Source organism: Pseudomonas tohonis, assembly GCF_012767755.2.
In the GTDB taxonomy this organism is placed as follows: domain Bacteria; phylum Pseudomonadota; class Gammaproteobacteria; order Pseudomonadales; family Pseudomonadaceae; genus Metapseudomonas; species Metapseudomonas tohonis.
The window spans coordinates 113133-170273 of the sequence record NZ_AP023189.1; the positions used below are offsets into that span (position 1 = coordinate 113133).

A 57141-nucleotide genomic window follows, 5' to 3' on the forward strand; every position below is an offset into this window, starting at 1 on the left:
GTCCTCGGCGGCGAGGAAGTCCAGGTGTTCGGGGCGCTCGACGCCTTCGGCGATCACCTCCAGCCCCAGGCTGCCGCCCAGGCCGATGATGGCGCGGGAGATGGCGCGCAGCTCGGGGTCCTCGGGGGCGCCCTCGATGAAGCTGCGGTCGACCTTGAGGATGTGCAGCGGGAAGCGCTTGAGGTAGCCGAGGGAGGAGTAGCCGGTGCCGAAGTCGTCCAGCGCCAGGCGCACGCCCTGGCAGGCCAGTTCGCGCAGGCAGGCGAGGGTGTCGGCGCCGTCCTGCATCAGCAGGCTCTCGGTGATCTCCAGCACCAGGCTGGAAGGGGGCAGGTCCGATTCCTCGAGTATCGCCTTGAGCCGCGCGGCGAAGCCCGGCTGGTGCAGCTGGCGGCTGGAGAGGTTGACCGAGCAGCGCAGGCCGCGCTGGCCGTCCAGTTGCCAGGCGCGGGTCTGGCGGCAGGCCTCGCGCAGCACCCAGTCGCCGACGGCGATGATCTCGCCGGACTCCTCCAGCGCCGGGATGAACTGCGCCGGCTGCACCAGGCGGTCGCCCTGGCGCCAGCGCAGCAGGGCCTCCACGCCAACCAGCAGCGGCTGGCCCTGGTCGGTGCGGCAGATGGGCTGGTAGTGCAGTTCGAACTCGTCGCGTGCCAGGGCCTGGGCCAGGGCGCTTTCCAGGTCCAGGCGGTTCTTCGCGGCGGCCTGCAGCTCGCTGCTGTAGCGGGCGATCTGCGCCTTGCCGGCCTCCTTGGCGCGGTACAGGGCAAGATCGGCGGCCTGCAGCGCGTCGATGGTCTGGCCCTCGGCCTGGAGCCCGGTGATGCCGATGCTGGCGCTGACCACCAGGGTGCGCTCGTCCAGGTGCAGCGGCTGGTGCAGGCTGTCGAGCATGCGCTGGGCCACGACCTCGGCGTCGCCCAGGCAGGCCAGGTCGTCGAGCAGCACGACGAATTCGTCGCCACCGAAGCGCGCCAGGTGGTCGCCTGGACGCAGGCAGCGTTCCAGCCGATGGGCCACCTCCACCAGCACGCGGTCACCGACGGCGTGGCCGAGGCTGTCGTTGATCAGCTTGAAACGGTCGAGGTCGATGAACAGCAGCGCCGCCTGGCGCGCACCGGGCTTGAGCTGGCGCTGCAGGGCCTGCTGCAGGAGCTCGTCCAGGCGCAGGCGGTTGGCCAGGCCGGTGAGCGGGTCGTGCCGCGCGGCGTGGCTGAGCTGGTGCTCGGTGGCCTTGCGCTGGCTGATGTCGGTCTGCGAGCCGGCCATGCGCCTGCCCTCGGCGACGCCGCGCACCAGGACCCAGAGGTAGCTGCCGTCCTGCTGGCGCATGCGGTACTCGTGGCTGAGCCAGGGGCTGTCGCCGCGCAGGTGGGTGTCGATGGCCTGGCGCAGGGCCGGCAGGTCGTCGGGGTGGACGCGGGCGAACCAGCCGGCGCTGCTCTCGCCGAAGGCATCGCGCGAGCGGCCGAGCATGCTCGCCCAACGCTCGGAGATGTACAGCCGGTCGTGCTCCAGGTCCCAGTCCCAGAGGCCGTCGTTGGCGCCGCGCAGGGCCCGGGCGAAGCGCGCCTCGCTGTCTTCCAGGGCCTGGTGCTGGGCGGCGCTGTAGGTGTCGATGGCCAGGGCGATGTCGAAGAACACCGCCTTCATCAGGCTGCCCAGGGTGCGGGTGGTCTCGTTGTCGCCGAGCAGGCCGGTGAGCATCTGGTCGAGATACAGGCGGTAGGCGCCCAGGTACCACTTCAGCTCGACGCCGACGCGCTGGTGCACCAGGCCGACCTTGAGCCGGTGCATGACGTAGTCGCGGTCATAGGGGCCCTTCCACAGGCGCTGGTAGTAGTCCAGCTGGCTGGCCTTCAGGCGTGCGAGGGTCGCCGGGTCGCGGAGGATGCTGGCGGTCGGCTCGAAGTGGCCGAGGTGTGCGTAGAGGCGCTCGACGAACACCTCGTGCAGGGCCTCGACCGACTCCGCCTGGCGGTTCAGACGCGCGGCGTCGAGCGCCTGCCAGTCCAGGTAGCGGCAGCGCTGGTCGATTTCGCGGCGGCCGAGGCCGATCCTGCCGAGCATCCCCTTGAGCTGTGTTTCGAACCCCATCCCTCGTCCCCCGTGAAAACCTGCGGGCAATAAAAAAGGCGCCACGCGTGGCAGCTCCAAGTGGAACTGCCACGCGTGGCGCCTTGTCTTGCAGGCCCTTGCGTCCTGCCCGGCAAAGCCGGTTTCCGCCCTTGGCGGAACCTTGCAGCGCGAGGTTGTACACCAGTCAGGCCGGGCGCGACAACTCTTCCAGTGCCTGCTCCAGGCGCCTGCGCAAACGCCCGAGTTCCCTGGACTTGAAGGCGTGACGGGTGCGGTCGAGCACGGTCACCGCCTCGTCGAGGAGCAGGCGCAACCGGGTGGTTTCGCTGAGGGGCGCGTCCTTGAGCCATCGGCACAGGGGCGCACGCTGGCACTGGCCGGTCTCGGTGATCACTTCGCAGACGACACCCATGGCGGGCAGCATCTCGCGCAGCAGGCAGGCGAGCGCAGGATCGGTGATGGCGGCGATCGGCGGATCGGAGCTGTCCATGGTCGGGGCTACGGCTGATGGCAATTGGCTATGCACTCTAGCCATCACCCGGTCGGCGGGCATTGATCGGCGTCAGTCTGTCGCGAATCGCCACAGAGCATGGCGGCGTCGGCCACTGCCGCCTGTAGGAATCTGCCGTTACATTGGCGGCCATAACAAGAACCACGGGCGGCCTTGCCATGAACTACGACGCGAACCAGCAGCTGATCCTCGCTCTGGTGCTGGCGGTGATGATCTTCGGTGTTTCCCTGGAGCTGCGCATCGGCCAGTTCCTCGCCGTGCTGCGCCAGCCGCAGCCGGTGCTGGCGGGCATGCTCGGGCAGTGCCTGATCCTGCCCTGGGCGACCCTCGCGGTCACCCTGCTGGTGGACCTGCACCCCGGCCTCGAGCTGGGCCTGCTGCTGGTGGCCTGCTGCCCCGGCGGCAACCTCTCCAACGTGATGACCCACCTGGCGCGCGGCAACACCGCGTTGTCGATGAGCATGACGGCGCTGTCCAGCCTGCTGGCGCTGGTGCTCCTGCCGCTCAACTTCGCCCTCACCAGCGGCCTCAACCCGGAGGCTTCCGCCTACCTCGCCGGGCGCCTCAGTGCGCTGCAGATGGATCGCGGCAGCATTCTCGTCAGCGTCGTCGTGCTGCTCGGCCTGCCGCTGCTGGCCGGGATGCTGGTGGGCAACCTGTGGCCGCGCCTGGCGACCCGGGTGATGCCCTGGTTCAAGCGTTTCTCGCTGCTGGCCTTCGTGGTCTTCGTCGGCGGCGCGGTGGCCGGCAACTGGCGCCTGTTCGTCGACAACCTGGGCCTGGTGTTCTTCATCGTGGTGCTGCACAACGCCAGCGCCATCGTCCTCGGCTGGGCCATGGCCAAACTCGCCCGCCAGCGCGGCGCCAACCTGCGGGCCATGGTCATCGAGATCAGTATGCACAACTCCGGCCTCGCCCTGGGGCTGATCTTCGCCCAGTTCGGCGGCGAGCCGAACATGGCGCTGGTGGCGGCCTTCTGGGGCACCTGGCACCTGGTCAGCGGCCTGCTGCTGGTGGCGTTCTGGCGCAACCGACCGCTGCCGGTCGACGAGGAGGCCCTGCCATGCGCGTCCTGATCACCGGCGCCGCCGGCTACATCGGCCACCAGTTGCTGGAAGCGCTGGTTGCCCGGCATCCCGACTGGAGCCTGGTGGCCGCGGACATCCGCCCGCTGCCGGCCAGCGCCCGGGGGGCGAACGTCGAGGAGGTGCAACTGGACATCGCCCGGGCCGAGGCGGTGGAAGCCTGCATCGCCCACTGGAAGCCCCGGGCCATCGTCCACCTCGCTTCGGTGGTGACCCCGCCGCCGGGCATGAGCGAGGCGACCCTGCACGCCATCGACGTCGAGGGCACCCGCGCGGTGGTCGCCGCCGCCGCCGCCCATGGCGTCGAGCAACTGGTGGTGACCAGTTCCGGCGCCGCCTATGGCTACTACCCGGAGAACGCCGAGTGGATCGACGAAGCCGACCCGCTGCGCGGCCATGATGCCTTCGCCTACGCCCGCCACAAGCGCGAGGTGGAGGAGCTGCTGGCTGCAGCACGCGAGCGCCACCCGCAGCTGCGCCAGCTGGTGCTGCGCCCGGGCACCATCCTCGGGCGGCGGGTGGACAACCAGATCACCGCGCTCTTCGACAAACCCTCGGTGATGGGCGTGCGCGGCCACGACAGCCGCTTCGTGTTCATCTGGGACCAGGACGTGGTGGCGATCATCCTCCAGGGCCTGGAGCGCGGCGCCGAGGGCATCTACAACCTGGCCGGCGACGGCGCGCTGAGCATGGCCGAGATCGCCGCCATCCTCGGCAAGCCCTACCGGCCGCTGCCGGCGACGCTGATCCTCGCCAGCCTGGCGCTGCTCAAGCCCCTTGGCCTGACCCGCTACGGACCCGAGCAGCTGGACTTCCTGCGCTACCGGCCGGTACTCGCCAACCGGCGCCTGAAGGAGGAGTTCGGCTACCAGCCGCGGTACTCCAGCCGCGAGGCGTTCCTGGCGTTTCTCGATGCGCGGGGCCTGTCGCCGCGTGCCTGAGCCCGGCGGTGCGCCTGGCGCCCGCTAGGCCCCGGACGGGGGCCTCGCCAGTTGCTGGCGATACTCCCCTGGCGTCTTGCCGGTCCACTGGCGGAAGGCGCGGAAGAACACGCTGGGCTCGGAGTAGCCCAGCAGCACGGCGATCTCGGCGATGGGCAGGCTGCCTTCCTGCAGGTGGCGTTCGGCCAGTTGCAGGCGGGTGTCGCCGAGCAGTTGCTGGTAGCTGCTGCCCTCTTCGGCGAGGCGCCGCTGCAGGGTCCGTTCGCTGAGGCCGAGGCTGGCGGCGAGGGCGCTGCGATCGGGTTCGCCGTGGGCCAGCTGGGCGCTCAGCAGCGCCACCACGCGGGCGCGCAGGCCTTCGCTGGGCAGGCGCGCGAGCAGGGCTTCGGCGTGCTGGCGCAGCAATGCCTGGAGCGGCGGGTTGGCCTGGCGCAGGGCGGCGCCCCGCAGCTTCAGCGGCAGCACCAGGGCGTAGTCGGGGGCGTCGAACTCCAGCGCGCAGGCGAAGCAGTCCTCGTAGGCGGCCAGGCTCTTGGGCCGCGAGTGGATGAAGCAGGCACGCAGCAGGCGGAAGTCATCCAGCAGCGGCTGTATCAGGCGCACCCAGAAAGCCATCAGCGCCAGTACCCGCGTGCGGGTGGCGGGCACGTGCGGGTGCAGCGGGCGGTACAGGGTCCAGAGCTGGTCGCCACGGATCTCTACCGCCAGGGTGCCGCCTTCGCCCACCAGGCGCTGGTAGCGCAGCTCGGCGTCCAGGGCGTCGCCCAGGGTCGGGCTGCTCTGCAGCAGGTAGCCGAGCACGCTGAACTGGCCGGGCGCGAGCGCCTGGCCCAGCACCAGGCCGGGCTCGGGGTGGGCGAGGCGTGACTCGATGGCGCTCCATAGCGCTTCCTGGGCCGGGAAGGGGATGCGCGCGTCAGGGTCACGCAGCTGGGCATCACCCAGGCCGCTGGCGGCCAGCAGCTCGGCACGCGGCAGGCCGAGGCTCTCGGCGGCATGGAGGATGGCCTGGGTGAGGCTGGCGCTGACCGAGGCCTGGTCGGGTGATGCGGCGGTTGGGCTCATGGGATGGATTCTGCCCAAGCCGCCGTTACTCAGGAAGGGCCGTGTTCAGCGATGCGAGCCGATCTCCGGCTGGTAGTCCACGTCGTCCTCGACCAGCGGCTCGACGCCCCCGTCTTCCAATGCCACCGGCGGTGCGTCGGGGTTATCCAGCACGGCGTAGGAGATGGCGCAGAACAGCGAGTTGAGGCGCTTCATGTCGCTGATCAGGCCCAGGTGCAGGGCGCTGGTCTCGATGCTCTGCACCACCTGCTGGTGCAGGCGCTCCACGTGGGCATGGGACAGGCGCCGTTCGAGGATGCGGAAGCGCTGCTTGGCGCGGCGCAGGCGCTTGGCGTTCTCCAGGTCGCCGTTGAGGAACACCGAGAGGCTCAGGCGCAGGTTGTTGACCAGCTGGTTGTGCAGCTCGGCGATGTCCGCCAGGCCCGCCTCGGAGAAGGAGCGCTGCTGCGAGGTCTTCTTGTGCTGCACATCGCCGACCATGCGCTCGATCAGGTCGCCGGCCTGCTCCAGGTTGATGGTCAGCTCGATGATCTCGGCCCAGCGCCGGCTGTCGCGCTCGCTCAGGTCCTCGCGGGGCATGCGCGCCAGGTACAGCTTGATGGCGGTGTAGAGGGCGTCGATGTCGTCGTCGAGGCGGTGGATCTCCTTGCCCAGCAGCGGATCGCCACCGCGCATCAGCTTCAGCAGGTTGTTCAGCATCTGCTCGACGATATCGCCCAGGCGCAGGGTCTCGCGCACGGCGTTGGCCAGGGCCAGGCTCGGCGTGTCCAGGGCGCTCTTGTCGAGGTGGCGCGGCTTGGCCACGTCGCTGGCCTGCTCGCGGTCCGGCAGCAGCCAGTCGCAGAAGCGCGCCATGTAGGGCGTCAGCGGCAGCAGCAGGAGGCAGCGCACGCTGTTGTAGAGGACGTGGAAGGCGATCACCAGCTCGGCGGTGGAGAAGGACCAGGTGTCCAGCCACTCCGCCGCCGGCCCCACCACCGGCAGCACCAGAGCGCAGCCGACCAGCTTGAACAGCAGGCTGCCGAGCGCCACCCGGCGGCCGGCGGCGTTCTGCGAGGTGGCGCTGATCATGGCGAGGATGCCGCTGCCGACGTTGGCGCCGATAACCAGGCACAGCGCCACCTTGAGCGGGATGACCTTGGCCGCGGCCAGGGTCGCGCTGAGCAGCACGGCCGCCAGGCTGGAGTAGGTGACCATGGCGAACAGCGCGCCGGTCAGGGCGTCCAGCATCACATCGCCCGTGAGCGAGGAGAACAGCACCTTCACGCCCTTGGCGGTGGTGATGGGCTCGGCGGCGGCGACGATCAGCTGCAGCGCGAGGATGATCAGCCCCAGGCCGATGGCCACGCGGCCGAGCTGGCCGAGGCGGGTCTGCTTGCGCGAGAGGAAGAAGATCACCCCGAAGAAGATCAGCAGCGGCGACAGCCATGACAGGTCGAAGGTCAGAACCCGCGCCATCAGCGCGGTCCCGACGTCGGCACCGAGCATGATCGCCAGGCCCGAGGACAGGCCCATCAGGCCCTGGGCGACGAAGGAGGTGACCAGCAGCGCAGTGGCGTTGCTGCTCTGCACCAGGGCGGTGACGCCGATGCCGGCGGCGAAGGCCAGGGGCGCGCGCTTCATGCTGTGGCTGAGCCAGCGGCGCAGGTCGCTGCCGTAGACCCGGAGGATGCCGGTGCGCACGATGTTGGTGCCCCAGACGAGCAGGGCGACGGCGGAGAGCAGGTTGAGCAATGTCAGCATCGGTTCCCTCCTGACGGTAACGACGTAAGCCGCTCCTGGAGGTGGAGCGACTGTTTGGGGGCGCGGGTTTGTAACATGATCGTCATATTCTGACTTGCCGGCCAGCGTCCCGTTCGCCCCTGTCGGTCACCTTTTCTATCCGTCAGTTAAGTCGCAAAAAGCCCTCTGCGCTTCGTCGAACGCGGGCGACGGATCGTGTCGCGCGATGCCGGTAGCCTCGGTGAACTGATAACCTGTGGCATCCCTGCGGACGCGATCTTCCGATGCTCAACCTCTACCACGCCAATGACCTGGAAAGCCTCGGCGAGCTGGCCTGCACCCTGCTCGTGCAGCCCCAGCGCGACCCGTTGGCGCCCTCGCGCGTGGTGGTTCCCAGCCAGGGCATGGGGCGCTGGCTGACGCTGCAACTGGCGCGGCGCGAGGGCATCGCCATGCAGCTCGACATCCAGCTGCCCGCGCGCTTCATCTGGGACCTGACCCGCCAGGCCCTGGGCGCGCTGCCGCCGCAGTCGGCGTTCAACCCGGTGACCCTGTCCTGGCGCCTCTACGACTGGCTGTGCGAGCCCGCCAACCTCGAACGCACGCCGCGCCTGGCGCAGTACCTGGACGGCGGCGACGAGCGCCGCCGCCTGACCCTGGCGGCGCGCATCGCCGACGTGCTCGACCAGTACCTGCTGTACCGCGACGACTGGCTGGCCGCCTGGGAGCGCGGCGAGCTGCTCGGCCTCGGCGCCGACGAACAGTGGCAGGCGTTGCTCTGGCGCGAGCTGACCGCCGACGGGCACCCGCACCGGGCGCGCCTGCTCGGCGACCTGCTGGCCCGGCTGCACGACGACGCGCCCATCGAGGGTCTGCCGGAGCGGCTCATCGTCTTCGGCATCAGCAGCCTGCCGCCGCACCACATGCGCGTGCTGGAGGGGCTGGCGCGGCATTGCGAGGTCATCCTCTTCGCCCTCAACCCCTGCCGCGAGGCCTGGGGCGACATCCGCGACATCCGCGAGCTGGCCGCCCTGCCGGAGCCCGGCATCGACGACTGGTACCTCGATGTCGGCCATCCGCTGCTGGCCAGCCTGGGCAAGCAGGGGCGGGATTTCTTCGATGCCCTCTTCACCCTCGGCGGCCAGGAGGTCGGCATCTACGCCGAAGACCAGGACCTGGCCGACGACAGCCTGCTGCGCGCCATCCAGAACGACATCCTGCGCCTGCGCACCCGCCGCGCCGACGAGCGCATGGCCCTGCGCGCGGGCGACCGTTCGCTGGAAGTGCACGTCTGTCATTCGCCCCTGCGCGAGGTGGAGGTGCTGCACGACCAGCTGCTGGCGCGCTTCGCCGCCGACCCCGGGCTGACCCCCGACCAGGTGGTGGTGCTGACCCCCGACATCGAGCGCTACGCCCCCTACATCGAGGCGGTGTTCGCCCCGCGCGAAGGCGTGCCGCGCATCCCCTTCAGCCTCGCCGACCGCAGCCTGCGCGCCGAGCTGCCCTTGGTGGAGGCCTTCCTCGCCCTGCTCGACCTGGCCCAGAGCCGCTTCGCCGCCGAGGAACTGCTCGGCTGGCTGGAGCAGCCGGCCCTGGCCGTGCGCGCCGGCATCGAGGCCGAGGATTTGCCCCTGGTCCGCGACTGGCTGCGCGAGGCTGGTGTGCGCTGGGGCCGCGATGGCCGCCATCGCGCGCGCCTGGGCCTGCCGGAAGAGGACGCCTTCAGCTGGCGCCAGGGCCTGGAGCGCCTGGTGCTGGGCTTCGCCGCCCCGCCCCGGTTGGCTGGCGATGCCCCGCCCCTGCTGGGCGACAGCTGGCCGCTGGACGCACTGGAAGGCGCCCGCGCCCAATTGCTCGGGCGCCTGGCCGGCTTTATCCAGCGCCTGGGTCATCTCGCCGACGACCTGGCCCGCCCGCGCCCGCTGGCGGACTGGGCCGAGACCCTGCAGGGCCTGATCGACCAGCTGTTCGACGAGCGCGAGGCCGGCGAAACCCTGCTGCTGCTGTCCCAGGCCTGCGGCGATTTGCGCAAGCAGGCCGAGGCGGCGGGCATCGAGCGGCCCATCGACATGAGCCTGGTGCGCCAGCAACTGGTGGCCGCGCTGGATGCCGGCAGCGGCGCCTCGGGCTTCCTCACCGGCGCGGTGACCTTCTGCACCATGGTGCCGATGCGCAGCCTGCCGTTCCGCCTGGTGTGCCTGCTCGGCCTGGACGACGGCGCCTTCCCCCGGCGCACCCCTGCCGCCGGCTTCGACCTGATCACCCGCAAGCCGCGCCGGGGCGACCGCGCGCGGCGCCTCGACGACCGCTACCTGTTGCTGGAAACCCTGCAGTCGGCGCGCGACGGCCTCTACCTCAGCTACGTGGGCCGCGACCCGCGCGACAACGCGCACCTGCCGCCCTCGGTGCTGATCAGCGAGCTGCTGGAAACCATCGACCTCACGGCCACCGCAGGCGACGCCAAGGCCAGCGAGCAGGTGCTGATCAGCCACCCGCTGCAGCCCTTCGCTTCCGGCAACTTCGCCGGTGGCAGCCATGCCGGCTTCTCCGCCCCCTGGTTCCGGGCGGCGCAGCGCCTGGCCGAGGTGCCCCGCGAGCCGGACGCGCCCTTCGCCCTGCCGCTGCCCGAGCCCGACGCCGACTGGCTGACCCTGGAACCTGCGCAACTCATCCAGTGCTTCCGCCACCCGGCGCGCTTCCTTCTCGAACAGCGCCTGGGCCTGCGCCTGGCCGAGGCCGAGGAGGCGCTGGCCAGCGACGAGCCCTTCGCCCTGGAAGGCCCCGCCTGGCGCGGCCTGCGCCAGCTGGCCCTGGACGCCGTGGAGCGCGGCTGGTCGGAGGCGGACGAACGCCGCATCGCCCGTGCCGCCGGCTGGCTGCCCACCGGTGAGCTGGGCCATGCGCTCTGGGGCCAGCTGCGCGGCCCGGTGCGCGCCTTCGCCCCGCGCCTGTTCGAGGCGCGCCCGGACAGCGCCCCGCAGCCGCTGCTGGTGGACATCAGCCTGGCCGGGGTGCGCATCCACGGCTGGCTGGACGGCGTCACCGAAGACGGCCTGTTCGGCTGGCGCCTCAACCGCCTCGGCGAATGGGAGCTGGCGCCCTTCTGGCTGCGCCACCTGCTGCTCAACCTCTCGGCCACCCCCGGCATCGCCCGTGAAAGCCGCCTGCTCTCGCCCGCCGGCGACTGGCAGGCTGGTCCCCTGGCCAACGCCGGGGCGCTGCTCGAGCCCTGGCTGCGCGCCTACCGCGACGCCCTGTGCGAACCCCTGCCGCTGCTGACCAAGGCCAGCCATGGCTTCGCCTCCGGCTGGCGCAAGCCCGGCCGCAAGGAACCCCTCGACGCCGCCCGTAGTAAGGCGCGCATCGCCTGGGACGGCATCGACTTCGGCCCCGTGGGCGAATCCCGCGACCCCTGGTACGCCCTCGCCTTCCGCGACCGAGACCCGCTGGACGCACGCTTCGAACTTCTCGCCGAAACCCTCCTCGGCCCGGCCCTGGACGCCCTGGCGGACGACGGGGAGGAGGACGCATGAATGGCGTCAATAGTCATGCGTTTGCGCATATTCCTATGCATTTCAGGTCCGACATGCATAGGAATCAGCCTTTTTCTATACGTATTCGTATCGGGGGGCCGGAAAATCGTGATTTCCGTCGCATGAAGGGAGTCTGTCGCAATGGCTGATCTGCGCGGGTTGCACGAACTCGACCCGGCCCGTTTCGAGAGCAGGTCGATACTCCGCAAACTGACCACGGCCAGCCGCGCGCTGGCTGAGCTCAAGGGCGTGGCGTCGTCCATTCCCCATCAGGGCATTCTGATCAACACGTTGGGCATGCAGGAGGCCAAGGACAGCTCGGCCATCGAGAACATCGTTACCACCCATGACGATTTGTTCCGTGACGATGCATTCCCCGATTCCTCCAACAGCCCCGCTGCCAAGGAGGTCCTGCGCTACCGCCAGGCGCTCCACGTCGGATTCGCCTCCGTGCGCGAAACCGGCTTGTTGACGACCAATCAGATCATCGATATCCAGGCCGAGCTTGAGCGCAACAATGCAGGTTTGCGTCGGCTTCCGGGAACCACGCTCAAGGATGGCCTGGGGCGGGTGGTCTATACGCCTCCTCAGGATGCCGAACGTGTTGTCGAGCTGATGCGTGACCTGGAGCGATTCATCAACGACGACGAGCTTTTCGATGCCGACCCGCTGGTGAAGATGGCGCTGATCCACCACCAGTTCGAGAGCATCCACCCGTTCTACGACGGCAATGGCCGGGCGGGCCGTATCGTCAACGTCCTGTATCTGCTCAAGTGCGGAATGCTGGATATCCCGGTGCTCTACCTGAGCCGCCATATCGTGCGTCACAAGGCCGAGTACTACCGCTTGCTGCAAGCCGTGCGCGACGATGGGCAATGGGAAGACTGGGTGCTGTTCATGCTGGCGGCGGTCGAGGAAACCGCGCGCCAGGCCATCGGCACGATCGAGGCAATCAAGGCTGCGCTGCTCGACTACAAGCACCGTATACGGGCGCAGCACAGGTTCTACAGCCAGGACCTGATCAACAACCTGTTTACCCATCCCTACACCAAGATCGAGTTTGTCATGCGCGATCTGGGCGTATCCCGCCTGACCGCCACGCGCTACCTGCAGGAACTCACCGACAGTGGGTTCCTTGAGAAACGCCGGATCGGTCGCTCCAACTACTACAGCAACCTGGCGCTGAACGCGGTGCTCACCGGCGACGACCTGAGGGACGACGCATGAGCCTCGACCTGCTCAACGATCCCTTCACCGGGCGCAGCCTGATCGAGGCCAGCGCCGGCACCGGCAAGACCTGGACCCTGACCGCGCTCTACGCGCGCCTGCTGCTGGAGCGCCGGCTGGGCGTGGGGCAGATCCTGGTGGTCACCTACACCACCGCCGCCACGGCCGAGCTGCGCGAGCGCATCCGCGCGCGGCTGGCGGCGCTGCTCGCCGTCTATGAAGGCGCGGAGGCACCCGACCCGGTGCTCGCCGGGCTGCATGCGCAGTACCCGGGCGAGGACGCCCATCGGCGCCTGCTGCTGGCGGTGCACGGCTTCGACGAGGCGGCCATCTTCACCATCCACGGCTTCTGCCAGCGGGCGCTGCAGGACGCGGCGTTCGAGGCCGGTGGCGATTTCGACAGCGAGTTGACGGCGGACGACCGCGAGGTGCTCGACGGCCTGCTCGCCGACCTGTGGCGCGCCGAGCTGGCGGCGGCGGAGCCCGCCTGGGCGCGGTTCCTCGCGCAGAAGCGCATCACCCCGCAGTCGCTGCGCCAGCGCCTGCGCTCGCACCTGGGCAAGCCCTACCTGCGCATCGAACCGCGCGACGGCGAGCTGGGCGACCTGGGTGCGGCCAGCGAGGCCTGGACCCATGCCCGCGATATCTGGCTGCGTGATGCACAGGCCTGCCTGTCGGACCTGGCCGCCTTCGACGGGCTCAACAAGCGGAGCTACGACGCCGCCAGGTTCGCCCTCTGGCAGGGTGAGCTGGACGCCTATTTCGCCGACCCGGCGGCGCTGTTCGCCGCGCCCACGGGCCTGGAGAAGCTGGGTCGCGAAGCCCTGTCCAAGGCGTGCAAGAAGGGCTTCGAGCTGCCCGGGCACGCGCTCAATGCCGCGCTGCAGGGTCTGCTGGAGGCGCTGGAGGAAGCCAGGCCCGCCGGCGAGGCCCGGCTGATCGACCTGCAGGTGCGCCTGCTCGACACCCTCAACCGCGAGCTGCCGGCGCGCAAGGCGGCGCAGCGCATGCTGGCCTTCGACGACCTGCTCAACCGCCTCGACCAGTCGCTGCAAGGCCCTGCCGGCGAGGCGCTGGCCGCCGCCCTGCGCGAACGCTACCCGGTGGCGCTGATCGACGAATTCCAGGACACCGACCCGGTGCAGTACGCCATCTTCCGGCGCATCTACCCGGGTGGGGACGAGGGCGGCGACCTGTGCTTCGTCGGTGACCCCAAGCAGGCGATCTACGCCTTCCGTGGCGCCGACCTGGCCACCTACCTCAAGGCCCGCGACGAAGCCGCGCGGCAGTACAGCCTGAACACCAACCACCGCTCGGTGCCGGCGCTGATCGCCGCGCTCAACCGGGTCTTCGACCGGCCCCTGCCCTTCGCCGAGCCGGGCCTGGCCTATCCGCCCGTGGGCGCCAGCGACAAGGCCCGCGCGCAGCTGGTGCTGCCCGAGGCGGGGGCGCCGCTGGAGCTGGTGTGGCTGGGCGACGAGCCCCTGGGCAAGGGCGAGGCCGGCAACGCCGTGGCCATCGACACCGCGCGGCGCATCGCCGCCCTGCTGGCCGCCAGCGGCCGGGGCGAGGCTTATTTCGACGAGGCCGGCGTGCGCACGCCCCTGCGCGGCGGTGACATCGCCGTCCTGGTGGCCAGCCACCGCCAGGCGGGCGACGTGGCCGAGCAACTGGCCGCGCGTGGCGTGCCCAGCGTGCGTCGCGGCCGCGACAGCGTCTGGCACAGCGCCGAGGCCGAGGAGCTGGCCGCGGTGCTCGCCGCCTATGCCGAGCCCGGCCGCGAGGGCGTGCTGCGCTATGCCCTGGCCACCCGCCTGCTGGGCCGCGACGCCCAGGCCCTGGCGCGCTGCCAGGACGACGAGCACGCCTGGGACCAGGAGCGCGAAGACGCCGAGCGCTACCACCAGTTCTGGCAACAGCAAGGCTTCATGCGGGCCTTCCGCGCCTGGCTCGACGAGCAGCGCGTCGCCGAACGGCTGATCGCCCTGCCCGACGGCGAGCGCCGCCTGACCAACCTCCTGCACCTGGCCGAACTGCTGCAGACCGAGAGCCTCCAGCGCCCGGGCCTGGAGCCGCTGCTGGCCTGGTTCAACGCCCAGCGCGCGGCCGAGAGCCATGGCGACGACGCCCTGCTGCGCCTGGAAAGCGATGCCGAGCGGGTGCAGATCGTCACCGTGCACACCAGCAAGGGCCTCGAGTACCCGCTGGTGTTCTGCCCCTATCTCTGGGACGGCGCGCTGCTGCGCCGCGACGAAGACATTACCTGCCACGCCGAGGACGGCACCCCGTTGCTGGACCTGGGCGGCGCCGACTACGACGACAACCGCGAGCGCGCCCGCCGCGAGCGCTTCGCCGAGCGCCTGCGCCTGGCCTATGTGGCGCTGACCCGCGCCCGTGATCGCCTCTGGCTGCACTGGGGGCCGGTGGCCCTGCCCAGGGCGAAGAAGGACGGCGAGCTGCCCGAGGATGGCTTGCACAGTAGCGCCCTCGCCTGGCTGCTGCACGGCCGTGAATTGCCCGGCGAGGCGTTGCTCGGCGAACTGGCCGGCCACCTCGCCGCGCTGGATGGCGCCGGCCTGCGCCATGAGCTGCAGAGCCTGGCCGATGCCAGCGGCGGCGACATCGCCCTGGTGCCCTGCCGCGACGCCGAGGCCAGCGCCCAGGGCGAAACCCGCGCCGCGCCGCCGGCCGCCCTGGCGCACCTGCAGCGTGGCCTGCACAGCGCCTGGCGGGTCGGCAGCTTCTCCGGCCTGGCCGCCGGCATGCACATGGAGGCGCCGGACCGCGATGCCTTCTTCGTCCCGCCGGCCACCGACCCGGGCGCCGGCTTCTACGGCTTCCCCCGGGGCGCCCGTGCCGGCACCTGCCTGCACGCGATCCTGGAGGACTGGGTGCGCGGCGAGGGCGAGCTGGAGGACCTGGTGCCGCTGCACCTGCTGGGCCACGGCCTGCCGGAGGACTGGGCGGCGATCGCCATCGAGCAGCTGCGCAAGGTGCTGGATGCCGACCTGGACGGCCGGGGGCTCGCCCTGTCGCGCCTGGAGCCGAGCCGGCGCCTGCCGGAGCTGGGCTTCACCTTCCCGGTGGCGCAGCTGGACATCCAGGGCCTGCGCACGGTGCTGGCCGACCCCGCCCACGGCCTGCCCGAGCCCATGCGCCTGGCCGCCGAGCGCCTGGAGTTCGACACCCTCAACGGCTTCATGAAGGGCTTCATCGACCTGACCTTCGAGCACCAGGGGCGCTGGTACATCGCCGACTACAAGTCCAACTGGCTGGGCCCGGACGCCAGCTACTACGGCGGTGAACGCCTGGAGCAGGCCATCGCGGCCGAGCACTACCACCTGCAGTACCTGATCTACCTGGTGGCGCTGCGGCGCTTCCTGCGCCTGCGCCTGGACGGCTTCGCCAGCGAGCAGCTGGGCGGCGCCTACTACCTGTTCCTGCGCGGCATGCCGGATGCCGGCGTGTACTTCCATCGCCCCGGCGATGCGTTGCTCGATGCCCTGGATCGCCTGTTCGAGGAGGGCCGCCCGTGAAGCTCGCCGAATGGCCGCTGGGCCCGCTGGAGCGTTTCTTCGCCGAAAGCCTGCTGCGCCTCGACCCTGACGCCGGCGAGGCGGTCACCGCTGCCGCCGCGCTGTGCTGCCAGGCCCTGGCCAACGGCGACGTCTGCCTGCCCCTGGCGCGCCTGGCCGGGCAGCGGGTGTTCGACGAAGGCGCCGCCGGGCTCGACCTGCCGGCCCTGCCCGACTGGCTCGCCGCGCTGCGCGCCTCGCCGCTGGTGGCCAGCCCCGGTGGCTACGCGCCGCTGACCCTGGATGGCGAGCGCCTCTACCTCAGTCGCTACCACGCCTACGAGACGCGCCTGGCCGCCAGCCTGCTGGCCATGGCCGGCGCCCGCCCGCCGGTGGACGAGGCGCGGCTGGCCGAATCCCTGGCCCGGCTGTTCGCCCGCAACACCCAGCAGCCCGACTGGCAGCGCCTGGCCGCCGCCCAGGCGGTGCGGCGCAACCTGGCGGTGATCTCCGGCGGCCCCGGCACCGGCAAGACCACCACCGTGGTGCGCCTGCTCGCCGCGCTGCTCGAACAGCCCGGCGGCGAGCGCCTGGCCATCGGCCTCGCCGCACCCACCGGCAAGGCCGCCGCGCGCATGGCCGAGGCCATCCGCAACGCCAAGGCCGAGCTGCCGGTGGACGATGCCATCAAGGCCCTGCTGCCCGAGGAGGCGCGCACCCTGCACCGCCTGCTGGGCAGCCGTGGCGACAGCCCGCAGGTGCGCCACCACGCCGACAACCCCCTGCCGCTGGACGTGCTGGTGGTGGACGAGGCCTCGATGGTGGACCTGGCGCTGATGGCCAAGCTGCTCGACGCCCTGCCGCCGGGCGCCCGCCTGGTGCTGCTGGGCGACAAGGACCAGCTCTCGGCGGTGGAAGCCGGCGCGGTGTTCGCCGAGCTCTGCGAGGGGCGTGGCCTGGACGCCGCCGCCAGTGCCGACCTGGAGCGCATCACCGGCCAGCGCGTGCCCGTGGAGCAGCCGCGCTCGCGCCTGGGCGACGCCGTGGTGCTGCTGACCCACAGCCACCGCTTCGCCGGCGACAGCGGCATCGGCGAGCTGGCGCGGCGCATCAATGCGGGTGACGCGCGGGGCACCCTGGAACTGCTGCGCGAGGCGCGTCCCGATCTCGGCTGGAACCCCGGCCCGCTGCAAGGCCCGCTGCTGGAGCGCCTGGACGCCGGCTACGCGCCCTTCATCGTCGCCGCGCGCACGGGTGATGCGCAGGCTGCCTTCGCCGCCTTCGCCGACTTCCGCGCCCTCACCGCCCAGCGCGAGGGGCCCTGGGGCGTCAATGGCATCAACGAGGCGCTGGAGGCGCGGATCAAGCGGCGCCTGGGCATCGCCAGCCGCGAGCGCTGGTATCCGGGGCGCGCGGTGATGGTGCGGCAGAACGACTACGCCCTGGGGCTGTTCAATGGCGATATCGGCATCTGCCTGCCCACGCCCCACGGCCTGAGGGTGTTCTTCGAGGGCGAGGCTGGCCATCGCCCCTTCGCCCCGGCGCGGTTGCCCAGCCACGACAGCGCCTTCGCCATGACGGTGCACAAGAGCCAGGGGTCGGAGTTCCGCGAGGTGCTGCTGGCGCTGCCGGAGCAGCCGAGCCCGTTGCTCAGCCGCTCGCTGTTCTACACCGGCATCACCCGCGCCAGGCAGCGCGTGGAGGTCTGGGGCCTGCCGCAGCGCCTGGCCGAGGCGGTGAGCACCCGCGCCGAGCGCGCCGCCGGGTTGGCCGCGCGCCTGGCCGAGGCCCAGCCGGTGGTGGCCGAACCGGCCCCCGTCCCGCCCCCGCCCGCGCCGCCTGCGGGCGGGCAGATGGACCTGTTCTAGCGGGCTGCTCTCACAGGGTGACGAAGCGCTGCAGGCCACCGGCGAAGCTGGCCTGGATGTAGTCGTACACCGCCGCCGCGCGCTTGTAGCCGCCATGGTTGGAGACCACCTTCTTGCAGTTGGCGACGAACACCGTACGGGTGGCCACCTCGATATAGGTCTTGTCCTCGGGGCCGTAGAGGCCCAGGGCCAGGTCGCGCTCGGAGGAGGCGTAGGCGAAGCGCAGCACCTCGTCCCGCGAGGAGTGGAAGATGTAGACCCGCTCGCAGGAGGGGATGGCGTCGGCGAACTCCTCGTCGCTCTCGAAGCATTCGTTGTCCACCGCCGGCGCGGTACAGAAGTAGTTGCGCACGATGCGCCCGGGCGAGCCCTTGAGGGCCTTGAGCGTGACCCGCGCGCCGAGGCTGTGGGACATCACGTCCACGGCGCCGGCATCCCCGGCGAGGCTGTCCAGCAGGAAGCGGAACATCCGCGCCACGGCATTGGCGCGCTTCTTCGCCTGCCACCAGTCGAGCTTCTGGTCGCCGCCGGGCCAGGAGTAGCCGAGCACCATGTCGTAGGCATTGGCGAGGTGGACCATGGCCTGCTGCTCGATCACCTGGTAGGAGTCGAACACCTCGTACTGCTCGTTGTTGTAGCCGTGTACCAGCAGGAGCAGGCGCTTGCCCTTGACCAGGTGCAGCAGGTCCTTGAAGTCCAGCACGGCGGTGACGGTGTCGTTGGCCAGGTCCACCTCGCGAATCAGGTGGCCGGTCTCGGAGAGCTGGTCGGGATTGGAGAAGTCCTTGCGCGAACTGATGATGATCATGAATGACTCCGCGTTCCTTGCGGCGAGGGGCCGGTCGCGGCCCGGCGATGAGCCGTCATGACCGGAACCCGTGGCACACCGCAGCGTTGATGGGGGTTCAGCACGGGCGGCCGACGGCATCGCACGCCAGCGCCGGGGCCCAGGCGCAAGCGAAACGGCGGGTGCAGGTGAACTCTAGATCAGGGAAGGGCGGTCAGGGGGCGAGTGCGTGGGCAGGAACGAGAACGGGGCCCTTGGGCCCCGTCTTTGCTGCCGGATGGCGGGTCAGTCGATGCTGACCACCTTGGCGAGGACGATCTTCGGGCCTTTCATCTTCTTGACGATGATGCGCAGGCCTTCGGTCTCCAGCACTTCCTCTTCCTCGGGCACGCGGTTGAGGGTTTCGTAGATCAGGCCGGCGAGGGTGTCCGCCTCGACGTGGTCGAGGTCGATGCCGAGCAGGCGCTCGACCTTGAACAGCGGGGTGTCGCCGCGCACCAGCAGCTTGCCGGGCTGGTAGGCGAGGATGCCGCGCTCGGTCTTGCGGTGTTCGTCCTGGATGTCGCCGACCAGCACTTCGAGCACGTCTTCCATGGTCAGGAAGCCGACCACCTTGCCGTCGGCCTCCTCGACCAGGGCGAAGTGCGCGCCGCCCTGGCGGAACTGTTCCAAGAGGCGCGACAGCGGCATGTGCTTTGTCACGCGCTCCACGGGACGGGTCAGTTCGGCCAGGTCGAAGGACTCGGGCAGGCTGTCCAGCGCGGAGAGGGCCAGGAGCAGGTCCTTGATGTGCAGCACGCCGATGAACTCGCCGGTCTGGGCGTTGTGCACCGGGTAGCGGCTGTACTTGTGGCGGCGGATCACGCTGAGGATGTCGGCCAGCGGCGCGTCGTGCTCCAGGTAGATCAGGTCCTCGCGGGAGTTGGCCCAGTCGACCACTTCCAGCTCGCCCATCTCGACGGCGGAGGCCAGCACGCGCATGTCCTGGTCGCTGGGGTCGCGGGCGCGGCTGGAGTGGAGGATCAGCTTCAGCTCGTCGCGGCTGTAGTGGTGCTCGTGGTGCGGGCCGGGCTCACCTTGCCCGGCGATGCGCAGGATGGCGTTGGCGCTGGCGTTGAGCAGCCAGATGGCCGGGTACATCAGCCAGTAGAAGAGGTACAGCGGCACCGCCGTCCACAGCGACAGCAGCTCGGGCTTGCGGATGGCCCAGGACTTGGGCGCCAGCTCGCCGACCACGATGTGCAGGTAGGAAATGATGAAGAAGGCGGTGAAGAAGGAGATGCCGTGGGCCAGTTTCTCCGACTCGATGCCGACGGCGCCGAGCAGCGGGCCGAGCAGGTGGGCGAAGGCCGGCTCGCCGACCCAGCCGAGGCCGAGCGAGGCGAGGGTGATGCCCAGCTGGCAGGCCGAGAGGTAGGCGTCCAGCTGGTTGTGCACGGTGCGCAGGATGCTGCCGCGCCAGCCGTGCTTGTCGGCGATGGCTTCGACACGGGTGGCTCGCAGCTTGACCATGGCGAACTCGGCGGCCACGAAGAAACCGTTGAGCACGACGAGGAACAGGGCGAACAGAACGAGGCCGAAGTCGGCGAAATAGGAAGTCAGTGAACTAGCGGGGGACGGGTCCATTGGGGGCTTTGGTCAGCGAATGATCAGCTAAGGGTGAGGGCTGGGACGGCAGTTTGCAAGACGCCGGGCCCTGTCCGGGCCCGGTGCCGCCTGGCGCGCGCTCAGGCGCGCGGCGCGACCTGGCTGGGCGGGAAGTGGCAGGTGAAGGTGCTGCCGTGGTTGAGCACGGAGCTGATGTCCAGGCGGCCACGGTGGCGGATCAGCACGTGCTTGACGATGGCCAGGCCCAGGCCGGTGCCGCCGGTGTTGCTGGCGCGGCTGGAGTCGACCCGGTAGAAGCGCTCGGTCAGGCGCGGCAGGTGCTTGCCCTCGATGCCGATGCCGGAGTCCTGCACGGCCAGGTGCGCGCCCTGTTCGTCGCTCCACCAGCGGATGCGCACGTCGCCACCGTCGGGGGTGTACTTGACCGCGTTGAACACCAGGTTGGAGAAGGCGCTGCGCAGGTCGGCCTCGCTGCCGCGCAGCCTGCAGGCGGCGTCGGCTTCCAGGGTGATCCTGTGCTGGCGGCTGCCGGACAGGGCGATGGCGTCGTTGCGGATGCTCTGCAGCAGGGCGTCGACCACCACCGGCTGGTTGTCCGAGGGGTAGTCGGTGGCTTCGAGCTTGGCCAGCAGCAGCAGGTCGTTGAGCAGGTTCTGCATGCGCCCGGCCTGCGAGTTCATCTGTTGCAGGGCGCGGGCCCAGCGCGGGTTCACGTCCTCGACGTTGTCCAGCAGGGTCTCCAGGTAGCCGGCGATCACGGTCAGCGGGGTGCGCAGTTCGTGGGAGACGTTGGCGACGAAGTCCTTGCGCATCTGTTCCAGCTGGTGGATGCGGGTGACGTCGCGCACCAGCATCAGGTGCTCGCGGTTGCCGTACTGGGTGATGTGGAACTGCAGGCGCAGGCGGTCGTTGACCGGCGAGGGCAGGTCGAGGGACTCGCGGTAGTTTTCCTGCTCGAAGTATTCCTTGAAGCGCGGGTGGCGGATCAGGTTGGTCACCGGCTGGCCGCTGTCCTGCGGGGTCTTGAGGCCCAGCAGGTTCTCGGCGGCGCGGTTCCACCAGTCGAGGTTGCCCTCGCTGTCGAGCATCACCACGGCGTCCTTGAGGGCGGCGGTGGACTCCTGCACGCGGTCGATCACCGCCTGCAGGCGCCCGCGCACGCGCTGGTCGCGGCGCTGCAGGTGGTAGATGCTGTCGAACACTTCGCCCCACAGGCCGTAGCCGTCCGGCGGCGGCTCGTCGGGTTTGTGTTCCTTGAGCCACTTGTGCAGGCGCAGGAGCTGGCTGAGGGTCCAGCCGAGGTAGGCACCGAGGCCGACGGCCAGCGCCCAGCCGTACTCGCCGGTGATGAATCCGCCGAGCAGGCAGGCGACGAGGAGGAGGAGCAAACGGCGGATTACGGCGCGACGCCAGTCCTGGTTCAACGGTCGCTTCCTTGTTCGGTGGGATCAGCCCTTGGTGGAAAAACGATAACCGGTGCCGCGCACGGTCTGCACCAGGTTTTCGTAGGCATCGCCCAGGGCCTTGCGCAGGCGGCGGATGTGCACGTCCACGGTGCGCTCCTCGACGTACACGTTGCCGCCCCAGACCTGGTCCAGCAGCTGGCCACGGGTGTAGGCGCGCTCCTGGTGGGTCATGAAGAACTGCAGCAGGCGGTACTCGGTCGGGCCCATCTCGGCGGGCTTGCCGTCGATGGTGACGCGGTGGCTGATGGGGTCCAGCAGCAGGCCGCCGATCTCGATCGGCGCTTCGCTGTCGGTGGGGCCGGCACGGCGCAGCACGGCCTTGAGGCGGGCCACCAGCTCGCGGGGCGAGAAGGGCTTGGTGATGTAGTCGTCGGCGCCGACCTCCAGGCCCTGGATCTTGTTGTCCTCCTCACCCTTGGCGGTGAGCATGATGATCGGGATGTCGCCGGTCAGCTCGTCGCGCTTCAGGCGGCGGGCCAGCTCGATGCCGGAGGTGCCGGGGAGCATCCAGTCGAGAAGGATCAGGTCGGGTTTGCGGTCGACGATGATGGCGTGCGCCTGCTGGGTGTTCTCGGCCTCCAGGCACTCGTAGCCGGCCATTTCCAAAGCCACCGCGATCATTTCGCGGATGGGCGCTTCGTCGTCGACTATCAGGATGTTCTTGCCAACCATGTATCCGCCTCGGGTCGCTTGTTCAGCTGGTTTGCGCGCATTAGATAACGGAATTATTGCAGCTATATGACATCGGGATGTTGCCGCCGGGCCCCGCCTCGCATCGACGGGCGGCGCCCCGCCCTCGACTATGCTCAGCGGGCCACCGGCGCAATGCCTGAGCCCGGCGTGACGACGGCGCCAGCCAGTGGCTCTATGACGGCAAGCCGCTCTACACCTTAGTCATGGACAAGCAGGCCGGCGACAGGACCGGGGACGGCAGGATGCAGGTCTGGCACGTGGCCGGGCCCTGAGCCTCCGGTTCGCCCTGGAGTCCGCGCTGCGCGGGTTCAGCGCAGCGCGTAGTCGGCCACCAGGCCGATGAAGATCGCCATCCCCGCCCAATGGTTGTGCAGGAAGGCCTTGAAGCAGGCTTGCGGATCGCGCGTGCGCGTGCTCCAGGACTCCCAGGCGAAGCAGGCGGCGGCGCCGAGCAGGCCGAGGTGGAAGCACAGGCCCAGTTCGAAGCGGCTGCCGGCCAGCAACAGGCACAGGAGCGCCAGGCCCTGCAGGGTGGCGATGATGATGCGGTCGGCGTCGCCGAAGAGGATGGCGGTGGATTTGACGCCGATCTTCAGGTCGTCCTCGCGGTCGGTCATGGCGTAGTAGGTGTCGTAGGCCACCGTCCACAGCAGGTTGGCGATGTACAGCAACCAGGCTGCCGCCGGCAGCTCGCCGGTCTCGGCGGTGAAGGCCATGGGCATGCCCCAGGAGAAGGCCGCGCCGAGCACCACCTGGGGGTAGAAGGTGTACCGCTTCATGAAGGGGTAGCAGGCGGCCAGGGCCAGGCCGCCGAATGACAGCCAGATGGTGGTGGCGTTGGTCAGCAGCACCAGGCCGAAGCTGAGCGCCACCAGCGCGGCGAAGAACAGCAGCGCCTCGCGCGGCCTGATCGCGCCGCTGGCCAGGGGGCGGGCCTTGGTGCGGGAGACGTGGCCATCGAAATGGCGGTCGGCGTAGTCATTGATCACGCAGCCGGCTGCGCGCATCAGCACCACGCCGAGGACGAACACCAGGACGTTCTTCAGGCTCGGGCGGCCCTCGCCCGCGACCCACAGCGCCCAGAGCGTCGGCCAGAGCAGCAGGTAGATGCCGATGGGCTTGTCCATGCGCGTCAGCTGGACGAAGTCCCAGGCACGGGGGTGCAGGCGGTTGAGCGATTGCAGGAGCTTGAGGTACATCGGCGGTCTCCGCTGGGCGTGGGCGGATTATACGGGCTCGATGCCGGCGTGCTGCCACAGGGTGGGCAGGAATATCTCGGCCACCAGCACCGCCAGATCACCCCGGCGGAAACAGGAGCGGCGCCCCCACAGGCGCTCGGCGCGTACCTCTGCAGGCAGCCAGGCGGCGGGATATCGGGTGACTTCGATGGGGCCGCGGGCGAAGGCGCGGTCGCTGAACAGCAACTCGCCGAGGGAGCGGCTGCCCAGCTCGCCGAGAGCGAGGCCGGAGCCCTCCAGCGCACTGCGCGCCGCCACGCTGCGGGCGAATACCCAGGCTTCGCCGTGGCCGCGCAGGTAGACCTCGCGGACCCAGCCCTGGCTGCCGTCCGGCACGCCGAGGGCGGTGCATTCGTCGGTGCGCAGCACCTGCCAGCCCTCCACCAGGGGGGTGACGCTGAAGGCGTCGGCCGAGAGGGCGGTGAGGCGACGGGTCAGCGAGCCCTGGTCGAACAGCCAGTCACGCAGCCCGGCAGGGGGCGCGGGGTGCAGTTGCGTGGCGCTGAGCCAGCGGGGCGGATGGGCGAGGGCGGCGTCTGGCACGATGGTCCTGGCGGTCTGGGCGGCGCGGGAGTTTAGCACGGGGCCAGAGGCGTTTCGTGGGGTGGCGCTTTGCCGCAGGAGCTCTTCATCCCGTCGCCCGGCGTCTTGGCGCTGTGGCGCGTTTGGTATAGGTTGCGCGCCAAACCGTGAGTTCCGCCGAGGACGATAATGAAAAAGTGGCAATGCGTGGTCTGTGGTCTGATCTATGACGAATCCCTGGGCTGGCCGGACGACGGCATCGCGCCGGGCACCCGTTGGGAAGACGTGCCGGCCGACTGGCTGTGCCCCGATTGCGGCGTCGGCAAGCTGGACTTCGAGATGATCGAGATCGGCTGATCCACCCCGGGCCCCCGTGCAAGGCGGCGGGCCCGTATTACCTTTCGCTTCAGCCCCTGGCCAGTGCCGCGAAGTGTTCGCAGGCCTGGTCGTAGAAGCGCTCCAGGCGCTCGATCACCGGCTCGGTCAGGGCCACCTGGCGCACCCGCCTGTCATCTTCCGAACCGGTTTCCTCCAGCAGGCCCTGGTCGATCAGTTGCTGCACGTATTTCACCGCGGTGCGCCGGCTGATGCTGGGCATGCAGGCGTAGAGGTCGGTCTTGCGCAGCAACTGGTCACGGCGCAGCCACATGTGGGTGAACAGGTCGCTGTAGCAGAGGTCTCCCAGGCCGAGGTCGGCGAACAGGGCGATCCAGCTTTCGTCCATGTCGATGATCGCCTGGGCGACGGCGCGGCGATTGCTCTGGCTGTGGCGGCGGGTCATGGATCGAGGCTTCCTCGGGTGTGGTATTTATGGTGCAGATTTGCATGTTCTTGCACGGTCTTCGTGCAGGGGCGCGAAGAGGCGCGAGCCGGCCGCTCGCCCATTAATGTGCAAATTTGCATTCAAAACAACGGCTTTGTCCGCTTGCCACCTGGCTGGCACGGCCGTTGCTCCCGCCTCTCCATCGGCCCATCCCGGGCGTGGAGAATGCGATGCAGTTTAAGTTATTCAAGACCCTGTGGGGGGTCCACGGAGCGCCCGATGAGGCGGCCCGGCTGGCGCTGGAGGCCGGCTTCGACGGTCTCGAAGCAGCGGTGCCGGAAGCGCCCGAGGCCCGTGATGCGTTGGGCCAGGCGTTGAGCGAGCACGGCGTGCCCTTCATCGCCGAGGTCTGCACCGGCGGCAGCTATGTTCCCGATCGCCATGCGACCCCTGCCGAGCACCTGGCGGACCTGCGGCGCAAGGTGCGGGCCGCCCAGCCGCTGGGCCCGTTGCTGTGTAACGTGATCGCCGGTTGCGATGCCTGGCCGCTGGCGGTGCAGCGCGATTTCTTCGCCGCCGCCCTCGAACTGGAGGCGGACCTGGGCGTGCCCTTGAGCTTCGAAACCCATCGCGGGCGCTCGATGTTCAATCCCTGGGTCACCGAGACGCTGCTGCGGCAACTGCCGGAGCTGCGCCTGACGGCGGACATCAGTCACTGGGTGGTGGTCGCCGAGCGCCTGCTGGACGATGACTGGGACCTGCTGCTGGCGGTGGCCGAACAGGTCCGGCACGTGCACGGGCGGGTGGGTTATCCACAGGGGCCGCAGGTGCCGCACCCAGCCGCGCCGGAGTACGCCGATTGCCTGGCGTTCCACCAGCGCTTCTGGGAGGCGGTATGGCGTGCCCAGCGGCGACGTGGCGCAAGCCTGAGCAGCATGACCCCGGAATTCGGTCCCGATCGCTACCTGCACACCCTGCCCTTCACCGACCAGCCGGTGGCGGACCTGTGGCAGGTGAACCGCTGGATGGGCGACACGGAGCGCGAGCACTTTTGCCGCTGGATCGGAGGTGACGCATGAACCTGCCCCGCCTGCGCCATGACGACGGCCTGTGGCCGACCCTGCTCGCGACCCTCTATGCCTTCGCTGCCTGGGGCGGCGGCCTGGCGCTGATGGTGCGGGCCGAACCCTGGAGCTGGCCCCTGGGGGTGCTGGCGCTGGCCCACGGGATGGTCATCGGTGCCTACCTGATCCACGACTGTGCGCACCAGGCGGTGTTCCTCCAGCGCGAATGGAATGCGCGCCTGGGCAGCCTGCTCAGCGTGCTGGTGGGTGGCTGCTACGGGGACTACGACGGGCTCCGGCGCAAGCACATGCGCCATCACGTCGACCGCGCCGACGTGGTCGCTTTCGACTATCGTGCCCTGCTCCTGGCGCGGCCCGCCCTGTTGCGCACGGTGCAGGCGCTGGAGTGGCTGCATGTGCCGGCGGTGGAGCTGCTGATGCATGCCTCGGTGATCGCCAGCCCCTTCCTGGTCGAGGGCTATCGCGCCCGTCGTCGCCGCGTGCTGGGCTGCCTGGTGCTGCGCGGGGCCGCCTTCGCCGCCCTGGGCGTGCTGGCCTGGCCGGCGCTGCTGGGCTACGGCCTGGCCTACCTGTTGTTCCTCTGGGTGATGCGCCTGATGGACATGCACCAGCACACCTACGAGGTGGTGATCGGCCTGGACCAGCCGGCCGGCGCTCGCCCCGATGCGGCGTATGAGCAGCGCAACACCTTTTCCAATCCGTTCGGCCATTCGCCGTTGCTCAACCTGCTGGTGCTCAACTTCGGCTACCACAACGCCCACCACGAGAAGCCGACCCTGCCCTGGTACCGCCTGCCGGCGTTGCACCGCGAGCTGTATGGAGCGCAGGACGAGCCGGTACTGCCGGCGCGTCGGCTGCTCGCCAATCTGCACCGGCATCGCGTGGAGCGGGTGCTGAACGTCGACCAGGGCGACCAGGTGGCGGGCCTGCCCCACCGCGAAGGCCCCGGGTTCATCGGTGTCTACGGGGTGTCGTTCCTCACCGCGATCTGAGCCCAACCTCCGTCGGGCGGGCCGCGCCAAGCCTTGGCGAGGGGTTGGCAATTGGAGTAGGGTCTCAACGTTTTTCGCCTGGAGGAGGTGCTCATGCGCAAGTGGCAATGCGTGGTTTGCGGCTTCATCTATGACGAGGCCCTGGGCCTGCCGGACGAGGGCATCGCCCCGGGCACGCGCTGGGAAGACATCCCGCCGGACTGGGTCTGCCCCGACTGTGGCGTGGGCAAGATCGACTTCGAGATGATCGAGATCGCCTGATCCGCGACATCCCCCCGATATTCAGCGACGGCCCCTGGGCCGTCGCGTCGTTTTGCAGCTGAGGAGTGAGAGATGAGTGCACCCGTGGTGATCGTCGGGACCGGCCTGGCCGGCTACAACCTGGCCAAGGAGTTCCGCAAGCTGGACGGCGAGACGCCGCTGTTGCTGATCAGCGCCGACGATGGTCGCTCCTACTCCAAGCCGATGCTGTCCACCGGCTTCGGCAAGAACAAGGACGCCGACGGCCTGGCGATGGCCGAAGCCGGCGCCATGGCCGACCAGCTGAAGGCCGAGATCCGCACCCACACCCGCATCACCGGTATCGACCCGGGCCACCGCCGCCTGTGGATAGGCGAGGAGGCGGTGGAATACCGCGACCTGGTGCTGGCCTGGGGCGCCGAGGTCATCCGCGTGCCGGTGGAGGGCGACGCCGGGGACGCGGTGTTCCCGATCAACGACCTCGAGGACTACGCGCGCTTCCGCAACGCGGCGGCGGGCAAGAAGCGCGTGCTGGTCCTCGGCGCCGGCCTGATCGGCTGCGAATTCGCCAACGACCTGACCCTGGGCGGCTATGAAGTGGAACTGGTGGCGCCCTGCGAGCAGGTGATGCCCGGCCTGCTGCACCCGGCGGCGGCCGCGGCGGTGCAGGCCGGCCTCGAAGGGCTGGGCGTGCGCTTCCACCTCGGCCCGGTGCTGGCCAGCCTCAACCACGCCGATGGTGGGCTGGACGCGCACCTTTCCGACGGCACCCGCATCGCCTGCGACCTGGTGATCTCGGCGGTCGGCCTGCGGCCGCGCACCGCCCTGGCAGCGGCGGCCGGGCTGGACGTCAACCGCGGGGTGATGGTGGACCGCCACCTGAAGACCTCCCACGCCAACATCTACGCCCTGGGCGATTGCGCCGAGGTGGATGGCATCAACCTGCTCTACGTGATGCCACTGATGGCCTGCGCCCGGGCCCTGGCACAAACCCTGGCGGGCAACGCCACCGCCGTCAGCTACGGACCGATGCCGGTGACGGTGAAGACACCCGCCTGCCCGCTGGTGGTCTCGCCACCGCCCCGTGGCCTGGAAGGCGCCTGGACCGTGGAAGGCGCGGGCGCCGATATCAAGGCCCTGTGCCGCGACACCAGCGGCCGTCTGCTGGGCTACGCGCTGACCGGCGCGGCGGTTCAGGAGAAGCTGGCCCTGAACCGTGAACTGCCTCCCTTGCTGGCGTGAATGGCCGGCCTTCTGTCGGAATAGTCATCGGGTTCGCGTCCAAAACTGTCGGACAACACTGGCGCGGCCCTTTGCGGCATGCCATCCTCCCTCTGGTCTGCCGCAGCGCAGAGCTGTTGCGGCGCCTTGGGCGCTGTTCTGGATGGACAGCGCGGACACAAAAACAACAAACCGTCAAAGAGGCATCTATGCGTAAACCGGAACTCGCCGCCGCCATCGCCGAAAAGGCCGATCTCACCAAGGATCAGGCCAATCGTGTACTCAACGCCGTTCTCGAAGAAATCACCAGTGCGCTGAACCGCAAGGACAGCGTGACCCTGGTCGGTTTCGGCACCTTCCTGCAGCGCCACCGCGGTGCTCGTACGGGCAAGAACCCCCAGACCGGCCAACCGGTCAAGATCAAGGCCAGCAACACCGTCGCCTTCAAGCCGGGCAAGTCCCTGAAGGATGCGGTGAATTAAATAGAGATTATCTCATTTTCTGTGGATAACTCTCTGTAAGCCCCGCTAGTCGGGGCTTTTCATTTTATGCATTCTCTACAGCGGCTTGAAACGTGTTTCATTTTTTTCATCTCGGAAAAAATGATCGTATAGCTGTTAATTCGTTTCATTATTGACTCCTCATCTAGCTGCCTCTAGGCTGCCGCGCTCGTTCTTGTGCGGTGTGTCATTTGAAGCCCTCTCGATATTCATTAGTCCAAGTTGAGTTCACTAAGTTAGGTGGGCTCAAACTCCAGCTCGTGGCTGAAAACGATCAAATTGATCTATTTGCCGGAGCATATGCACTACAACGATTCGATAATGGTGCGAAACCTAACACAATAAGGGTGGACCAGAATTCAATTCTGGCCCTGTATAGGTTCTGCGAGAGCAAGAATATTAATTTGATTCAGCGGATAGTGGATCTTGTGCCGTTCACTATCGGTGAGATTGAGTCATTCTCCTCATATTGTGGATACGGCCTACAATCCGGGGAGCGAGTGGGCGAGAACTGGTATAGCGCTAGAATGCGGGGAGCAAGAAAATTTTTAGAATACCTTTGGCTCTTTTACGAGGGGCAATATTCGCGAAATATACAGCAGCTAAAGGCAGCAAAGCGTTTATATGAACGAATGGACGCAGGATTTAAGCTGTACCTTAAGTCTCCTTACAAGGGCGACAGGAAAGACAAGATTGGCCTTACTCCTGAGCTGCAGGTGAAGTTCATAACTATCATCGACCCTGATTATAGTAATAAGAGTAATCCTTGGAAGTCGTCAAAGGTGAAGTGGCGGAACTATATATTTCTGCTGCTTCTGATGCTTGCGGGGAATAGAAAGGGTGAGACGCTACTATTAAAGCTGAACGATTTTCAGCTTACGGGTAGGAGGAAGTATTTCGATATATTGAAGAACACTGATGTAATCAACTATCCGCGCGCAGAGTCTCCGTCCGTAAAAACCTATGGTCGGCAAGTTGAGTTACACGATGATTTCGCATCCCTGATTGAGCATTACATAGTCCATGTAAGAAAAGAGTTCGAAGGCTGGCAGAGATCTAGCTATTTATTTCTTTCATGCCGTGATGGAAATCCATTGTCGGTCCAAACGCCAAACTCGATATTGAATGAACTTATCCTGCGGCACCCTGAGTTTTCTGGATTGTTAAGCCCCCACCGCCTACGTAACACATTTCATGATCTTCTGAATCAAGCGCTGGATAAGAAATTCAAAGGAGCTAGTGGATTAAGCCGCAAGATAATGAAGGCGCCTATTCAGGAGGCAGCGGGAGGCTGGGCTAGAAACAGTGATATGCCTGACCGTTATTCTAGAGGGTCAATACAAGCCAAAGTTGCAGGCCTGCAAGTTCTTCTACAGGAGGAGATACTTCGTTCGCAGGAAAATAAGCAATGATTTCAGCTAAGGATGTACGCCTTTCACCTACTGCTGAAATTATTTCAGATATCCAAGAGAATGAGAGATTCGTAAGCAGTCGTCTAGGTTACCGAGTTGAGCTACTTGATTCTAAGGGTGACTTTCGAAACGTAATAATAGTTCCCGATGATACTAGTGAGTTCACATATCTCAGGTCTGAGTATATAAATTATCTGGATTATGACTTAAAGGGAATCGTTGCAAGCTATTTGCGATATATTTTAGAGCGGAATCTTTCTTCAACTGTCCGGCATAAATTCAAATTCATCGACAGGCTTGCTAAAGAGTTGACTAGAGGGACTAGTCTAAATGACTTCCTTGATGAGGTTTCTGCGTTAAACGGAAGACATAGGCAGCAGTTTATTTCGACTTGCAAAGAATTCTTGCGGTTCGCTCTCTTGCATGAATATGAATGGTTGTGTCTAGATAAGTACGAAGATTTTATGAGGCTTCGTGACTACTCGGGAAGAAAAAATTCGTATTTGTCTCTCTTTATGATGGATGAGGAAAGAGGTCCATTTAGCAAAGAAGAGATCACCATACTATCTGCTCAAGTAGACAACGAATCGCTCCCGCTAGCTTTTCGTCTGATCTTGGACCTCTGTTTGTGTTTCGGCTTGAGGCCTATTCAGCTTTCTATGCTGAAGCGAAAAGACTTCATCAAAGACGTTGTAACTGGCGTTCGATACTTGAACGTTCCGCGTGTGAAACAGCGATCTGCTAAAAGAAGAAGTAAGTTCAGCTCCAGGCTTCTCTCAGAAAGAACAGCCAATCTACTAGAATTTTATATTAATTCTTCCGATACCCCGATTGGTTTCGATCCTGGGGAGTTACCCATATTTATTTCGCCTAAGGCTATAGATCTAGAGGCCGACGGTAATTCCCGAGGGAGTCACTATTGGGAAGATGACGAGAGAATTTCGAGTGATTATTTCGCGGATGAAGCGAAGATGTCCGTGCAGTATCATAAATCTTCATGCCGAATTAATTATATGCTTTGGGGTAATGAGCATAGACTGCCTCTGTCGCCTAGAACCGGTAAGAGATTCAACTTGTGTGCTTATAGATTTCGATACACGGTAGGGACCCAGGCTGTTATGTCTGGTTGCACCCCTGAAGAAGTAGCTGATCTTTTGGATCATGAAGGCACAAGTAGTATTAAGCATTATTTTCGCTTTACTCACGAAATGTGGGAAATTCTTGAGGCTGCGACGCTGAACCGCATTGAGCAGAAACACTTTACGGCTGCATGGATGAAGGAAGGTGAGCTCAAGGGTAATGTATATAGCCAGGTTTGTGAGCCCAGAAATTTCAATGTTATTGGGAAGTGTGCATCAAAGTCGATTTGCTTTGAGGAGCCAGCCATTACTTGCTACTCCTGCAGTAGATTTTGTCCGAACAAAAGTACTGTAGCGCATGAGGCCGCATTGGAGGGACTAATAGAGAGAAAGGAACAATTACTTATGATTAGTACAGCCAATGTCGTGTCAGTAATTGACCAGGCAATTGCCGGTTGTCATGCCGCCATAGCGTATTCAGAAGGCAATGAAGTTTTGCTGATTAATTCTAAGGAATTCTAATGCAGGTTAAAGTGGTTAGAGATATCCTGCATGAAGAGTTGCTGCTAAAGCTAAAGAAACTTGCAAGCAGTGCTGAGGTGCAATTTTCAAAGCTTGTTGTCTTTAAAGGCTCTACCTGGCAGGAGGATGTTTGGAGATATAAGGGGCGGGAAAAATTAAACTTATTTGCTAGAGGCTCATGCAGCCAAGAGCTGACGCTATTGAATAAGGTCTTTATTGTAAATTATTTATGGGAAAGACGAGCCTCAAGCAAGCAAGTTTCTTTCTCGCGCGTGCGCGATTTGATTTCACCCATTAAAAATTTCGTATCGCAAGGCTCCACTTCCCTGGTAGACCTAGATCAGGACTATTACTTTCGCACCTTTGGCTTTTTGCAGTCGAGGTACAAATATCCCGCAGGTCCTTGTAGAGCGATTAACTACTTTGTTCGTTTCTTATTCGACTCCGGGTTGGCACCGCAGAACTTCGATCTGATTGGTGCACACGACCTTGAGGAGAGAGATAAATATGGCCGCTTGGAGGCTGGTGACAAACTGCCCCTTCCAGAGCTTATTAAGGCAATAATCGCGTTAAAATGGGCTATCAAGACGCAGTGGGATGGGAGCCTTAGAGCGCAAATTGATTATCTTGCAGTTTTAACTCAGGTCTTTCAGTTTGGATTGGGTCTGAGAATAGGTGAAATTCTTCGTCTCCCCAAAAATTGTTTGGTTGAGATAGGCGGAGAAATGTATTGCCGGGTCTGGACCGAAAAAGGGTCTGAGCCCATTGCTAGATATGTCCCTACCATATGGCGGTCTGCATTCAGCGATGCGGTTGATAGCATCAATAATATTTGCCAGCCCTACAGAGCTCGGGCTTTGAGCATTGAGAACGGCTCCTTTGCTGACGAGTTGAAAGAGCGATTCCACGCAAGAGCAAATAAAATTGAGTCCGAAGTGCAGAACGCTCTCGAGAGGTTGCACTGCAAGGTCCGCTCGAATGTCGCCGACACAAAATCTCGTCTGCATCTTTTGAAAAGCGTTTCAGACGATGAAATGATTGAGCTGAAGAATCTTGCTGAATATCTACCAGTTGCTTCGAGTTCTACGTCTGCTGCTTCGCTTCTGAAATTCTATAGAGCCAATGGCTTCAATTTGATTTCTAAGCCATTAGGCAAGAAAAAATGCGCTCACTATGTGCAAGGTAGGGATCTTAAGAAGCGCATCAAAGAGCTTGTCGAGTTAAGGCGCGGCTTTTTGCTTTACGATGAGGTTTTCGAAATCCTCCATGGCCGTCAGCCGGCTAAGAACGGGTCTAAAGATCGTTTCGCATTCAAAGATAAATTGAAACTCTGGATCATGTCATCCTTTGAATGTTTTGCATTCACCGGGGAGCCCTCTTTACACGGGCGTCGAACTGTCTATCTAAGTCGCGCGGACGCCCTACTTGCAGTGCGTACGGTTGTGGGTGGCGGATATGATAAAGCCAAGTACATTCCTGTGCTTGATGCTGAGCAGTTATTCCCTGAGTTTTTTAACCAGAAGACACTGACCTCAGTGGCACTCGATTCAGAGAGAAGCTTTTACTCATTTTTAAAGCTTTCTAGTGCGCGAAAAAATTTCTATAGACCATCACCTCTGCCATCAGAGCTTAGATATCGTGCTGCGTATGGCTTTCTAATTGATCAAAGCAGTATTATTGATGCTGTGGAGAGCTCTTTTGTTTCAATTAACTCTAGAGTTTCTGCGGCGCTAGTTGAGGATATTAAGGAAGAATTCTTGGCGGATGGGATGCAAATAAGCTCTGCATCCTTTGGAATAAATCAGCAGGTATCTGATTACCTGTTCTTGGTTCCGGCCTCTCTGGGTGGCGTGTATAATGAATACTTACCTTCCATCTTTGATTATCATGCTGTACTGCATGTAATAAAGCCGACCAATATTGCCCGCTCGGCGTTCTTCCGCTATGGCATTGCTGCAGATGAGAAGCTGATTAAGTCTTTTCAAAGCCACAAGGGAAGGCATTGGCAAACCAATTCTCTTTTTCGCGCGGGCTTAGCTGCAAGTATCGTGAATAAATGGATGGGTAGAACTGACAGTCAAGGCGATCATTATGATCATCAGACTCCACGAGAGCGGGCCGCTAAAGTAAGTGAATTGATGCTCTCTGAGCAGTCTAGGTTCATTGGTGAGCTAGCCAATAAGGTCAAGTCTTGGTCTGGGACTAATGTTTCAGATGAGCATATCCAAGGCTACCTCAACAACACTCTGCAAACTGTTCATTATGGCCCCCTCGGTCATTGTTTTCGCGACATCAACCTCAAGCCCTGTGAGTTTCACCTAAAATGCTTAACCGGAAATGCTGGGAAAGGTTGTCGGGAATTTGTAGTGGATATGTCTGATCCAATACAAGTAAAGCAGATCGAGGCGGAGCGCAGTCGCGCAGAGAATGAGCTTTCCAGGTTATTCGAAGCAATTAATAGGCCGGACGTTCCGGTTGAGTCTGTTGAGATGCATATTGAGCATCAAATGACGGTTTTCAGAAATGCAAGTTACATACTGGATCGTTCTGATATTGTTCTCACTCAGGAGCAGGTTGAACAAAGTCAAGACTATCAACCATTTGTTCATGAGGGTTCTATCCCGAGTGACTGTGTCTTTCAGTGCGGGGCGACTTGATAGTGACTATATCTGCTAATCAATGGGATGTTGCTTTCTCTACTCTCCAGCAGTTTGAGAGGCAATTGATTTCACCAGAGCTCTTCTGCTGGAATTACATGGTGGAGAAATGCGGTATATCCAAGCCTACTCTCTGGCGAAACAAGGATTTTGTCCGCGAGTTTCAGCGTGTTAAAAGCCTGACAAAGAACTACGCAGGAGGAGAGCAGTACTTTGATCAGGTAGTTTCTTTGGAAACTGCCAGGATCCGCGAATACGACCAACAGATCGTTAAGCTGAAGGCGCAGGTCGAAGAATTAACCCGGCAGCTGAGCAGGGAGCGGGAAAGAGTGCTCTACGCCTCGATGATTGCTAGGAGAAAGAATATCGACCCTGCTGAGTTCTTGGAGGAGACCCCGCTGTTCAGGAAAGCAGGCAAAGCAGCCAAGGTGATCAAGCTTCCATCAAAGGAAACCTAATAGGCTCACTGTAGGGCGTTAGGTGGTGAGTCAGAAGACTGCGGGAAGTAGTGCCGCTGGCTCGCACTGAAGTATTTCTGCAATTTTGTACAGCTTTTCAACAGTGAGGTTTACCTCGCCTCGCTCGATACGTCCCATGTAGCTCCGATCAATTTTGCATGCCAACGCTAGGGCATCCTGTGGAATGCCCTTGGCTTTCCTATGTGCTCGGATTGACTTGCCCAATGCGATCGCAAGCTGACCCATGGCCGCCTCGGCTCTTGTGAGCCGGCACTATCCTGTGTTTGCGGACTATTCGGCCACGGACTATAATCCGTATTTTCGGCTGTTCCGCGCGACCCGTTCCAGGTACCCGCATGAAATCGGATTCATTCACTTTCGATAGTCGGCTGTACCAGCTGCTGCAGCAGGATAGGTTCGCGAAATTTACGACTCGTGATCTGCGTGACGCCTACGCCCAGTGCTTAGGCAGCGTGAGCTTTGACATCACGGAAGTTCGTTATTACGTGTATGAGCAGATTCGACGGATGCTGCGCGTGGGCTGGGTTACCTACGACGAAGTGCGACGAAAGCGCGGTCAGGTCTACCATCTAGGACCAATCCCTTCAGGTCTTGATCTTGAGCTTGTGGATGGCAGATTCACTTCGACTTCTCCTCCACTGCTGGAGTTACCACAGGTTGGGAGTTCAGCTTCGGTGTCCCCTTCCGTCACGGAGGCAGACGTACTAGAGCATTTGGAATCACTGCAGAAGGAAATTCGCCTCGACTTTCTGACGTCGATGGGCGAAACGGAGCGGTACAAGCAACTCCTTGATGACATGCCCCACCTAAAGCCTAGGGTTGAAGTGGAATATTTCGACGCGCGAGATCGAAGCTCTCGGCTTCTTGGGCACCTTCGAGCGGTCGAGAAAACTCTAAAGACCTTCGCACCCAAAGCATGAAGTCGACGCTAAGAGAATGGCAGCGTCGATGCATTGATGCTGCCCTAGAACGGTACGCTGTTGCGCCGCACTTCTTCTGTCAGGCTACGCCTGGGGCTGGAAAGACTTGGATGGCTGCAGAGCTTGCCAATCGCTTGCTCCAGCTGGACAAGATCGATCTTGTGCTCTGTTTCGCACCCTCGTGCCAAGTCGTCGAAGGTTTCCGATCTACCTTTTCCAAGGTCTTGGGTAGGCGCCTTGATGGTCTCATTGGTGCTGTGGGAGCTGCTTGTACCTATCAGGCAATGGACTACCAGGATGAAGCTTTCTGGGCGCTCCTAGAAAACTATCGAGTGTTGGCTATTTTCGATGAGATTCATCATTGCGCCGGTCATGATCTCCTTCTGAGCAATGCTTGGGGCCAGCAAATCATCCAGAACGTCCAGGATCAGGCAGCCTTCACCTTGGCGCTCTCAGGGACGCCTTGGCGTTCCGATGATAAGGGCATTGCACTGGCTCGCTATTCGACAGCAGAAGGTCGATTAGTCTGCGACTACCGCTACGGGCTCCGCGAGGCCATTTCAGATAATGTTTGTCGCGCCCCTCGCATCGTGCTGCTGGACAATCACTCTGTGAAGCTGACGGAGGAGTCCAGTGGTGACAACCCAGTACGACTTTTCCCTAGTTTTAATCAGTTGCTCTGTGAGTCCCCGGTTTCCTATGAGGAGCTGCTTCGGAACCCTGAAATCATCAGTCAGATGCTCGGTCTTGCGATCGCAAAACTCGATGACCTCAGAAAGGTTAAGCCGGATGCAGGCGGTCTGGTGGTTGCCACTGATGTTGAGCATGCGCACCAAGTAGCGCTGGCACTTGAGGCTAGGGGTGAATCATGCCGAATCGTGACCAACAGAGATAAACGTGCTCAGGATGGAATTAACGAGTTCAGGCATGGCGCTTCTCGTTGGATCGTAGCTGTGGGGATGATCAGCGAAGGGACAGATATCCCCCGATTGCAGGTTTGTTGCTACCTCAGCCGTATTCGCACGGAGTTGCATTACCGCCAGGTGTTAGGGCGTGTTTTGCGTCGAACTGGAGCGGCTGATGACCAGGCTTGGTTGTATGTGTTGGCAGAGTCGACCCTTGAAGGGTTCTCTCAACGAGTGGCTGATGACCTGCCCGAAGATTTAGCCATTCTCAGTCGGGTGCATGCTCCGCCTGACATAGTCGAAGATCTGATCAGCGAGCTGGCACCAAGCTACGAGTTGAGGTGCCCGTCGAGCGATGATGCTGCGCCATCAATTTGCGGGTTCTCGTTGGGGCTTTCCCCGAGCGACTCCGATTCCACTTCGCTCTACCGACTGAGTTTCTCACAGCGCTATCACTATCAGTTGTTAGCGCTTTTCTAAGTCTTCATCTGAGGCTTGTGGGGCACTAACTTCTTGCTTTTGGAGGCTTGTATGAGCTGCGTCGAGTTACTAGCCCCAGTTACCAAGTGCGTGCAGTTGGCTGGCAAACTGCTGGCTGCTGAGTGGAAGCGCTCAGGTGGGCCCAGGGGCTCGGGGGATAAAGCAAGCGTGGACACAGAGATCGAAGTACTTCTACGCAAAAGCTTGCTTGAACTGCTGGGCTGCGATTTCTGGGGAGAGGAAACCGGCTATCACCTTTCTGGGCATGAATACTGTTGGGTTGTTGATCCCAACGACGGGACTAGAGATTTCCTGCTCGGGCGACAGGGATCAGCTATTTCTGTCGGGCTACTGCGTGGTTCTAGGCCGGTTCTTGGCGTGGTCTATGCGCCGATCACGGTCGACCGTGGTCCTGATTGCATTGCTTGGGCGGAAGGATGCTCCCGCGTCATTCGCAATGGGGAGGAAGTTCTTTCAGGGTTGCAACGTGGGCCACTAACGTCTGGTAGCCAGGTTCTGATGAGTACAGCTGCAGGTAGTAAAGCTGACCTGAATGCAGAGTTATGTTCGCCCGCTAATTGTTGTCCCATGCCAAGCATTGCCTATCGGTTAGCACGAGTTGCCGTCGGTGATGCAATCGCAGGTGCGTCCCTTGTATCGGTGGGCGCGCATGATGTCGTAGCCGGCCATGCTCTTTTGACAGGCGCAAATGGTGTGCTTCTGAACCAGGATGGATTACCGGTCACATACCACTCCGTGGCGCAAATGATGAGCGTATCGAGGCGATGCTTTGGTGGCGCCCCTGAAGTGTGTAGAGAGCTCGCTAACAGGGACTGGCAACGCCTTTTCTGAACTCCTCGAGCGCTCTCGCGGGATGGCTCTTGGCGGCAACGCTAGGTCTGACCTTATGACATCTTTCACCAAAACCAGCCTCCAAGTAGAGTGGTGCTCCCCAGCCATTCCTTAGAAAAGGCCGATGTATGTCCAAACTTGCTGAATTCAAGGCACTTGAAGCCCAACTCGCCGCCCAACTTAAACAGCTAAATGAGCTGAAAAATGACGATGGACTTAAGCGAGAGATTGAGTTTGAGGAGAAGCTTCGCGAATTGATGGCTGAATATGGATTTGGCCTGAAGGGAATCATTGCTCTGCTCGATCCGCAGGCCTGCTCTCTTGGAGCAACACCTGTTCCTACCACTAGAGGAAACCGCCGTCAGCGCCAGCTCAAAGTTTACAAAAACGAAGAAACTGGCGAGATTGTAGAAACCAAAGGCGGCAACAATAAAGTGCTGAAGGCTTGGAAAGACAAGTACGGGGCTGCGAAGGTTCAAGGCTGGTTGCAGTAGGGCCTATCTCGTTGGATGAAAAAGCCAGGTATTGCCTGGCTTTTTACTAGCTGCTGCGAGCGGCGGTTGGTCAGAACGAATGCTATACCGATAGAACTCTACGCTTAGAGAAAGCGTGGTAGAGAAAACCTGCCACTTGGCGGTTTGGCTCAGGAAGGAAAAACTCGATGCTCGCGATCCAGTAGAACTAAAAAGAATGCGGCTTTTGCTCGAAAACCATGAACGCGCATTTTTTGGTTCACTCGTAGTTCGAAGAATGTGATGTCGTCTCCGATCTGCTTTCGCACTCTCTTCAGATGTTCTTCGGCGCCATTTTTTATAGTGGCTATATCGTACTGCGTATAGGCTAAACCGGCTTTGTTATCGCCTTTCCCGCTGGTTTCTAAAACCTGGCGCCAGGTTCGATCGCGAAGCGCAGAAATAAAGTCGCTGAAACTTTTGAGCTCATCTTTCTCCCATGCAGAAAAGCACTCAAAGGCGTTGCAAAAATATTTTAGTGTGACAAATGGGTTTTCATTGTCAGCCGAGCCGCCGTTCATTGTGTTATTAAGAGAAAAGACTTTCTCTTCAATGGGAGATAGCTTGCTAGCGGACTGTGCTTGCTGGTGTATTTTATCCTTGGGTAGTTTCTTCACCATCTTCCAACTCCCCGTAAACCTCCTTATAGAAGCTAAGAATTGAGTCCTTTGAAATCACTTCCTCGCAACGCTCCTCAGGGTCGCGGCCGCCGCGGGCGCTGATCCAAGGACGCTCGGAGTGAGTCATAGCTTCAAGCTTCTTGGCAGCAAATGAGCCGTAAGCATCGCGAACCTGCTCCAATATATTAAGAGAGTCCGCATCAATACCTTCGGATGCGCCACCAGGTACGATCGGTTGCCAGCCGTAGCGCTTAAATTCGTGCCAAACGGAAGGTACTACCGGACCATGAGGCCATGCTTGCATGTCTTCATCAAACAATGGCCGATCTAAGGCCATCAAATGCCAAGCTTGCGCGAAGTAGAGAAGCTTCTGCACCTGCAGATGCGTTACGACCTCGCCAGCCGCATGGTCGCTTAGGTTGTTCACAAACCAGTTTGCGACGGCAACAGGCTTTGTCATCCCAATCTCCAATGTTCTAAATGGTCGCCCAGCTTGTCAGACGGATTCATTCGGAAGTGAGTCTCCTGACCAACTGCCTTTAGGCGACTATAGCTGATGCGCTCAACGGCTGAGCCTTCAGTGATCCTGCTCTCACTAGAGACGCTCAGATTAATCGAGCTCGAGCCGTTGCAAGGGGCGATAGAGTACTCGGCGAAATCGAGAAGGGACAATCTCAGCTTTAACCGACAGCCGGTAGCTGCCGCGTGGCATCGCCCCGCATTAGCTCTCTCCACACAACATGATCCGCCATGGGCAAGGCCGATAGGTGATCAACCGGTTGCCCCAGCCTTTTATAGAGAATTATTCCAGGCCAATAATTATCGCCCTGGAATAATTCTCTATAAAGTCGCAGGAGGACAGGAACGAGCGCATAACCAGGAGAATCGACAATTAATCACCGCGCAAGCCAGGAGTCCTGGCAATCGAAGCCTCATCATGAGAATTATGTGGAATTATGCGAAAATTCATAATGTCACTGACTGCCCAGTCACCTTGTCGCTCGGAGCGATACCCAAGGGCTAGCAGCTACCTGCGAGAAGCGGCCATCGATCATGAATCCAGGTGTACTCAGCCGGTGCGTTGGTAGTCACGATATACACCCGGCGCTGCTCGCCCTCCCCAATGACCAAGCACTCCAAAGCGGAGCCCTCCGGCACATCGAACCAGTGGGACTGTCGGTTCTTGTCGCCCGGATGACCGTCCTTCTCCATGAAGCGCTGCACCATTGCCAGCCCTTGCCGCGGCCGATACTTGGCCCACCCGCCGGCCTGCACAGTGCTGAGCCTTGCCCAGCCACCAGGTGGACCTTCGCCAGGCTCTTCCTTGCGCCGGCCCCACTGAATCCAATCGAGCTGGCCGGAGCCTTCCAGAAGCACTGGTAGGGCTGCCTTGGGATTGGGGAAGTAGATTTTCCAGACCTTCTCAGCCTCGCGGGCCTCAACACCTCCGCACATCGACTACCTCCTCGAGCTGCGCGCAGCTGCACATTTGGTGCTCGTCTTCCTGTTCTAGACTGCTCGCGCAGGACGCACATTCCCCAACCGGAAAAGGATTTCGCCATGGGATTTCTGACCGTCACTCGCCGCGAAGGCGAGACCATCCGCCTCACCATCGACCCCGGCGTCGACACTGAGAAACTACTCGCGCTGCTACTGCGCGATGGCATCACCATCCACATGCATCGAGGTCAGCACAACGGGCATATCCGCGTGGGCATCGAGGCGCCGAAGCAGATCCAGATCAGCCGCGCTGAGTTGGTCGAGGACTGAGACCGTCCACTCCACCTGTCGGCGTCTCTTCCGGTTCTGATTGACCGGCGTCGGATCATCTCAAATACTGTTTGTTCATACAGTATCGTTTTAGGTGTTCCGATGCCATCTCTCTCCATACTCCCCCGAGGTGAGTAGGTGTGTCCGCACATAGCCTGTACGCCTGGGTAAAGCGCTACAGCAAGCCCCAAGTACAGCGGCAGCAGGTAGATGATCAGCAAGCCGAACTGCGTCGTTTGCGCGCTGAACTCAAGCGAGTGACCGAAGAGCGAGACATCCTAAAAAAGGCCGCCGCGTACTTTGCCAAGGAGTCCGGCTGAAGTACGCCGTTATCAGCAAGCTGTCGGTGGAGTACCCGGTGCGGCGCCTCTGCCAGACCCTCCAGGTACATCCCAGCGGTTACTACGCCTGGCTGGCCGAGCCGAAATCTGCACGCGCCAAGGAGGATCAGCGTCTGCTCGGATTGATCAAGCATGCCTGGTTGGAAAGCGGCGGGGTCTACGGCTACCGCAAGATCCACGACGACCTGCGTGAGCTGGGCGAGTCTTGTGGTCGGCACCGCGTGGCTCGCCTGATGCGGGGAGAGGGACTGCGCTCGCAGACCGGTTATCGTCGGCGCCCCGGGTACTATGGTGGCAAGCCGACTGTGACCTCGCCCAACCGTCTGGAGCGGAAGTTCAACGTCAGTGAACCGAACAAGGTCTGGGTCACCGACATCACTTACATCCGCACCTATGAGGGTTGGTTGTACTTGGCGGTGGTACTGGATCTGTTTTCGCGCCAAGTGATTGGCTGGTCGATGAAGCCACGGATGTGCAGCGACCTGGCCATTGATGCCCTGTTGATGGCGGTGTGGCGGCGAAAGCCCAAGCAGGAAGTGATGATCCACTCCGACCAGGGCAGCCAGTTCAGCAGCTCGGACTGGCAGAGTTTCCTCAAGGCCAACAACCTGATCAGCAGCATGAGTCGACGCGGCAACTGCCACGACAACGCGGTCGCGGAAAGCTTTTTCCAGTTGCTGAAGCGGGAACGCATCCGACGGAAAACCTACGGCACCCGCGAAGAAGCCCGCAGTGATGTGTTCGATTACATCGAGATGTTTTATAACCCCAAGCGCCGGCACAGCAGCGCTATGCAGCTATCGCCAGTGGAGTTTGAAAAGCGCTATTTCCAGAGCTTGGAGAGTGTCTAGAAAACCTGGGGCGATTCAGCCTTCACCGATGCGTTGCAGCTGGCAGCCGCAGGCGCATTGGGTGTTCTCCGGTTCGTGGCGGATCACGGTGCGCGGAAATTGTGCCGGCAGCGGTGTGCGCTTGGGCTGTTGGCGGGGTTCGGCTGGAGCAACCGGGGGATTGACAGCTTTCAGCTCCGCCTCGATGGCGGCGATGTCAGTGTCGAGCAGGTCGTCCAGCAAGCTACCCTGGTCAGGGCTCAGTTGCTCGCTACGCTTGGCAAACTTGTGCCGTTTGTACCAAGCGATTTCGTGTGTGAGCTGCTCAATGATGGTTTGATCACGGTGGATTTTCTTGCCCATCACGTCGACCTGCGTCAGCAACTGCGCGGCCAGTGTGCGCAGTTGCTCAGCTGTCAGTTGGTCGAGATTGGGCGAGGAGTTCATGCTGCTGATTGTGCCAGAGCAGACGCTCTGCGCAGATACACCGATGGGCTAATAGCCGGTGCTACAGCACTGTGATCGCGCCGCCCGCACCGACCCGCTGCCAGGGCAGCCCCAGTACCAACGCCTGAAGTTGCTCGGTGTCGAGTTCAACTTCCGAGCCGTGGCGGATGCCTGGCCAGTGAAACTTGCCCTGGTTCAATCGCCGCGCGGCCAGCCAGATACCCACGCCGTCATGCACCAGGACTTTCATGCGGTTGGCGCGGCGATTGGCGAACAGATAGGCGCAGTGCGGCTTCGCCGCACCGAACACCGCCACCACGCGGGCCAACGCGGTTTCAGTGCCCGCGCGCATATCCATGGGTTCGGTGGCGAGCCAGATACTATCGATACGGATCACTGGGCGAGCCCCCGGACAAAGCGGGCGCATCCTTCAGGATCGGAAGCTGGCCATTTCACTGTGATCGATTGCTCGCCCAGCGGTAGCTCGATAATCACAGCTGGTTCAACTGGTCGTTTTGGCGTAACTCTCGCAGGAACGAACGCCGGCAACGCCGCTGGCAGTTGATCTCGATAAAGCGGTAGCCACTTGCGAATGACGTTGGCATTGATGCCGTGGCGGATGGCAACGCTGGAAACGGTCGCACCGGGTTGCAGGCACTCCTGAACAACCTGGGCCTTGAACGGTTTGGGGTAAGAGCTTCGTTGGCGCATGGAAATCCCGGCGATAAGGGCTATCGCGTCCGCTTAAAAATACGCGGACACCATCGTCCTTAATGCTGGAGTTCGGAAGGTGAGTTGGCCGGACGGATACGCTGCAAAGCATCACCCTCGAACAACTCTGTCCTTGATCTCTAGCGTGGTATCGGAACAACCGACTACCCCTACCTGCCCCTTTGGATGCCAGCCTCAGTTAATCAGCTTGAGCTGTGCGCTCAGCCTGGCAGGGAAGAAACAGATCTAGATCTCGCTGGTATGCAGAGGTCTTCACCTGCATCAAGCTGAGCACCGAGTGGAACAGATAGTCCTGGGACACCTCCGTCTCAGCATGCTGCTTCATGCACTGACTGCTCACCCCACTACTCTCTTCCATGCCGCTGGACAACCACAGAACCATTGGGACATGGGTCTGCTCGCTAGGCGCCATCGCATAAGGTAGACCGTGCAGGTAGATCCCACCCTCCCCCAAGGACTCACCATGGTCAGAGACATAAAGCATGGCGGTGTCCAAGCGCTTCGAGTTGCTTTGCAGTAGATCGATGGCCGCGGACAACACGTAGTCCGTGTAGGTAATACTGTTGTCGTATGCATTCACAATGCTTTCTCGAGAGCATTGGTCTAGCTGGTTGCTCTCGCACACCGGAGTGAACGTCTCAAAAGCCTTGGGATAGCGCTTGTAGTAAGCAGGCCCATGGCTGCCCTTCATATGCAATACGATTACCGCGTCCTTATTCAACTGATCAAGGTAGCGTTGTAGGTCATACAGCAAGATCTCATCCTGACACTCTCCCTCGGCACATAGCGTTGGAACGTCCAGATTCGATAGATCTTCATGGGGTACTCGATCACAGGCACCCTTGCACCCGGAATTGTTGTCACGCCAAAGCACTTCGACCCCGGCTCTCTGCAACACATCCAGCAGCCCCTCACGGTTCCCCGCCATGCTGTCCTTGTAGTTGTCATGCCCCACGTCGAGGAACATGCACGGCACAGAAACGGCTGTTGAGGTACCGCACGAAGTAGTCTTAGGGAAATTCACCACGCCACGCAGCCCTAGCTCCGGGTTGGTCTCACGGGCGTAGCCATTAAGGGAAAAGTTGGCAGCGCGCGCCGTTTCACCAACCACGACCACAGTCACACGAGGCTTCCCACCAGAGCCTGCTCGGGCAACGCGATGGGCATCCTCGCCGACGAGCTCCAATTTAGTTGGGCTTGCTAACTCACGTTTGAGATAGCCATGTGCTGCCGCCACCACATTCGATGGGACAAGCAACAAACGAACCTCGCGGTGATTGCGGATTAGTGAGGCGTAAGGTTGGTAAAAAGCGAAGGCGACCGCTAGCAGGCAAACGGTCGCTACACCCATACCACCTAATTTGGCAGAGACCTCACGCTTCCAACCACGCGAGGTCAGCTGAGTGCGCAGAATTAGTAGCGCTGGAACCACGCCAAAACATGCAATCCAGGCAATCAGGCGCCCATTGACCAGGTCAAGCGCCTCTGCCTGATCGGTCTGTACCACATTGGTCAGCATCGAATAATCAATCACGATGCCGTAGGTATTCATGAAATAGCCCGCACCTGCAGAAACCAGAACCAACATGCAGAGTACCGGCTTACTTAACCGCCCCCATGCCAGCAGGCTGAGCAATAGGTAAAGCCAGCACAGCACGAAGATTGGCAGGCTGGCCAGAAACAGGATGTTCCCGTTACCCCAGCCACTAACCCCATCCCAGACAACACGCCAGAAAGACCAGTTTGCCGTCAGCATTAGCCACGCTGCGACTATCAAAACCAGCTTGCTGGGCGTCGCCCTGAAGCGCCAACTGCTAAGGCGTTGGGTAAGAGAATGTAGCGGAGAAGTAGACACTTAGGTCCCCCAGGAACTGCACTTGAAAGTTGGAGCGCAGCCTAGGGACGGGGATGTGAAGACAACGTCTGGAGTTTGTGAAGAATTCGTTGGTTTAACAGTCTGCTGAGCGTTCTATACACAGCAAATATCCAGAACCAAATAAGCATCAAACCAGAGGATTATCCGCTCTAGATCAATGCTTTCGAGCGACCTAGAGCGAAGCCAGGGAGAGTTATCGCACTCATCTCCAGCAGGGTCAGAAGTCGCTGATATCACGCTTATTTTAGGTTTTTTTCACGATTCTTTTATAAATGGCAGCCTAAAGTCTCAATTTATTCTGCCTAGCCCTCTCCTCCCACAGATGCTCAAAGTGCACACAGCCTTCCACCCGCAGCTTGTCGGTCCGTAAATGCTGCGCTCTGCATCACGAGCTTCGTCAGCGCATCCCCGAAGAATTTGCGAAGGTAGGCCAATGGCTTGCCATGAGGCGGAACCTTCACCGTGCTCTCCTGCTATAGGAAGTATGTCCATCAGACCAATCAGGGTCTGTGAGTGCCAAGCGGCACTAACCCACGACCGCAAACATGGAGCGCCGCATGCAGTCGCCAAATAAGCAGCCTCTTGAGCGCCGAATTGTCATTGCCTTTGCGCTGATGACATTGATCGTCAGTGGCACCTTCTCTCTAGGCATCGTGGCGATCGTGCACTTTATAGAAGAGCATCTTGTCTCCGAGGAGCTCAGCCACGAGCTCGAGTTCGCCATGCGCCAGGAGGCCAAGGGCATTGAGCCCGCCTGGATCGACGCCAGTACGAAGTACTACAGCTCTAGGAACAAGAACCTACCCGCTCAGTACGCGCACCTACCCGATGGATTTTCAGAGGTAGTGGCTACCAACAGTGAGGCCTACTACGTATTCAAACGTAGCCATGAGGGGCATCAGGACATTCTTGAACAGGAGCAGCATGAGTTTGAAGCTCGCGAGCAAGCACTGTTCGATGTCGTGCTGGGCGGTTTCCTGTTAAGCGTCGTTGGAGCCTGGGGGCTGGGACGCCTGCTGGCAAGGCGAGTAATGACGCCTGTGCGGCGACTTGCTCAACAAGTACGCCACAGGGACCAGTTGCTACCGATGGCCCCCAAGCTTGCCCCCGACTACCCGGATGATGAGGTTGGCCGATTGGCCGCGGCCTTCGATGAGACACTCGGGCAACTGCGACACTCACTCGAGCGAGAACGCCTCTTCACCAGTGACGTCAGCCATGAATTGCGCACTCCGCTGATGGTGATCTCTAGCTCCTGCGAGCTGTTATCCACTTCCCCTAGACTGACCGAGCATGAGCAGTCCCAGGTTGACCGGATTAGTCGTGCCGGCACAGACATGAAAGATCTGGTGCAGACTTTTCTGCAACTGGCGCGTGCCGGCCTTGGGCAGACCAGCCTGACCGAGGAGAAATCACTTAGTGAGTTGGCGGTTGAGCAGGCACGTCAATGGGGACCTCACTTCGAAGAGAAAGGCCTCTCCTTCCATCTGCTGGGTGAGCTTGATAACAACGAGCTCTACGACTCAGCCCTGCTACGCACAGTAATGTCCAACCTGCTACGCAATGCACTGCATTACACAGAAACAGGTGAAGTGCGTTTGATCGTGGAGGCAGGGGGCTTTCGTGTCGAAGATACTGGCCCGGGGATTTCGCAAAACGACCGTGAGAGGATCTTCAACTCATTTGTTCGAGGCGAATCGGCAAGGGGCGAAGGTCTTGGACTTGGCCTGTCTATAGTCAGACGAATCTGTCAGCAAAAAGGCTGGAAGATCCTGGTTGAGTCACAAGAAAAAATAGGGAGCCGCTTCTCGATTGTTCTATCAGAGAAGGCTTGACACTTTTTTCACGGCCTTTTAACGCCCCGCCGACAACTACCTCCGTAGATTGGCACCATCTTGCCAATCTCGGAGCTAGAGCTCATGTCGCAAACAAGTTCGAAACTAGTCGAGTTGGATCTCTCACACCAACGCGATCCACTCCATCAGCCTAATCACCAACTACCTGACATTGGTGTCGCTGACCGCTTCGTGCTGTGGCGCAAGAACAGGATGGCTCGTCGAGCACTCCGCGCCGCCGGCGACCCCAATCTTGTCCTCGATCTATCCAGCTGTGTGGGCACTTATTGGGCGCTGCTAACCAGTCACCCAAATCGATTGGTGCTCGCAGCCTACAGCTCGGCAGAGCAGCTGGCTCAAGCGCAGGAAAATCACTCAGTAGGCATCCCTGAACAAGTCTGCGCACTGCAGTCCACTGCATCAGCTATCCAGCTGGGAGAAAACGCCGTCGACTCTATTTTCTGCATGCATCTACTGCAGCAGGTTGAATCGGCCGACCAACGCCTGGCTCTGCTCCGAGAGCTCCATCGTGTTACACGCGACACGGTAATCCTGTCGCTTTGGATAGATGGGAAAGCCGCTTGGAAACCACTGCGCTTTCTATTACGCGCAGGCCACGGCATGTGCCGCCAGGTAGTTGCAAAAGAGCAGATAGAAACTGAGTTTCGCAGTGTCGGCTTCCAAATTTTGACCCACATGGACCTAGCACCAGGTTACGCAACCTGGCGTATCTATGTGCTCCGCAAGGAGTCCTGAGCATGTGGGAATGCACCTATAGGAGCTACGTATGAGCCCTGAAACTCCCTCCATCGCACACCGCCCGATATTGCCCTGGGCGAATGCAGAGCATCTACTGCGACCACTCACCTGGATCTGGTCACATCGAATATCAATAGCCCTGCTCCTGCTTCTCGCCGTCGCTGCGCTCCCCGCATGGCGACACCTGTACCCCGTGACCGCAGCCTCAGGCTGGGACTACAGCGTACGGCTAGATGCCGTTGAACGGGTTAGTGCATTGGTTGCTGACGACAAAAGAGGGCTCTACATAAGCCAAGAGATGCAGAACGGTGAAGGCCGCATACTGCGACTGGCTCCAGACCAGAAACTAAGTGCGGTAGAGCTAGGACTGTCTAAGCCTGATGGAATGGTCCGCTATCAAGGAGGCGTCGCCCTCAGCCAAGAGCAAGGTGAGCACCCTGTCCTTCTGATGGATAACCACGGAACACATGAGCTATTCAGCGCAAACAGCGTTGAAGGCTTGGCTACAGATGGCCACTACCTTTATGCCGTAGAGGATCTCCACGGCGACGGTCGACTGCTGCGCTACGACCCTCAAACGGAACGCGTCATTACCCTGCGTACCGGCCTCGATGAGGCCGAAGGTGTTGCCGCTGACCGAAAACTGACCCAGTAGAGGCTGTTCTGCCGACTGAAAACTGACCCAGGTGTTCAACTGCTTCTGCTCAATTTTTGAGCAGGAGAACACAGGGTGATCAGTATGGAAATGATGGGCAAAATTCGCCGGATGTATTTCCGCGACAAGCTGTCGCTGCATGAGATAGCCAAGCGCACCGGGTTGGCGCGCAACACGATTCGCAAGTGGGTCAGAGCACCTGAGGCCAAGCCGCCGGTCTACCAACGCCGCGCGATCTTTAACAAACTCAGCCCTTTTCACGCCACGCTAGAGCAGGCGCTAAAAGCCGATTCTCTGCGCCCCAAGCAACAGCGGCGCAGTGCCAAGGCGCTGTTGGCGCAAATCAAAGCCGATGGTTATGACGGTGGCTACAGCCAGCTCACCGCGTTTATCCGTGCCTGGCGAGGGGGACAGGGCAAGGCGTCGCAGGCCTTTGTGCCGCTGACCTTTGCTCTTGGCGAGGCGTTTCAGTTTGACTGGAGCGAGGAAGGCTTGCTGGTCGGCGGCATTTACCGGCGTATGCAGGTGGCACATCTGAAGCTGTGTGCCAGCCGTGCGTTCTGGCTTGTGGCGTATCCGAGCCAGGGCCATGAGATGTTATTTGACGCCCATACACGCTCGTTCGGCTCCTTGGGCGGCGTGCCGCGCCGGGGCATCTACGACAACATGAAGACCGCCGTCGACAAGGTCAATAAGGGCAAAGGCCGGGCGGTGAATGCGCGCTTTGCGGTGATGTGCGCGCATTACCTGTTCGATCCGGACTTCTGCAACGTCGCCGCTGGTTGGGAAAAGGGCATCGTTGAAAAGAACGTGCAAGACAGCCGCAGGCGTATCTGGCTAGACGCCCAGGACTGCCAGTTTCACTCCTTCGAGGAACTCAATGCCTGGCTGGGCCAGCGCTGCCGCGCGCTTTGGAACGAGCTGACGCACCCTCAATACAGCGGGCTGAGTGTGGCCGAAGTGCTGGAGTTGGAGCGCGCTGAACTGATGCCTGTGCCAGCGCCATTCGACGGTTACGTCGAGCGGCCTGCGCGGGTCTCCAGCACCTGCCTGGTCAGCGTCGGGCGCAACCGCTACTCGGTGCCGTGTGAGTACGCGGGTAAGTGGGTCAGCAGCCGTTTGTATCCGACGCGAATCGAGGTGGTGGCTGACGACGCGCTGATCGCCAGCCATGTCCGCTTGCTGGATCGCGACCAGGTCAGCTATGACTGGCAGCACTACCTCCCGCTGATCGAACGCAAGCCCGGTGCGCTGCGCAACGGCGCGCCCTTTGCTGATCTGCCGGCGCCGCTGCGTCAGCTTAAGCACGGTCTGGGGCGTCATGCCGGCGGTGACCGGATCATGGCGCAAGTCCTGGCTGCCGTACCGGTCGCCGGACTCGATGCCGTGCTGGTAGCCGTTGAGCTGGTACTGGAGAGCGGCAGCCTGAGCGCCGAACACATCCTCAATGTCGTGGCACGGCTGACAGCATCCGAACCACCACCCAGCGTCGAAACCCACTTATCGCTCAAGGAAGCCCCCGTCGCTAACACGGCGCGCTACGACCGCCTGCGTGGCCAGGCCGAGGAGGTCGGTCATGCGTGATTTGATGGCGGAACTCAAGGAGCTGCGCCTGCACGGCATGGCCACGGCCTGGGCGGAGTTAACTGCACAGGGTGAGTCGAACACAGCCTCGTCCAAGTGGCTGCTCGAACACCTGCTGGAACAAGAGCACACAGATCGCGCCATGCGCTCGGTGAGCCACCAGATGAACATGGCCAAGCTGCCGATGCACCGCGATCTGGCCGGCTTCGACTTCAGCGCCTCCAGCGCCGACGCTCGCTTGATCAGCGAGCTGGCCAATCTGAGTTTTACCGACACCGCGCAGAACGTGGTGCTGATCGGCGGCCCAGGCACCGGCAAAACCCACCTGGCCACCGCACTGGCCGTGTCCGGCATCACCCGGCATGGCAAGCGCGTGCGCTTCTACTCCACGGTCGATCTGGTCAATCTGCTGGAGCGCGAAAAACACGACGGCAAAGCCGGGCGGATCGCCCAGGCACTGCTGCGCATGGATCTGGTCATCCTCGACGAACTGGGTTATCTGCCGTTCAGCCAGGCTGGCGGTGCGTTGCTGTTTCACCTGCTGTCCAAGCTGTACGAACACACCAGCGTGGTGATCACCACCAACCTGAGCTTCGCCGAATGGTCGAGCGTGTTCGGCGACGCCAAGATGACCACCGCCCTGCTGGATCGGCTGACCCACCACTGCCACATCGTCGAAACCGGTAACGAGTCCTATCGCCTGCAACACAGTAGCTTGGCGGCCCAGGCCAAGATCAAATCACGGGAGCGAAAGCGTAAGGGCGGCCAGGAACCGGAGGACGATGAGTCGTTCTGATTTCATGGTGACGACGGCCTGCTGCATGGCTGCATGTGGCAGGTCTTCAACAGCTGAACTGGGACAGCGAGGGAGTGGGTTCAAAAGCAGCTGCGCTGGTAGACTTATCCACAGTTGCTGGTAACAAAATCAGCAATCCGCCCTGGGTCAAATTTCAATCGGCAGGGTGGGTCAATTTTCCATCAGCGCCAACACTCTCTATCCAATTTGCCGTCAAATCCCTGTTTTATTGAGGTACTGGCTATGGAATCGGTTCTTTTCTACAGAGGACTTGCCTATGTTAGCTTCGACAGCCAGAGCAGCCCTTCCGCGGTGGAGCTGACGGAAGTTTCCATCTTCCAAGCCGGCCATCTCTATGAGATTCATTGCAAAGGTCAGCTCCCATCTAAGCGCGTGATCATCACGCCGCTCCGCAACCCCACGCTTCATGGCCAGGTCGTGGAGCAGCTGTCCGGTGTCACCCGATTCGTCATGAGGCCAGGTTGATCACCCAGAAGGGCATTGATCAGAAAATAGCCGAACGGCTTTTCGTTCAAGGGTCCGCTTCGCTATTCTGACGTCATCTTACTGGCTCGAAAGGGATGGAGCTTCGGATGACCCTCACTACTGGCGATATCAGTAGACTGTTTGAGATCTACATGCCCGCCTACGCGTGTGAAGCGTCTCGGATGGCAGATGGCACTGTCACGCTGCAGTTCATCAACAAGGCCAACCGCGATGTGGTGACCCTGCCAAGTCTACCCACGGTGCAGCTCAGCTCTGCGCCGGCCATCAAAAAGCTCAGCAAATCACTGAATGAAGAGTTTGCTGTGGCTATCGCCCGACGAGGTGTCGGTGCGTGACTGGTGAGTGCGACTCCGGCAACGATCTCGCTGAAGAGCTCCAGGGACTGGTTCGGCAGATTGCGTGGTGGCGTCCTGACATGCATTCAGATGAGATTCGCAACCACATTGTGGAGCGCGCGTTAGCCACCCGATCAGACCCCAAGGCAGTGGCGCAGGCCTACCTCGTTAGAGCCAAGAACGGAATCGCCATGCCTTGGGAAACGAAGTGACACGGCGCGGGTACACCTGAAAGGCCAGTCCTGAATGGTAGTACTCACTGCAGAAGGGTCACGCTGAGTACAACGATGCCCGCGCAGAAAAGCCAATCGTCTATAGAGCCTGCCTCATCAGGAGGAGGTTTTCCTGGGAAAGCATCCGAGTAGACCGCGAACGCAATCGCTTCTGTGCTTGGAACATTCAGGGCGGATAGCTGCGCTTCACGCACGAGGCCCTGAAGGTCATATGTAACTTTCCAGACGTTCATCACCGTGGCCGACGAATGAATAGGCGTCGTCAAATATAGTTACTTGGACGTCCCATTCAAGCCCTTCATCGTTTACCGGCTTTTGCGTATGCCCCCCTGTGCAAGGCGCCTGGTGCGCTCAGAAGCACTTGGGAATCATCAATCTTGCGGAATAACGGAAATCTTCCCGTTCTTCTCGATAATCGCGAATTTGATCTGATCCAGCCGCTCCAGTCCCTGCTTCTCTCGAGCAGACTCAAGTACATCCTCGATTCGGAGGCGAGCAGCCTTTAGCCTCCCCTGAATAGGAACCCCGTTTTCCACCACAATTGTGGGCGAGCCCTCAAGCCAAAGGTCGAAGACTGGCCAACGCCATTTGATCAATGAAAAGCCCACATCAATAGCAATCAGAGTGGCAATCACCAGGACGGCATTGGTGATGGAGAAATCATCGCCCAGCAACGCCTGCTGGGTGGCCTCGCCAATGATCAGCAGCAGGACGAAGTCGAATATGGTCAACTCCGACAACGAGCGCCGTCCCGAGAACTTGAAGATCACTAGCAACGTGAAATAGATCGCTGCAGCCCTTAGCACGGAGTCCATGGCGAATCCTTCAGGGGTAAATGAACTGGCTCAGGTCGATCGTCTCGCCGCCACCTAGAATGCGCGAGCGATAAAGCCCCACCCCGTCGGCGCGAACGCCTAGGTGGACGCGAACGTGTCCCTGCGCATCTGGCTGCAGTCGTAGGCTGAGCCCCGTATTGCGATGGGTGGCACCGCTTTCCGGTTGCGGATGGATGCTTTCCACGGTGCTTCCCTCAAGCATTTCACCCTCAAGCTCCAGGCTTAGCGCCTCGCCCGGCTTGCCTTTGATGTCTATTACGAGGGTGCTGGTTGCACCATTTCGCAGGAAGCGTTCGTAATCTACGTGCAGCCGCCCTTGGGCTCCCCTGGCCTCAACGCTACTCAGCACCCCCTTGGAGAACAGGCCTAGCAAGGTGAGCAGGACGACGAGCAGAAGCAGCCAGCTACCGATTCGTTCCAGGGCCCACAAGCGACGCTGGACACGCATGCTTTCGTGAACCGGGTAGTCACGATCTCGGAGGTCTTCAGGGTCCAACTGCGGCATGCCCATCGTCCAGCCTCCAAGTCAGGCTGCGTTGCTTTGCAGTTCCTGCTTCATGGACTTCTTAAGAGCCTCCATCTCGGCACCAAGCTCTGCGAGTTTCTGCTTACCCAACAGCTTGGAGGCTTTAGGAAACATTTCCTTCTCCTCCTCCTCGATGTGGTGCTCCACCAGCTCTTTGAGCACTTTCGCCCGACCGGCGAATTCGAGGGAAGAGGGCGGGGTCTGTTTAAGGTCAGGTAGTACCAGGGAATCCACGGTCCGGTGCTCTTCCTTCGCCTCGGCCCACATGACGCTCTCGTCTTTCTCGCCGGCAGCCTTGAAGGCGGGGTAGAAGATCTGCTCCTCAATGGTGGTATGAATGAGCAGCTCGATTTCGATTCTGCGGAGCAGCTCGGTGCGGGTTTTCACACCCCGCTCTGTGGTGTTTTTGAGCTGTTCCAAGAGAACTTTTACAGTGACGTGGTCCTGTTTGAGCAGTTCGATAGCGTTCATCGTTTTGTCCTCATCTGCTTCACGGGCTCCGGTACGTGCCATTGCCTCTCTAAGTGACTGACGCCAGCGAAGCGAAGCCGTTCAAGCTTTTCATCCTTTCGCTTCAACGCCTGCGAAAGCATGCATACATGAAGGTTCCACAGGGGGTCGAGGCCGCACTCGCCAAGCAGAACAGCTTGAAAGACTGAGCAAGATTTTCGCGAATCGAGGGGCTATAGAGATCCAGCCAGGGCGAGAGGCACATCGGCGCTGGGCTAGACGACCAAACGCACGGAACACGGGGTCGCCCTCGTCTATGGTGTTTGTAGGACAAATGCCCAGGGACTTGGTCATGACCACAACGTATCGGTCCAAGCGCACCCGATTGATGAGCCGGACCATCCTCAGCTTCATAGCCCTTTTTTGCGCAGCCACGCTTGGCGCCATTCTCCTGCTCTTCCATATTGCCCGGAACCTGGATCAGGTCGAGCAGGACGAAAGTCGGTTTTACGCAGAGAAGGCCTTCGCTGAACGCAAAAGCGCTACGGCCGCCATGCTGCAGACCTATGCAGTTTGGACATCCGCCTATGAACATCTGAATGATGAGGTCGATGTTCAATGGGCGTTCGATGCGAACAACGTCGGCCCCTCTCTTTACTTCAACAATGGCTTCGAAGGCGTGTTTGTCCTCGGAGACGGCCAGACGAAGTACTCGTTGATGGAAGGCAAGCTGACTGACACCCCCTTCGAGAGTGTTATCACTTACCCCAAGGACGAGATCGTTGCTCGCGCGCGGAACGCCGCGCGAAAGCAGCAAAGCACTGCCGAATATGTTCTGTTTCGGAGCAAGCCAGCTCTTCTAACCGCCTCTGCCATAACGCCTGGTGACCGAGATCCAAGTGCTGTCATCGAGAGCGCGTCCGTTCTTGTCTTCATCGACACGCTGACCCCAACGAAGCTAATGAAGCTGGGGCGTTCATTCGGCGTGAAAGACCTGCAAGTTGTCGAGGGTGAGTTCGAGAGGGATAAAATCCCGCTGGGTGATACCGCCTTCGCCTTGACGTGGACAGCATCGACACCAGGCCTTGAGCTGTTATGGGCCGTTTTACCACCCCTGCTTGCAGCTGTTGCGCTGATCGGCATCTTGATGGCGCTCTTCATCCGCCAGGCCATCAATCATTCCAGAGAGCTGGATAAGAACTACGATTCGCTCAAACAATCCCAAGAGGATCTTCAGTACAGCGAAGAGCGCTTCAGAGCCGTCGCCGAATCCTCGTCCGATTGGATCTGGGAAACCGACTTTCAGCACCGGCTGATCTACCTATCGGCTCGCTTCACCGATCTGACTGGTTTAGCCATTAGCGATTGGATCGGCCGTCCTCTCGAAGAGCTGATGCTGGGCGATTCCACCAATCTCTCCAATTGGTTGGATTGCTTAAAAGACAGCGACTGTTCGGCCCGTAGCTTGCGCTGCGTCTATCGGGACCATCTCAGCCAGCAGCGCGTGTGTCGCCTCTCCGCGACCGCGATCATCACCGGGGAAGGCTTCGGCGGCTTCCGCGGAACGGCCAGCGACATTACTGACGAGGTCGCAGCCCATGCCAAGATCCAGCACCTTTCCCTTCATGATGCCCTGACCGGACTCCCTAATCGCAACGGCCTCGCCAGCTACACAGCGGAGAAGCTTGCCCCTTCCATCGATACTGACTTCGCGGTGATTCTGCTCGATCTGGATCACTTCAAGCCTATCAACGACAACCTCGGCCACCCAGCCGGCGACGCGGTCCTGGTAGAAATTGCCTCAAGACTTCGCGCTTGCGTGCGCGACAACGACTTGGTCGCCCGTCTTGGAGGAGACGAGTTCGTGGTAATCCTGACAGTGCCTGGTAACAAGCAGGCAATCGATCAGTTCTGCACCCGCCTGATCACTGAAATTCAGAGAGAGGTGCTCTACGAGGATCATGTTCTTAACGTGGGAACAAGCATCGGGATCGCATTGGCGAATGAGCATGGGCATGACGTGGTCAACCTTATGCGCTTGGCTGATGTGGCTCTGTATAAGGCCAAGGCCGATGGCCGAAACACCTGGCGCTACTTCTCGCCAGAGCTCAACAGCAAGATGGAGGAGAACCATCGAGTCGAGCTGCTGCTACGCCGGGCATTGAGCAAGAACCAGTTCGTGCTGCACTTCCAGCCACGCTACAAAATGCGTAACACGGAGATCGCTTCCATCGAGGCCCTGGTGCGCTGGCACCATCCCGAGCGGGGACTAATTGGGCCGGATGAATTCATCGGCATTGCCGAGGAGTCGGACATCATCGTCAAGCTAGGCCGCTGGGTGCTGAACGAAGCTTGTGAAACAGCCATGCAGTGGCCCTCTCACTTGGTGGTGTCCGTGAACGTCTCTCCCGCTCAATTCACTCGCAGCAATATCGTTGAGGATGTCCGCGAAGCGCTGAGGCTGTCGGGCCTGCAGGCGAACCGGCTTGAACTGGAGATCACCGAAAACGTGATGCTCAACGATATCGAAGGCGCGTTGAAAACCATGCATGCACTCAAGGAGCTTGGCGTGAAGCTCAACATGGATGACTTCGGTACCGGCTATTCGTCCCTGGGCTATTTACGGACCTATCCCTTCGACAGCATCAAGATCGACAAGCGCTTCATCGCCTCACTAGCCAAGGGGGGCAATGACCGCACCATTGTCCAAGCCATCATCCACCTGGGGCGAGCGATGGGTATGACGGTCACGGCGGAAGGCGTAGAGACTGAGGATCAATACGAAATACTGAAGAGTGATCAGTGCAACGAAGTGCAGGGATTTCTGCTCAGCAAGCCCATCGCCAAGGAACAGCTACTCTCCGTCTTGGCGGAACCACCCAAGCCCGTGAAAATCGCCAAGAAAGCATGATGGTGGACAGGCTACTGCAGCTCGTTCACGAAGCGGTTCTGCTTTGATACACCCTGCGGCTGGAGCCAGGTAGCGGAGCCCCCTGTCTGATACTCATCACACGCGCTGCGATCTCATTCGGGTACCAGCCAAACTCTTCTTCAAGTGCCGACCGGATATTTGTCCTTACGACCCGAGGGGCAGACCGGACGTAGAGCTCGGCATGGCGCTGAACATCCTCTGGCAAGTTTCGAAGGTGAATGAGCGCTTCCTCAACTGTTGGGCATCTTCCATTGATTTCCTTGAAACGAGCAGGAAGCGCTGTCCATACAACGCCCTCCACACCGATAGAACGGGCCCAGCGCGCAATTTCTTGTGCGTATGGATAGTGCCGACCATAGCTGGGGATACTACCGACGCACTTTGGCTGTGAGGATGGAATCTTCTCCCTGAGTCTTAAGAACTCCCTGGCTGCGGCCAGGGATTGGGTTTCAACTACGGTCCAAAGGACGCGTGACAGACGGGCGCCAGGCGAGATCACTGCGTCGAGCTCGCCGCCGTCGCCCACGCGAACGAAATCGATGGGAAGGTCAGGCCCGTCATGTCGCCAGCCTTCCCTCACCGGCAGGATCCCTGGTTT

50 protein-coding genes and 3 pseudogenes (1 of these 53 cut by a window edge) are annotated in these 57141 nt (G+C 61.7%); 31 read left to right on the forward strand and 22 right to left on the reverse strand.

The window, feature by feature from the left end; all coding sequences use genetic code 11:
• Both HSX14_RS00575 and HSX14_RS00580 read right to left on the reverse strand, forming a co-directional pair.
• Positions 1-2097 carry the 5' portion of a putative bifunctional diguanylate cyclase/phosphodiesterase gene (locus tag HSX14_RS00575; protein WP_173174834.1) on the reverse strand. 135 nt of this gene lie to the left of the window's left edge, so the window shows 2097 of its 2232 coding nt (coding positions 1-2097); it begins with the start codon at positions 2095-2097; its stop codon lies beyond the left edge, outside the window.
• A 166-nt stretch (positions 2098-2263) separates the two neighbouring features.
• Positions 2264-2569: a hypothetical protein gene (locus HSX14_RS00580; protein ID WP_173174836.1), complete on the reverse strand. Its 306-nt coding sequence runs from the start codon at positions 2567-2569 to the stop codon at positions 2264-2266.
• A gap of 179 nt (positions 2570-2748) precedes the next feature.
• Between HSX14_RS00580 and HSX14_RS00585 the strand changes: the two genes are divergently transcribed.
• Positions 2749-3666: a bile acid:sodium symporter family protein gene (locus HSX14_RS00585; protein WP_173174838.1), complete on the forward strand. Its 918-nt coding sequence runs from the start codon at positions 2749-2751 to the stop codon at positions 3664-3666.
• Positions 3654-4616 (forward strand): NAD-dependent epimerase/dehydratase family protein, encoded by a 963-nt coding sequence (locus HSX14_RS00590; protein WP_173174840.1) that lies wholly within the window; start codon positions 3654-3656, stop codon positions 4614-4616. The genes HSX14_RS00585 and HSX14_RS00590 overlap by 13 nt, the downstream gene beginning before the upstream one ends.
• Positions 4617-4640: 24 nt before the next feature.
• On the opposite strand, the gene HSX14_RS00595 is transcribed toward HSX14_RS00590, so the two are convergent.
• Together HSX14_RS00595 and HSX14_RS00600 are read right to left on the reverse strand one after the other, a co-directional pair.
• Entirely contained in the window at positions 4641-5681 is a 1041-nt protein-coding gene (locus tag HSX14_RS00595) for an AraC family transcriptional regulator (protein ID WP_173174842.1), read from the reverse strand.
• Between the two features lie 45 nt (positions 5682-5726).
• Positions 5727-7424 carry a Na/Pi cotransporter family protein gene (locus HSX14_RS00600; protein ID WP_173174844.1) on the reverse strand — a complete coding sequence of 566 codons (1698 nt, stop codon included), beginning with the start codon at positions 7422-7424 and terminating at the stop codon, positions 5727-5729.
• A gap of 263 nt (positions 7425-7687) precedes the next feature.
• Between HSX14_RS00600 and recC the strand changes: the two genes are divergently transcribed.
• The 4 genes from recC to recD all read left to right on the forward strand — a co-directional run bounded on the left by recC (position 7688) and on the right by recD (position 17546).
• Positions 7688-10936 carry an exodeoxyribonuclease V subunit gamma gene (gene recC, locus HSX14_RS00605; protein ID WP_173174846.1) on the forward strand — a complete coding sequence of 1083 codons (3249 nt, stop codon included), beginning with the start codon at positions 7688-7690 and terminating at the stop codon, positions 10934-10936.
• A 141-nt stretch (positions 10937-11077) separates the two neighbouring features.
• Positions 11078-12163, forward strand: a complete 1086-nt coding sequence (locus HSX14_RS00610) for a Fic family protein (protein WP_173174848.1) — start codon at positions 11078-11080, stop codon at positions 12161-12163.
• A complete protein-coding gene (gene recB / locus HSX14_RS00615) occupies positions 12160-15699 on the forward strand; it encodes an exodeoxyribonuclease V subunit beta (protein ID WP_173174850.1) in 3540 nt (1179 codons plus the stop codon). Before HSX14_RS00610 ends, recB begins: the two co-directional genes overlap by 4 nt.
• Positions 15696-17546 carry an exodeoxyribonuclease V subunit alpha gene (gene recD / locus HSX14_RS00620; protein ID WP_173174852.1) on the forward strand — a complete coding sequence of 617 codons (1851 nt, stop codon included), beginning with the start codon at positions 15696-15698 and terminating at the stop codon, positions 17544-17546. Before recB ends, recD begins: the two co-directional genes overlap by 4 nt.
• Positions 17547-17556: 10 nt before the next feature.
• Here recD and HSX14_RS00625 read toward each other — a convergent pair whose 3' ends face one another.
• The 4 genes from HSX14_RS00625 to phoB all read right to left on the reverse strand — a co-directional run bounded on the left by HSX14_RS00625 (position 17557) and on the right by phoB (position 22079).
• The gene (locus tag HSX14_RS00625) at positions 17557-18354 is read right to left on the reverse strand and encodes an alpha/beta hydrolase (RefSeq protein ID WP_173174854.1); all 798 of its coding nucleotides are present in this window, start codon (positions 18352-18354) and stop codon (positions 17557-17559) included.
• A 264-nt stretch (positions 18355-18618) separates the two neighbouring features.
• The gene (locus tag HSX14_RS00630; protein WP_173174856.1) at positions 18619-19959 is read right to left on the reverse strand and encodes a hemolysin family protein; all 1341 of its coding nucleotides are present in this window, start codon (positions 19957-19959) and stop codon (positions 18619-18621) included.
• A gap of 101 nt (positions 19960-20060) precedes the next feature.
• The gene (gene phoR / locus HSX14_RS00635; protein WP_173174858.1) at positions 20061-21365 is read right to left on the reverse strand and encodes a phosphate regulon sensor histidine kinase PhoR; all 1305 of its coding nucleotides are present in this window, start codon (positions 21363-21365) and stop codon (positions 20061-20063) included.
• A gap of 24 nt (positions 21366-21389) precedes the next feature.
• A complete protein-coding gene (gene phoB, locus HSX14_RS00640) occupies positions 21390-22079 on the reverse strand; it encodes a phosphate regulon transcriptional regulator PhoB (protein ID WP_111259356.1) in 690 nt (229 codons plus the stop codon).
• A 176-nt stretch (positions 22080-22255) separates the two neighbouring features.
• Between phoB and HSX14_RS00645 the strand changes: the two are divergent.
• A pseudogene (locus HSX14_RS00645) lies at positions 22256-22372 on the forward strand (COG4315 family predicted lipoprotein); the annotation flags it as partial.
• A 36-nt stretch (positions 22373-22408) separates the two neighbouring features.
• On the opposite strand, the gene ubiA reads toward HSX14_RS00645, so the two are convergent.
• Positions 22409-23299 (reverse strand): 4-hydroxybenzoate octaprenyltransferase, encoded by an 891-nt coding sequence (ubiA, locus tag HSX14_RS00650; protein ID WP_173174860.1) that lies wholly within the window; start codon positions 23297-23299, stop codon positions 22409-22411.
• 27 nt (positions 23300-23326) lie between these two features.
• On the reverse strand, positions 23327-23881 hold the full coding sequence (locus HSX14_RS00655) for a chorismate--pyruvate lyase family protein (protein WP_173174862.1): 555 nt from the start codon (positions 23879-23881) through the stop codon (positions 23327-23329).
• 168 nt (positions 23882-24049) lie between these two features.
• Here HSX14_RS00655 and HSX14_RS00660 point away from each other — a divergent pair, with 168 nt between their 5' ends.
• Positions 24050-24217, forward strand: coding sequence for a rubredoxin (locus tag HSX14_RS00660; RefSeq protein ID WP_173174864.1), 168 nt, complete (start codon positions 24050-24052; stop codon positions 24215-24217).
• A gap of 49 nt (positions 24218-24266) precedes the next feature.
• Here the strand turns inward: HSX14_RS00660 and HSX14_RS00665 are convergent, their stop codons facing one another.
• The gene (locus tag HSX14_RS00665; RefSeq protein ID WP_173174866.1) at positions 24267-24641 is read right to left on the reverse strand and encodes a helix-turn-helix domain-containing protein; all 375 of its coding nucleotides are present in this window, start codon (positions 24639-24641) and stop codon (positions 24267-24269) included.
• A gap of 212 nt (positions 24642-24853) precedes the next feature.
• On the opposite strand from HSX14_RS00665, the gene HSX14_RS00670 reads away from it, so the two are divergent.
• From HSX14_RS00670 to HSX14_RS00710, 9 genes are all read left to right on the forward strand, one after another.
• Complete coding sequence (locus tag HSX14_RS00670) at positions 24854-25702, forward strand: sugar phosphate isomerase/epimerase family protein (protein ID WP_173174868.1); 849 nt, start codon at positions 24854-24856, stop codon at positions 25700-25702.
• The gene (locus HSX14_RS00675) at positions 25699-26700 is read left to right on the forward strand and encodes a fatty acid desaturase family protein (protein WP_173174870.1); all 1002 of its coding nucleotides are present in this window, start codon (positions 25699-25701) and stop codon (positions 26698-26700) included. Before HSX14_RS00670 ends, HSX14_RS00675 begins: the two co-directional genes overlap by 4 nt.
• 93 nt (positions 26701-26793) lie before the next feature.
• Positions 26794-26961: a rubredoxin gene (locus HSX14_RS00680; RefSeq protein WP_111259362.1), complete on the forward strand. Its 168-nt coding sequence runs from the start codon at positions 26794-26796 to the stop codon at positions 26959-26961.
• Positions 26962-27033: 72 nt separating this feature from the next.
• Positions 27034-28182, forward strand: a complete 1149-nt coding sequence (locus HSX14_RS00685) for an NAD(P)/FAD-dependent oxidoreductase (RefSeq protein WP_173174872.1) — start codon at positions 27034-27036, stop codon at positions 28180-28182.
• Positions 28183-28370: 188 nt separating this feature from the next.
• Positions 28371-28643, forward strand: a complete 273-nt coding sequence (locus HSX14_RS00690; protein ID WP_021218870.1) for an HU family DNA-binding protein — start codon at positions 28371-28373, stop codon at positions 28641-28643.
• 209 nt (positions 28644-28852) lie between these two features.
• On the forward strand, positions 28853-30073 hold the full coding sequence (locus HSX14_RS00695) for a tyrosine-type recombinase/integrase (RefSeq protein WP_021702153.1): 1221 nt from the start codon (positions 28853-28855) through the stop codon (positions 30071-30073).
• Complete coding sequence (locus HSX14_RS00700; RefSeq protein WP_021702154.1) at positions 30070-31674, forward strand: hypothetical protein; 1605 nt, start codon at positions 30070-30072, stop codon at positions 31672-31674. Before HSX14_RS00695 ends, HSX14_RS00700 begins: the two co-directional genes overlap by 4 nt.
• Positions 31674-34331: a hypothetical protein gene (locus HSX14_RS00705; protein WP_052716963.1), complete on the forward strand. Its 2658-nt coding sequence runs from the start codon at positions 31674-31676 to the stop codon at positions 34329-34331. Before HSX14_RS00700 ends, HSX14_RS00705 begins: the two co-directional genes overlap by 1 nt.
• 2 nt (positions 34332-34333) lie before the next feature.
• Positions 34334-34789 carry a hypothetical protein gene (locus HSX14_RS00710; protein ID WP_031287504.1) on the forward strand — a complete coding sequence of 152 codons (456 nt, stop codon included), beginning with the start codon at positions 34334-34336 and terminating at the stop codon, positions 34787-34789.
• Between the two features lie 30 nt (positions 34790-34819).
• On the opposite strand, the gene HSX14_RS00715 is transcribed toward HSX14_RS00710, so the two are convergent.
• Positions 34820-35035: a helix-turn-helix domain-containing protein gene (locus tag HSX14_RS00715; protein WP_021702156.1), complete on the reverse strand. Its 216-nt coding sequence runs from the start codon at positions 35033-35035 to the stop codon at positions 34820-34822.
• Positions 35036-35145: 110 nt separating this feature from the next.
• Here HSX14_RS00715 and HSX14_RS00720 point away from each other — a divergent pair, with 110 nt between their 5' ends.
• The 4 genes from HSX14_RS00720 (at position 35146) to HSX14_RS00735 (ending at position 38461) form a co-directional block, all read left to right on the forward strand.
• Positions 35146-35730 carry a hypothetical protein gene (locus HSX14_RS00720; RefSeq protein ID WP_021218872.1) on the forward strand — a complete coding sequence of 195 codons (585 nt, stop codon included), beginning with the start codon at positions 35146-35148 and terminating at the stop codon, positions 35728-35730.
• Entirely contained in the window at positions 35727-37115 is a 1389-nt protein-coding gene (locus tag HSX14_RS00725; RefSeq protein WP_031287506.1) for a DEAD/DEAH box helicase, read from the forward strand. The genes HSX14_RS00720 and HSX14_RS00725 overlap by 4 nt, the downstream gene beginning before the upstream one ends.
• A 51-nt stretch (positions 37116-37166) precedes the next feature.
• The gene (locus HSX14_RS00730; protein WP_081672160.1) at positions 37167-37967 is read left to right on the forward strand and encodes an inositol monophosphatase family protein; all 801 of its coding nucleotides are present in this window, start codon (positions 37167-37169) and stop codon (positions 37965-37967) included.
• Between the two features lie 128 nt (positions 37968-38095).
• Positions 38096-38461, forward strand: a complete 366-nt coding sequence (locus tag HSX14_RS00735) for a histone-like nucleoid-structuring protein, MvaT/MvaU family (protein ID WP_021703201.1) — start codon at positions 38096-38098, stop codon at positions 38459-38461.
• 149 nt (positions 38462-38610) lie between these two features.
• On the opposite strand, the gene HSX14_RS00740 is transcribed toward HSX14_RS00735, so the two are convergent.
• The 3 genes from HSX14_RS00740 to HSX14_RS00750 all read right to left on the reverse strand — a co-directional run bounded on the left by HSX14_RS00740 (position 38611) and on the right by HSX14_RS00750 (position 40554).
• Positions 38611-39099 (reverse strand): hypothetical protein, encoded by a 489-nt coding sequence (locus tag HSX14_RS00740; protein WP_021703200.1) that lies wholly within the window; start codon positions 39097-39099, stop codon positions 38611-38613.
• Positions 39074-39559, reverse strand: a complete 486-nt coding sequence (locus tag HSX14_RS00745; protein WP_021218875.1) for a Panacea domain-containing protein — start codon at positions 39557-39559, stop codon at positions 39074-39076. The genes HSX14_RS00740 and HSX14_RS00745 overlap by 26 nt, the downstream gene beginning before the upstream one ends.
• A 560-nt stretch (positions 39560-40119) precedes the next feature.
• On the reverse strand, positions 40120-40554 hold the full coding sequence (locus tag HSX14_RS00750) for a hypothetical protein (protein WP_021218876.1): 435 nt from the start codon (positions 40552-40554) through the stop codon (positions 40120-40122).
• A gap of 105 nt (positions 40555-40659) precedes the next feature.
• Here HSX14_RS00750 and HSX14_RS00755 point away from each other — a divergent pair, with 105 nt between their 5' ends.
• The gene (locus tag HSX14_RS00755; RefSeq protein ID WP_021218877.1) at positions 40660-40869 is read left to right on the forward strand and encodes a carbon storage regulator; all 210 of its coding nucleotides are present in this window, start codon (positions 40660-40662) and stop codon (positions 40867-40869) included.
• A gap of 134 nt (positions 40870-41003) precedes the next feature.
• A pseudogene (locus tag HSX14_RS00760) lies at positions 41004-42061 on the forward strand (IS3 family transposase); the annotation flags it as partial.
• 21 nt (positions 42062-42082) lie between these two features.
• Here the strand turns inward: HSX14_RS00760 and HSX14_RS00765 are convergent.
• From HSX14_RS00765 to HSX14_RS00780, 4 genes and pseudogenes are all read right to left on the reverse strand, one after another.
• Positions 42083-42487: pseudogene (locus tag HSX14_RS00765) on the reverse strand (transposase domain-containing protein); the annotation flags it as partial.
• A gap of 61 nt (positions 42488-42548) precedes the next feature.
• The gene (tnpB, locus tag HSX14_RS31070) at positions 42549-42884 is read right to left on the reverse strand and encodes an IS66 family insertion sequence element accessory protein TnpB (protein WP_003282984.1); all 336 of its coding nucleotides are present in this window, start codon (positions 42882-42884) and stop codon (positions 42549-42551) included.
• Complete coding sequence (tnpA, locus tag HSX14_RS00775) at positions 42881-43198, reverse strand: IS66-like element accessory protein TnpA (RefSeq protein WP_003282986.1); 318 nt, start codon at positions 43196-43198, stop codon at positions 42881-42883. Before tnpA ends, tnpB begins: the two co-directional genes overlap by 4 nt.
• A 199-nt stretch (positions 43199-43397) precedes the next feature.
• Positions 43398-44975, reverse strand: a complete 1578-nt coding sequence (locus tag HSX14_RS00780; RefSeq protein WP_051241802.1) for a phosphoethanolamine transferase — start codon at positions 44973-44975, stop codon at positions 43398-43400.
• A gap of 677 nt (positions 44976-45652) precedes the next feature.
• Here HSX14_RS00780 and HSX14_RS00785 point away from each other — a divergent pair.
• From HSX14_RS00785 to HSX14_RS00815, 7 genes are all read left to right on the forward strand, one after another.
• On the forward strand, positions 45653-46930 hold the full coding sequence (locus HSX14_RS00785; protein WP_021218881.1) for a sensor histidine kinase: 1278 nt from the start codon (positions 45653-45655) through the stop codon (positions 46928-46930).
• 84 nt (positions 46931-47014) lie between these two features.
• A complete protein-coding gene (locus tag HSX14_RS00790; protein ID WP_021703120.1) occupies positions 47015-47686 on the forward strand; it encodes a class I SAM-dependent methyltransferase in 672 nt (223 codons plus the stop codon).
• Positions 47687-47717: 31 nt separating this feature from the next.
• On the forward strand, positions 47718-48344 hold the full coding sequence (locus tag HSX14_RS00795) for a hypothetical protein (protein ID WP_173180411.1): 627 nt from the start codon (positions 47718-47720) through the stop codon (positions 48342-48344).
• An 84-nt stretch (positions 48345-48428) separates the two neighbouring features.
• Positions 48429-49928, forward strand: coding sequence for an IS21-like element ISPst3 family transposase (gene istA, locus HSX14_RS00800; protein ID WP_123789347.1), 1500 nt, complete (start codon positions 48429-48431; stop codon positions 49926-49928).
• The gene (istB, locus tag HSX14_RS00805; RefSeq protein WP_013983152.1) at positions 49921-50724 is read left to right on the forward strand and encodes an IS21-like element ISPst3 family helper ATPase IstB; all 804 of its coding nucleotides are present in this window, start codon (positions 49921-49923) and stop codon (positions 50722-50724) included. Before istA ends, istB begins: the two co-directional genes overlap by 8 nt.
• A gap of 243 nt (positions 50725-50967) precedes the next feature.
• A complete protein-coding gene (locus HSX14_RS00810; protein ID WP_173180387.1) occupies positions 50968-51210 on the forward strand; it encodes a hypothetical protein in 243 nt (80 codons plus the stop codon).
• Positions 51211-51317: 107 nt separating this feature from the next.
• Complete coding sequence (locus HSX14_RS00815) at positions 51318-51566, forward strand: hypothetical protein (RefSeq protein WP_173180388.1); 249 nt, start codon at positions 51318-51320, stop codon at positions 51564-51566.
• Between the two features lie 604 nt (positions 51567-52170).
• On the opposite strand, the gene HSX14_RS00820 is transcribed toward HSX14_RS00815, so the two are convergent.
• From HSX14_RS00820 to HSX14_RS00830, 3 genes are read right to left on the reverse strand one after another with little or no spacing between them, the layout of a single operon-like run.
• Entirely contained in the window at positions 52171-52614 is a 444-nt protein-coding gene (locus HSX14_RS00820; RefSeq protein ID WP_173180389.1) for a DUF421 domain-containing protein, read from the reverse strand.
• A 10-nt stretch (positions 52615-52624) separates the two neighbouring features.
• Positions 52625-53140 carry a hypothetical protein gene (locus tag HSX14_RS00825; RefSeq protein ID WP_173180390.1) on the reverse strand — a complete coding sequence of 172 codons (516 nt, stop codon included), beginning with the start codon at positions 53138-53140 and terminating at the stop codon, positions 52625-52627.
• A gap of 21 nt (positions 53141-53161) precedes the next feature.
• On the reverse strand, positions 53162-53632 hold the full coding sequence (locus HSX14_RS00830; protein WP_111264773.1) for a PA2171 family ribosome-binding persister protein: 471 nt from the start codon (positions 53630-53632) through the stop codon (positions 53162-53164).
• A 331-nt stretch (positions 53633-53963) separates the two neighbouring features.
• On the opposite strand from HSX14_RS00830, the gene HSX14_RS00835 reads away from it, so the two are divergent.
• Positions 53964-56522: a bifunctional diguanylate cyclase/phosphodiesterase gene (locus tag HSX14_RS00835; RefSeq protein ID WP_228723521.1), complete on the forward strand. Its 2559-nt coding sequence runs from the start codon at positions 53964-53966 to the stop codon at positions 56520-56522.
• The last annotated feature ends 619 nt before the right edge of the window (positions 56523-57141 follow it).

Bases quoted from the DNA above. Each gene is read 5' to 3' on its own strand.
- HSX14_RS00665 (WP_173174866.1), bottom strand. From the start codon at position 24,641: ATGACCCGCCGCCACAGCCAGAGCAATCGCCGCGCCGTCGCCCAGGCG.
- phoB (WP_111259356.1), bottom strand. From the start codon at position 22,079: ATGGTTGGCAAGAACATCCTGATAGTCGACGACGAAGCGCCCATCCGC.
- recC (WP_173174846.1), top strand. From the start codon at position 7,688: ATGCTCAACCTCTACCACGCCAATGACCTGGAAAGCCTCGGCGAGCTG.
- HSX14_RS00750 (WP_021218876.1), bottom strand. From the start codon at position 40,554: ATGTGCGGAGGTGTTGAGGCCCGCGAGGCTGAGAAGGTCTGGAAAATC.
- HSX14_RS00795 (WP_173180411.1), top strand. From the start codon at position 47,718: ATGAGCCCTGAAACTCCCTCCATCGCACACCGCCCGATATTGCCCTGG.
- HSX14_RS00700 (WP_021702154.1), top strand. From the start codon at position 30,070: ATGATTTCAGCTAAGGATGTACGCCTTTCACCTACTGCTGAAATTATT.
- HSX14_RS00600 (WP_173174844.1), bottom strand. From the start codon at position 7,424: ATGCTGACATTGCTCAACCTGCTCTCCGCCGTCGCCCTGCTCGTCTGG.
- HSX14_RS00610 (WP_173174848.1), top strand. From the start codon at position 11,078: ATGGCTGATCTGCGCGGGTTGCACGAACTCGACCCGGCCCGTTTCGAG.
- HSX14_RS00625 (WP_173174854.1), bottom strand. From the start codon at position 18,354: ATGATCATCATCAGTTCGCGCAAGGACTTCTCCAATCCCGACCAGCTC.
- HSX14_RS00580 (WP_173174836.1), bottom strand. From the start codon at position 2,569: ATGGACAGCTCCGATCCGCCGATCGCCGCCATCACCGATCCTGCGCTC.
- HSX14_RS00725 (WP_031287506.1), top strand. From the start codon at position 35,727: ATGAAGTCGACGCTAAGAGAATGGCAGCGTCGATGCATTGATGCTGCC.
- ubiA (WP_173174860.1), bottom strand. From the start codon at position 23,299: ATGTACCTCAAGCTCCTGCAATCGCTCAACCGCCTGCACCCCCGTGCC.
- HSX14_RS00745 (WP_021218875.1), bottom strand. From the start codon at position 39,559: ATGACAAAGCCTGTTGCCGTCGCAAACTGGTTTGTGAACAACCTAAGC.
- HSX14_RS00705 (WP_052716963.1), top strand. From the start codon at position 31,674: ATGCAGGTTAAAGTGGTTAGAGATATCCTGCATGAAGAGTTGCTGCTA.
- HSX14_RS00690 (WP_021218870.1), top strand. From the start codon at position 28,371: ATGCGTAAACCGGAACTCGCCGCCGCCATCGCCGAAAAGGCCGATCTC.
- HSX14_RS00680 (WP_111259362.1), top strand. From the start codon at position 26,794: ATGCGCAAGTGGCAATGCGTGGTTTGCGGCTTCATCTATGACGAGGCC.
- HSX14_RS00835 (WP_228723521.1), top strand. From the start codon at position 53,964: ATGACCACAACGTATCGGTCCAAGCGCACCCGATTGATGAGCCGGACC.
- HSX14_RS00660 (WP_173174864.1), top strand. From the start codon at position 24,050: ATGAAAAAGTGGCAATGCGTGGTCTGTGGTCTGATCTATGACGAATCC.
- HSX14_RS00790 (WP_021703120.1), top strand. From the start codon at position 47,015: ATGTCGCAAACAAGTTCGAAACTAGTCGAGTTGGATCTCTCACACCAA.
- HSX14_RS00675 (WP_173174870.1), top strand. From the start codon at position 25,699: ATGAACCTGCCCCGCCTGCGCCATGACGACGGCCTGTGGCCGACCCTG.
- HSX14_RS00755 (WP_021218877.1), top strand. From the start codon at position 40,660: ATGGGATTTCTGACCGTCACTCGCCGCGAAGGCGAGACCATCCGCCTC.
- HSX14_RS00830 (WP_111264773.1), bottom strand. From the start codon at position 53,632: ATGAACGCTATCGAACTGCTCAAACAGGACCACGTCACTGTAAAAGTT.
- HSX14_RS00720 (WP_021218872.1), top strand. From the start codon at position 35,146: ATGAAATCGGATTCATTCACTTTCGATAGTCGGCTGTACCAGCTGCTG.
- HSX14_RS00730 (WP_081672160.1), top strand. From the start codon at position 37,167: ATGAGCTGCGTCGAGTTACTAGCCCCAGTTACCAAGTGCGTGCAGTTG.
- recB (WP_173174850.1), top strand. From the start codon at position 12,160: ATGAGCCTCGACCTGCTCAACGATCCCTTCACCGGGCGCAGCCTGATC.
- HSX14_RS00585 (WP_173174838.1), top strand. From the start codon at position 2,749: ATGAACTACGACGCGAACCAGCAGCTGATCCTCGCTCTGGTGCTGGCG.
- istB (WP_013983152.1), top strand. From the start codon at position 49,921: ATGCGTGATTTGATGGCGGAACTCAAGGAGCTGCGCCTGCACGGCATG.
- HSX14_RS00735 (WP_021703201.1), top strand. From the start codon at position 38,096: ATGTCCAAACTTGCTGAATTCAAGGCACTTGAAGCCCAACTCGCCGCC.
- istA (WP_123789347.1), top strand. From the start codon at position 48,429: ATGGAAATGATGGGCAAAATTCGCCGGATGTATTTCCGCGACAAGCTG.
- HSX14_RS00810 (WP_173180387.1), top strand. From the start codon at position 50,968: ATGGAATCGGTTCTTTTCTACAGAGGACTTGCCTATGTTAGCTTCGAC.
- HSX14_RS00740 (WP_021703200.1), bottom strand. From the start codon at position 39,099: ATGGTGAAGAAACTACCCAAGGATAAAATACACCAGCAAGCACAGTCC.
- HSX14_RS00780 (WP_051241802.1), bottom strand. From the start codon at position 44,975: ATGCTGACGGCAAACTGGTCTTTCTGGCGTGTTGTCTGGGATGGGGTT.
- HSX14_RS00670 (WP_173174868.1), top strand. From the start codon at position 24,854: ATGCAGTTTAAGTTATTCAAGACCCTGTGGGGGGTCCACGGAGCGCCC.
- HSX14_RS00820 (WP_173180389.1), bottom strand. From the start codon at position 52,614: ATGGACTCCGTGCTAAGGGCTGCAGCGATCTATTTCACGTTGCTAGTG.
- HSX14_RS00815 (WP_173180388.1), top strand. From the start codon at position 51,318: ATGACCCTCACTACTGGCGATATCAGTAGACTGTTTGAGATCTACATG.
- HSX14_RS00785 (WP_021218881.1), top strand. From the start codon at position 45,653: ATGCAGTCGCCAAATAAGCAGCCTCTTGAGCGCCGAATTGTCATTGCC.
- HSX14_RS00825 (WP_173180390.1), bottom strand. From the start codon at position 53,140: ATGCCGCAGTTGGACCCTGAAGACCTCCGAGATCGTGACTACCCGGTT.
- HSX14_RS00630 (WP_173174856.1), bottom strand. From the start codon at position 19,959: ATGGACCCGTCCCCCGCTAGTTCACTGACTTCCTATTTCGCCGACTTC.
- HSX14_RS00685 (WP_173174872.1), top strand. From the start codon at position 27,034: ATGAGTGCACCCGTGGTGATCGTCGGGACCGGCCTGGCCGGCTACAAC.
- HSX14_RS00590 (WP_173174840.1), top strand. From the start codon at position 3,654: ATGCGCGTCCTGATCACCGGCGCCGCCGGCTACATCGGCCACCAGTTG.
- tnpA (WP_003282986.1), bottom strand. From the start codon at position 43,198: ATGCGCCAACGAAGCTCTTACCCCAAACCGTTCAAGGCCCAGGTTGTT.
- HSX14_RS00715 (WP_021702156.1), bottom strand. From the start codon at position 35,035: ATGGGTCAGCTTGCGATCGCATTGGGCAAGTCAATCCGAGCACATAGG.
- HSX14_RS00595 (WP_173174842.1), bottom strand. From the start codon at position 5,681: ATGAGCCCAACCGCCGCATCACCCGACCAGGCCTCGGTCAGCGCCAGC.